The sequence below is a fragment of the Streptomyces sp. NPDC055189 genome, assembly GCF_053606765.1.
Map to the genome: position 1 here is coordinate 168,027 of NZ_JBSGSG010000004.1, position 55,573 is coordinate 223,599.

52 protein-coding genes, 1 tRNA gene and 1 pseudogene (2 of these 54 only partly in view) are annotated in these 55,573 nt (G+C 69.9%); 24 read left to right on the top strand and 30 right to left on the bottom strand.

Going from position 1 to position 55,573, the window contains the following annotated elements; all coding sequences use genetic code 11:
- Together ACWFR3_RS05110 and ACWFR3_RS05115 are read right to left on the bottom strand one after the other, a co-directional pair.
- Positions 1 to 680 carry the 5' portion of a serine hydrolase domain-containing protein gene (locus tag ACWFR3_RS05110; RefSeq protein ID WP_453733168.1) on the bottom strand. Its footprint begins 136 nt before the window's first position, so only the first 680 of its 816 coding nucleotides appear in the window; the start codon lies at positions 678 to 680; its stop codon lies beyond the left edge, outside the window.
- A gap of 19 nt (positions 681 to 699) precedes the next feature.
- Entirely contained in the window at positions 700 to 1,188 is a 489-nt protein-coding gene (locus tag ACWFR3_RS05115) for a GNAT family N-acetyltransferase (RefSeq protein WP_453733169.1), read from the bottom strand.
- A 123-nt stretch (positions 1,189 to 1,311) separates the two neighbouring features.
- Here ACWFR3_RS05115 and ACWFR3_RS05120 point away from each other — a divergent pair, with 123 nt between their 5' ends.
- Together ACWFR3_RS05120 and ACWFR3_RS05125 are read left to right on the top strand one after the other, a co-directional pair.
- Positions 1,312 to 1,863 carry a MerR family transcriptional regulator gene (locus ACWFR3_RS05120; protein ID WP_453733170.1) on the top strand — a complete coding sequence of 184 codons (552 nt, stop codon included), beginning with the start codon at positions 1,312 to 1,314 and terminating at the stop codon, positions 1,861 to 1,863.
- Positions 1,864 to 2,045: 182 nt separating this feature from the next.
- Positions 2,046 to 2,987, top strand: coding sequence for an aldo/keto reductase (locus tag ACWFR3_RS05125; RefSeq protein ID WP_453733223.1), 942 nt, complete (start codon positions 2,046 to 2,048; stop codon positions 2,985 to 2,987).
- Positions 2,988 to 3,127: 140 nt separating this feature from the next.
- On the opposite strand, the gene ACWFR3_RS05130 is transcribed toward ACWFR3_RS05125, so the two are convergent.
- From ACWFR3_RS05130 to ACWFR3_RS05160, 7 genes are all read right to left on the bottom strand, one after another.
- A complete protein-coding gene (locus ACWFR3_RS05130; RefSeq protein WP_453733171.1) occupies positions 3,128 to 4,357 on the bottom strand; it encodes an acyltransferase family protein in 1,230 nt (409 codons plus the stop codon).
- On the bottom strand, positions 4,354 to 5,583 hold the full coding sequence (locus tag ACWFR3_RS05135) for an alpha/beta hydrolase (RefSeq protein ID WP_453733172.1): 1,230 nt from the start codon (positions 5,581 to 5,583) through the stop codon (positions 4,354 to 4,356). Before ACWFR3_RS05135 ends, ACWFR3_RS05130 begins: the two co-directional genes overlap by 4 nt.
- Positions 5,584 to 5,733: 150 nt before the next feature.
- A complete protein-coding gene (locus ACWFR3_RS05140) occupies positions 5,734 to 6,405 on the bottom strand; it encodes a response regulator (RefSeq protein ID WP_453733173.1) in 672 nt (223 codons plus the stop codon).
- Entirely contained in the window at positions 6,402 to 7,778 is a 1,377-nt protein-coding gene (locus tag ACWFR3_RS05145; RefSeq protein WP_453733174.1) for a sensor histidine kinase, read from the bottom strand. The genes ACWFR3_RS05140 and ACWFR3_RS05145 overlap by 4 nt, the downstream gene beginning before the upstream one ends.
- Positions 7,779 to 7,908: 130 nt before the next feature.
- A complete protein-coding gene (locus ACWFR3_RS05150; protein WP_453733175.1) occupies positions 7,909 to 8,793 on the bottom strand; it encodes a DUF4429 domain-containing protein in 885 nt (294 codons plus the stop codon).
- Positions 8,794 to 8,868: 75 nt separating this feature from the next.
- Complete coding sequence (locus ACWFR3_RS05155; protein WP_453733176.1) at positions 8,869 to 10,080, bottom strand: alpha/beta hydrolase; 1,212 nt, start codon at positions 10,078 to 10,080, stop codon at positions 8,869 to 8,871.
- A 242-nt stretch (positions 10,081 to 10,322) separates the two neighbouring features.
- Positions 10,323 to 10,967: a TetR/AcrR family transcriptional regulator gene (locus ACWFR3_RS05160; protein ID WP_453733224.1), complete on the bottom strand. Its 645-nt coding sequence runs from the start codon at positions 10,965 to 10,967 to the stop codon at positions 10,323 to 10,325.
- A 176-nt stretch (positions 10,968 to 11,143) separates the two neighbouring features.
- On the opposite strand from ACWFR3_RS05160, the gene ACWFR3_RS05165 reads away from it, so the two are divergent.
- Together ACWFR3_RS05165 and ACWFR3_RS05170 are read left to right on the top strand one after the other, a co-directional pair.
- A complete protein-coding gene (locus ACWFR3_RS05165; protein ID WP_453733177.1) occupies positions 11,144 to 12,754 on the top strand; it encodes an MFS transporter in 1,611 nt (536 codons plus the stop codon).
- A 239-nt stretch (positions 12,755 to 12,993) separates the two neighbouring features.
- On the top strand, positions 12,994 to 13,422 hold the full coding sequence (locus ACWFR3_RS05170) for a peptidase inhibitor family I36 protein (protein ID WP_453733225.1): 429 nt from the start codon (positions 12,994 to 12,996) through the stop codon (positions 13,420 to 13,422).
- 229 nt (positions 13,423 to 13,651) lie between these two features.
- Here the strand turns inward: ACWFR3_RS05170 and ACWFR3_RS05175 are convergent.
- Both ACWFR3_RS05175 and aceE read right to left on the bottom strand, forming a co-directional pair.
- Positions 13,652 to 14,401: pseudogene (locus ACWFR3_RS05175) on the bottom strand (potassium channel family protein); the annotation flags it as partial.
- A 102-nt stretch (positions 14,402 to 14,503) separates the two neighbouring features.
- Positions 14,504 to 17,236: a pyruvate dehydrogenase (acetyl-transferring), homodimeric type gene (gene aceE, locus ACWFR3_RS05180; protein ID WP_453733178.1), complete on the bottom strand. Its 2,733-nt coding sequence runs from the start codon at positions 17,234 to 17,236 to the stop codon at positions 14,504 to 14,506.
- A gap of 413 nt (positions 17,237 to 17,649) precedes the next feature.
- On the opposite strand from aceE, the gene ACWFR3_RS05185 reads away from it, so the two are divergent.
- From ACWFR3_RS05185 to ACWFR3_RS05210, 6 genes are all read left to right on the top strand, one after another.
- On the top strand, positions 17,650 to 18,087 hold the full coding sequence (locus ACWFR3_RS05185; protein WP_383271784.1) for a DUF3052 domain-containing protein: 438 nt from the start codon (positions 17,650 to 17,652) through the stop codon (positions 18,085 to 18,087).
- 188 nt (positions 18,088 to 18,275) lie between these two features.
- Positions 18,276 to 18,743: a peroxiredoxin gene (locus tag ACWFR3_RS05190; RefSeq protein WP_453733179.1), complete on the top strand. Its 468-nt coding sequence runs from the start codon at positions 18,276 to 18,278 to the stop codon at positions 18,741 to 18,743.
- A gap of 166 nt (positions 18,744 to 18,909) precedes the next feature.
- A complete protein-coding gene (locus tag ACWFR3_RS05195; RefSeq protein ID WP_361827689.1) occupies positions 18,910 to 19,485 on the top strand; it encodes a TerD family protein in 576 nt (191 codons plus the stop codon).
- 145 nt (positions 19,486 to 19,630) lie between these two features.
- The gene (locus tag ACWFR3_RS05200) at positions 19,631 to 20,206 is read left to right on the top strand and encodes a TerD family protein (RefSeq protein WP_453733180.1); all 576 of its coding nucleotides are present in this window, start codon (positions 19,631 to 19,633) and stop codon (positions 20,204 to 20,206) included.
- A gap of 64 nt (positions 20,207 to 20,270) precedes the next feature.
- The gene (locus tag ACWFR3_RS05205) at positions 20,271 to 21,413 is read left to right on the top strand and encodes a DUF475 domain-containing protein (protein WP_453733181.1); all 1,143 of its coding nucleotides are present in this window, start codon (positions 20,271 to 20,273) and stop codon (positions 21,411 to 21,413) included.
- Positions 21,414 to 21,562: 149 nt separating this feature from the next.
- Complete coding sequence (locus ACWFR3_RS05210; protein WP_453733182.1) at positions 21,563 to 22,306, top strand: TerD family protein; 744 nt, start codon at positions 21,563 to 21,565, stop codon at positions 22,304 to 22,306.
- 60 nt (positions 22,307 to 22,366) lie between these two features.
- Here the strand turns inward: ACWFR3_RS05210 and ACWFR3_RS05215 are convergent, their stop codons facing one another.
- Positions 22,367 to 23,272: a TerD family protein gene (locus tag ACWFR3_RS05215; RefSeq protein WP_453733183.1), complete on the bottom strand. Its 906-nt coding sequence runs from the start codon at positions 23,270 to 23,272 to the stop codon at positions 22,367 to 22,369.
- A gap of 181 nt (positions 23,273 to 23,453) precedes the next feature.
- Between ACWFR3_RS05215 and ACWFR3_RS05220 the strand changes: the two genes are divergently transcribed.
- From ACWFR3_RS05220 to ACWFR3_RS05235, 4 genes are all read left to right on the top strand, one after another.
- Positions 23,454 to 24,650 (top strand): HpcH/HpaI aldolase/citrate lyase family protein, encoded by a 1,197-nt coding sequence (locus ACWFR3_RS05220; RefSeq protein ID WP_453733184.1) that lies wholly within the window; start codon positions 23,454 to 23,456, stop codon positions 24,648 to 24,650.
- 68 nt (positions 24,651 to 24,718) lie between these two features.
- Entirely contained in the window at positions 24,719 to 27,379 is a 2,661-nt protein-coding gene (locus ACWFR3_RS05225; protein ID WP_453733185.1) for a phosphoribosyltransferase, read from the top strand.
- Positions 27,376 to 28,200, top strand: coding sequence for an HAD family hydrolase (locus ACWFR3_RS05230; RefSeq protein ID WP_453733186.1), 825 nt, complete (start codon positions 27,376 to 27,378; stop codon positions 28,198 to 28,200). Before ACWFR3_RS05225 ends, ACWFR3_RS05230 begins: the two co-directional genes overlap by 4 nt.
- A gap of 34 nt (positions 28,201 to 28,234) precedes the next feature.
- Positions 28,235 to 28,456, top strand: a complete 222-nt coding sequence (locus ACWFR3_RS05235; RefSeq protein ID WP_453733187.1) for an FmdB family zinc ribbon protein — start codon at positions 28,235 to 28,237, stop codon at positions 28,454 to 28,456.
- A gap of 248 nt (positions 28,457 to 28,704) precedes the next feature.
- On the opposite strand, the gene ACWFR3_RS05240 is transcribed toward ACWFR3_RS05235, so the two are convergent.
- From ACWFR3_RS05240 to ACWFR3_RS05255, 4 genes are all read right to left on the bottom strand, one after another.
- On the bottom strand, positions 28,705 to 29,697 hold the full coding sequence (locus ACWFR3_RS05240; protein ID WP_453733188.1) for a sugar kinase: 993 nt from the start codon (positions 29,695 to 29,697) through the stop codon (positions 28,705 to 28,707).
- Positions 29,694 to 30,338 (bottom strand): bifunctional 4-hydroxy-2-oxoglutarate aldolase/2-dehydro-3-deoxy-phosphogluconate aldolase, encoded by a 645-nt coding sequence (locus ACWFR3_RS05245; protein ID WP_453733189.1) that lies wholly within the window; start codon positions 30,336 to 30,338, stop codon positions 29,694 to 29,696. Before ACWFR3_RS05245 ends, ACWFR3_RS05240 begins: the two co-directional genes overlap by 4 nt.
- Before the next feature lie 24 nt (positions 30,339 to 30,362).
- A complete protein-coding gene (locus ACWFR3_RS05250; protein WP_453733190.1) occupies positions 30,363 to 31,025 on the bottom strand; it encodes a DUF4383 domain-containing protein in 663 nt (220 codons plus the stop codon).
- Positions 31,026 to 31,215: 190 nt separating this feature from the next.
- The gene (locus tag ACWFR3_RS05255) at positions 31,216 to 32,721 is read right to left on the bottom strand and encodes a hypothetical protein (RefSeq protein ID WP_453733191.1); all 1,506 of its coding nucleotides are present in this window, start codon (positions 32,719 to 32,721) and stop codon (positions 31,216 to 31,218) included.
- A 280-nt stretch (positions 32,722 to 33,001) separates the two neighbouring features.
- Here ACWFR3_RS05255 and ACWFR3_RS05260 point away from each other — a divergent pair.
- A tRNA-Val gene (locus ACWFR3_RS05260) sits at positions 33,002 to 33,076 on the top strand.
- A gap of 145 nt (positions 33,077 to 33,221) precedes the next feature.
- Here ACWFR3_RS05260 and ACWFR3_RS05265 read toward each other — a convergent pair.
- Together ACWFR3_RS05265 and ACWFR3_RS05270 are read right to left on the bottom strand one after the other, a co-directional pair.
- Positions 33,222 to 33,968 carry a helix-turn-helix domain-containing protein gene (locus tag ACWFR3_RS05265; protein WP_453733192.1) on the bottom strand — a complete coding sequence of 249 codons (747 nt, stop codon included), beginning with the start codon at positions 33,966 to 33,968 and terminating at the stop codon, positions 33,222 to 33,224.
- A 2,187-nt stretch (positions 33,969 to 36,155) separates the two neighbouring features.
- The gene (locus tag ACWFR3_RS05270) at positions 36,156 to 36,662 is read right to left on the bottom strand and encodes a response regulator (RefSeq protein ID WP_453733193.1); all 507 of its coding nucleotides are present in this window, start codon (positions 36,660 to 36,662) and stop codon (positions 36,156 to 36,158) included.
- A gap of 369 nt (positions 36,663 to 37,031) precedes the next feature.
- Here ACWFR3_RS05270 and ACWFR3_RS05275 point away from each other — a divergent pair, with 369 nt between their 5' ends.
- Together ACWFR3_RS05275 and ACWFR3_RS05280 are read left to right on the top strand one after the other, a co-directional pair.
- Entirely contained in the window at positions 37,032 to 38,225 is a 1,194-nt protein-coding gene (locus ACWFR3_RS05275) for a hypothetical protein (RefSeq protein ID WP_453733194.1), read from the top strand.
- 146 nt (positions 38,226 to 38,371) lie between these two features.
- Positions 38,372 to 38,743, top strand: a complete 372-nt coding sequence (locus ACWFR3_RS05280) for a hypothetical protein (RefSeq protein WP_453733195.1) — start codon at positions 38,372 to 38,374, stop codon at positions 38,741 to 38,743.
- Positions 38,744 to 38,767: 24 nt separating this feature from the next.
- On the opposite strand, the gene ACWFR3_RS05285 is transcribed toward ACWFR3_RS05280, so the two are convergent.
- Together ACWFR3_RS05285 and ACWFR3_RS05290 are read right to left on the bottom strand one after the other, a co-directional pair.
- Complete coding sequence (locus tag ACWFR3_RS05285) at positions 38,768 to 39,073, bottom strand: hypothetical protein (protein ID WP_453733196.1); 306 nt, start codon at positions 39,071 to 39,073, stop codon at positions 38,768 to 38,770.
- A gap of 40 nt (positions 39,074 to 39,113) precedes the next feature.
- Complete coding sequence (locus ACWFR3_RS05290; protein WP_453733197.1) at positions 39,114 to 39,461, bottom strand: hypothetical protein; 348 nt, start codon at positions 39,459 to 39,461, stop codon at positions 39,114 to 39,116.
- A 177-nt stretch (positions 39,462 to 39,638) separates the two neighbouring features.
- Here ACWFR3_RS05290 and ACWFR3_RS05295 point away from each other — a divergent pair, with 177 nt between their 5' ends.
- A complete protein-coding gene (locus ACWFR3_RS05295; protein ID WP_453733198.1) occupies positions 39,639 to 39,908 on the top strand; it encodes a DUF2277 domain-containing protein in 270 nt (89 codons plus the stop codon).
- Positions 39,909 to 40,015: 107 nt separating this feature from the next.
- On the opposite strand, the gene ACWFR3_RS05300 is transcribed toward ACWFR3_RS05295, so the two are convergent.
- Complete coding sequence (locus ACWFR3_RS05300) at positions 40,016 to 40,642, bottom strand: DedA family protein (RefSeq protein ID WP_453733199.1); 627 nt, start codon at positions 40,640 to 40,642, stop codon at positions 40,016 to 40,018.
- Positions 40,643 to 40,874: 232 nt separating this feature from the next.
- Here ACWFR3_RS05300 and ACWFR3_RS05305 point away from each other — a divergent pair, with 232 nt between their 5' ends.
- Positions 40,875 to 41,447 carry a superoxide dismutase family protein gene (locus ACWFR3_RS05305; protein ID WP_453733200.1) on the top strand — a complete coding sequence of 191 codons (573 nt, stop codon included), beginning with the start codon at positions 40,875 to 40,877 and terminating at the stop codon, positions 41,445 to 41,447.
- A 127-nt stretch (positions 41,448 to 41,574) separates the two neighbouring features.
- Here ACWFR3_RS05305 and ACWFR3_RS05310 read toward each other — a convergent pair whose 3' ends face one another.
- The 4 genes from ACWFR3_RS05310 to ACWFR3_RS05325 all read right to left on the bottom strand — a co-directional run bounded on the left by ACWFR3_RS05310 (position 41,575) and on the right by ACWFR3_RS05325 (position 46,881).
- Positions 41,575 to 42,024: a DoxX family protein gene (locus tag ACWFR3_RS05310; RefSeq protein WP_453733201.1), complete on the bottom strand. Its 450-nt coding sequence runs from the start codon at positions 42,022 to 42,024 to the stop codon at positions 41,575 to 41,577.
- A gap of 62 nt (positions 42,025 to 42,086) precedes the next feature.
- Positions 42,087 to 44,102: an FAD/NAD(P)-binding protein gene (locus ACWFR3_RS05315; RefSeq protein WP_453733202.1), complete on the bottom strand. Its 2,016-nt coding sequence runs from the start codon at positions 44,100 to 44,102 to the stop codon at positions 42,087 to 42,089.
- Between the two features lie 301 nt (positions 44,103 to 44,403).
- On the bottom strand, positions 44,404 to 46,071 hold the full coding sequence (locus tag ACWFR3_RS05320; protein WP_453733203.1) for an alkaline phosphatase D family protein: 1,668 nt from the start codon (positions 46,069 to 46,071) through the stop codon (positions 44,404 to 44,406).
- Between the two features lie 162 nt (positions 46,072 to 46,233).
- Positions 46,234 to 46,881 (bottom strand): HNH endonuclease family protein, encoded by a 648-nt coding sequence (locus ACWFR3_RS05325; protein ID WP_453733204.1) that lies wholly within the window; start codon positions 46,879 to 46,881, stop codon positions 46,234 to 46,236.
- 501 nt (positions 46,882 to 47,382) lie between these two features.
- Here ACWFR3_RS05325 and ACWFR3_RS05330 point away from each other — a divergent pair.
- Positions 47,383 to 47,961 (top strand): TMEM165/GDT1 family protein, encoded by a 579-nt coding sequence (locus tag ACWFR3_RS05330; protein ID WP_365852309.1) that lies wholly within the window; start codon positions 47,383 to 47,385, stop codon positions 47,959 to 47,961.
- A gap of 233 nt (positions 47,962 to 48,194) precedes the next feature.
- Positions 48,195 to 48,860 carry an HAD-IA family hydrolase gene (locus ACWFR3_RS05335; RefSeq protein ID WP_453733205.1) on the top strand — a complete coding sequence of 222 codons (666 nt, stop codon included), beginning with the start codon at positions 48,195 to 48,197 and terminating at the stop codon, positions 48,858 to 48,860.
- A 99-nt stretch (positions 48,861 to 48,959) separates the two neighbouring features.
- On the opposite strand, the gene ACWFR3_RS05340 is transcribed toward ACWFR3_RS05335, so the two are convergent.
- Positions 48,960 to 49,952, bottom strand: a complete 993-nt coding sequence (locus tag ACWFR3_RS05340; RefSeq protein ID WP_453733206.1) for a peptidoglycan-binding domain-containing protein — start codon at positions 49,950 to 49,952, stop codon at positions 48,960 to 48,962.
- A 137-nt stretch (positions 49,953 to 50,089) separates the two neighbouring features.
- Between ACWFR3_RS05340 and ACWFR3_RS05345 the strand changes: the two genes are divergently transcribed.
- On the top strand, positions 50,090 to 52,159 hold the full coding sequence (locus tag ACWFR3_RS05345) for a DHA2 family efflux MFS transporter permease subunit (RefSeq protein WP_453733207.1): 2,070 nt from the start codon (positions 50,090 to 50,092) through the stop codon (positions 52,157 to 52,159).
- A 33-nt stretch (positions 52,160 to 52,192) separates the two neighbouring features.
- On the opposite strand, the gene ACWFR3_RS05350 is transcribed toward ACWFR3_RS05345, so the two are convergent.
- Genes ACWFR3_RS05350 through ACWFR3_RS05360 form a run of 3 tightly spaced genes read right to left on the bottom strand, consistent with a single transcriptional unit; the run spans position 52,193 to position 53,769 of the window.
- A complete protein-coding gene (locus ACWFR3_RS05350) occupies positions 52,193 to 52,741 on the bottom strand; it encodes a GNAT family N-acetyltransferase (RefSeq protein ID WP_453733208.1) in 549 nt (182 codons plus the stop codon).
- Positions 52,742 to 52,746: 5 nt separating this feature from the next.
- Positions 52,747 to 53,385 carry a LysE family translocator gene (locus ACWFR3_RS05355; protein ID WP_453733209.1) on the bottom strand — a complete coding sequence of 213 codons (639 nt, stop codon included), beginning with the start codon at positions 53,383 to 53,385 and terminating at the stop codon, positions 52,747 to 52,749.
- A 54-nt stretch (positions 53,386 to 53,439) separates the two neighbouring features.
- Entirely contained in the window at positions 53,440 to 53,769 is a 330-nt protein-coding gene (locus tag ACWFR3_RS05360) for an antibiotic biosynthesis monooxygenase family protein (RefSeq protein ID WP_453733210.1), read from the bottom strand.
- A gap of 202 nt (positions 53,770 to 53,971) precedes the next feature.
- On the opposite strand from ACWFR3_RS05360, the gene ACWFR3_RS05365 reads away from it, so the two are divergent.
- The gene (locus tag ACWFR3_RS05365) at positions 53,972 to 54,364 is read left to right on the top strand and encodes a hypothetical protein (RefSeq protein ID WP_453733211.1); all 393 of its coding nucleotides are present in this window, start codon (positions 53,972 to 53,974) and stop codon (positions 54,362 to 54,364) included.
- 50 nt (positions 54,365 to 54,414) lie between these two features.
- Here ACWFR3_RS05365 and ACWFR3_RS05370 read toward each other — a convergent pair whose 3' ends face one another.
- Positions 54,415 to 55,083 carry an O-methyltransferase gene (locus ACWFR3_RS05370; RefSeq protein WP_453733212.1) on the bottom strand — a complete coding sequence of 223 codons (669 nt, stop codon included), beginning with the start codon at positions 55,081 to 55,083 and terminating at the stop codon, positions 54,415 to 54,417.
- Positions 55,084 to 55,270: 187 nt separating this feature from the next.
- On the opposite strand from ACWFR3_RS05370, the gene ACWFR3_RS05375 reads away from it, so the two are divergent.
- Positions 55,271 to 55,573, top strand: partial view of a serpin family protein gene (locus ACWFR3_RS05375; protein ID WP_453733213.1) — the beginning only. The gene runs 810 nt beyond the window's last position; 303 of the gene's 1,113 nt are visible here — the first part of the coding sequence; its start codon is at positions 55,271 to 55,273; the stop codon falls past the right edge of the window.

Consider the following 55,573-nt stretch of genomic DNA (forward strand, 5'->3'; position numbering starts at 1 on the left):
AAGTGCCCGAACGTCCGAGGCGAAGACGAACTCCCCGTCCAGTGCGGCGACTTGGAGTCCCGGATCTCGAACCCGAGCCCCCAGTCGTTGGGGCTCTGGTGCCCGTAACCGGGAAGCACACCCTTCAGCCCCGGATGCACCACGGACATCGCCTCCGCCACCGTCCGCGGATCGAGCAACCGCGGCGCCTGCACCTCGGCGGCGAACTTCACCAGGTCGTCGACGGTGGACACCCCGTCCTTGGCGGGCGACGCACCCCCGTCGAGCGAGGTGGCCCCCATCCCCAACGGCTCAAGCACGGCCTGCCGCAGATACTCCGCGAAGGGAATGTCCGTCGCCTTGGCGATGTGATCCCCGAGAACCTCGAACCCGGCGTTCGAGTACAGCCGCCGCGTACCGGCAGGCGCCATCACACGATGCTCGTCGAAGGCCAGACCACTGGTGTGCGCCAGCAGATGCCGCACCGTGGACCCCTCGGGCCCGGCGGGCTCATCGAGCTCGACGGCCCCCTCCTCGTACGCCACCAGCACCGCATACGCCGCCAGCGGTTTGGTGACCGAGGCGAGCGCGAAGCGGTGCCCGGTGGGTCCGTGCGTCCCGACGACCGTGCCGTCCGCGCGGACGACGGCGGCGGCAGCGGTGGGGACCGGCCAGTTCTCGATCAACGCCAGGCTCTGCATACGTACGAGACTAAGCGGCCTACAGGGTCAGCCGCATCGAGGGGTCGGGCTTGCGCACAAAGCCAAGCGAGGCGTACAACGGCTCCGCCTCCGCCGACGCATTGAGATCGACGCTCCCCGCACCCCGCTCCCGGAACCAGTCGAGGAGCACCTCCATGCAGGCCCGCGCATACCCGCGCCGCCGGTGATCCGGATCGGTGGCGACGCTGAAAACGTGACCGATGTGCCCCTGCGGATTGCCGGCCCGCCCGATGCGGTAATCCAGCGTCCCTACCACCAGCGCCGCCAGCTTTCCCGGCCGACCGGGCTGGTCGACGACGAAGGCGGCGAAGTCGCCCTCCGGCTCGGCCAGCTTGCTCCGCACCACAGAGAGGGACTCGGCATGCCACCCGGTGTCGGACTCCCCGGCGCCGGCCGGGCGGGTGGCGAAGACCGAGTCGATCATCACCTGCCGCAGCCTCAACAGCTCCCGTGCGTCCTCCGGCGTGGCGCGACGTACAACACTCATGATCGGCACCGTAGCCACCACCCGCAGCGGCGTCCTCCGAATTTCGGAGAATTTGTTTCCGTCACATATTTCCTCCCGGTTCTGCTTGCTTGGAGCGCACTCCAAGGTTCTAGCGTGGTGGTCATGACGGTGATGGAGACCGAGACCACCCGCACCAAGAGCCCCGCGCGGGGCGTGACCGAGGCGACCCCCGGTTCCGCCGACAGCACCGACAGCGCCGATGGCACCGGTACCGAGGCGGACAGCAAGGCCGGCAGTTGCGCCTCTGCCCCCTCCGCGCACCCCCGCCCCAACGGGCAGGACCGCTACACGATCAGCGAGGTCGTCGCCTTCATCGGCCTGACCGCACACACCCTGCGCTGGTACGAGCGAATCGGCCTGATGCCCCACATCGACCGCTCCCACACGGGCCAGCGCCGCTACCGCAACCGCGATCTGGACTGGCTCACCTTCGTCGGCAAGCTCCGCCTGACCGGCATGCCGGTGGCGGACATGGTCCGCTACGCCGAGCTGGTGCGCGAAGGTGATCACACCTTCACCGAGCGCCAGGAGCTCCTCGAACAGACCCGCCGCGACGTCCGCACCCGCATCACGGAGCTCCAGGACACACTCGCCGTCCTCGACTACAAGATCAACTTTTACGCTGACGCCCGCCCGGCGTCGGAGAGGCTCTGAAACTGATGACCGCCAAGACGCCCGACACCCCCAGCACCCCTGACACTCCCGAGCCGGCTGCGACGACCGGCGCGACCGGCACCACCGGTGCGACCGGGACCGCGGGCAAGGCCTCCGGCCCGATCGCGAAGGTGCAGCTCGGGACGGGCGGCCCCGAAGTCGGTGTCCAGGGACTCGGCTGCATGGGCATGAGCTTCGCGTACGGCCCCACCGACGCGCAGGAGGCCCGAGCGACCCTGGAGCGCGCCCTCGAACTGGGCGTCACCCTCTACGACACCGCCGACGCCTACGCCGCCGGTGAGAACGAGAGGTTCCTCTCCCCCTTCTTCAAGGCGCACCGCGACGAGGTGGTCATCGCCACCAAGTTCGCCCTGGCCATCGACCCGAACGACTCGACCAAGCGCATCATCAACAACGACCCCTCCTATATTCGCGCCTGCATCGACGCCAGCCTCCAGCGCCTCGGCGTCGACGTCATCGACCTCTACTACATGCACCGCCGCAACCCGCAGGTGCCGATCGAGGAAACGGTCGGCGTGATGGCCGAGCTGGTCGCCGAGGGCAAGGTCAAGCACCTCGGCCTCAGCGAGGTCACCGGCCCCGAACTCCGTGCCGCCCACGCCGTCCACCCCATCGCCGCCCTCCAGTCGGAGTGGTCGCTGTTCAGCCGGGACATCGAGCAGGGCGTGGTCCCCGTCGCCGCCGAACTCGGCGTCGCCCTCGTCCCCTACTCTCCGCTCGGCCGCGGCTTCCTCACCGGCTCGTTCGTCAGCGCCGAGAAGGAGCTCAGCGAGGGCGACTTCCGCCGCCAGCAGCCTCGCTTCACCGGCGACAACGCCGCCGCCAACGCGGCCCTCCTCGAACCCGTCCGCACCGTCGCCGCCGCTCACGACGCGAGCCTCGGCCAGGTCGCCCTCGCCTGGGTCCAGCAGCAGGCCCGTGCCCACGGACTGGCCGTCGTCCCGATCCCCGGCACCCGCAAGCGCACCCGCGTCGAGGAGAACGTCGCGGCCACCCGCCTCGAACTCACCTCCTCCGAACTCGCCCTGCTGAACCCCATCGCCGCCCAGGTCGCAGGCGACCGCTACGCCGACATGACCTTCACTTCGGCCGGCCGCGAGTAACGAGCACCGGACCCCGCCGGGTGGGAACCACGCAGCCACGCCCTCACCCGGCGAGGCTCCCGGGCCCCACTCGATGGGGCCCCACCCGTCGGGGCCCACCCGCCGGGCCCCACCCGACGGGGCCCCAAGCAGCCCTCTGCTCACGCCAGCCCCAGCGCGAAGACCGCGAACCCGGCCGCCAGGAGCCCGGCGAGTGCCCGTCGCGCATGCGTGGCCCGTTTCCACGGTGCCTCGAAGCCGCGGGCGTACCGGCTTATCAGGAGCAGGAGCGCCCCGAAGACCGGAAGCCAGGCGGTCCGGGCGGCTATCCAGCCCCAGGTGTCCGGACCCGCCGTCAGCCCCGGCACCGTGCCGCCGAGGAACGAGGCAGGCACGGCCGCCGTGAGCATCGCTGTCTGATGCCAGCACAGGATCGTCATCGCCGACAGGTTGATCACGACGACCGGCGCCCACAGAGCGGGCCTGCGCAGCAACTTGCCGATTCGCTCGCGCAATAGGATCGCCGCACCGCTCTGCGCGGCGGCCAGCGCCAGGACCAGCAGTGACGGGGGATGCGAATTCGTCCGGGCCTCGCCCGGAACGCCCACCATCGACGCCGGATAGTGGAAGACGAGCAGCAGAGCCGCGAAGAGGGCCGTCCCTCCGGCGAGCAGCAGCCACGCACCGCGCCTGCCCAGCTTCTTCTCGTGCCAGCTGACACCCAGTTGATAGGCGAACAGCCAGCCGGGCAGCAGATTCAGCAGGCTGAGCCAGGACGGCACGGCGTCCGAGAATGGGCCGTAGCGCAGGAAGTCGACTACGGCTACCGAGCCGAGCAAGGGCACCGCGGCCCGGGCACCGAGCCGCTCGGCCGCCTTTATGCACCACGGGGTGAGCGCGGTGACGACCGCATAGATCCCGACGAACCACAGCGGCTGTATCACCAGCGTGGACCCCGTGCGCAGCGTCGTGCCCGGCACTCCCGTCGCGTAGAGGACCGGGATCAGCGCGGCCCAGACGGCCGTCACCCCGAGGACGGGGCGGCCCAGACGCGCCACCCGCCCGCGCAGCCAACGTCCCGTGGACTCACCGCGCGCCACCGCCCGGCGATACGACAGGGCGGAGGCATAGCCGCCGACCAGGAAGAAGATCCCGAGCATCTGCAGCATCCAGCTGAGCGGCGCGAAGAAGCCGAACGAAGCCAGCGGGCTGGCATTGTGCAGCGCGCTGCCCGTGTCGAGCGTGAATCCTCCCAGCAGCCAGTGCCCGGTCGGCACGGCGAGCAGGGCGAGCGCTCGCAGCCCGTCCATGGCCCGGTCGCGGTGAGCCGGCGTCTTGGCGTCGATCTCCGACACCGTCCTGCGCAGGGTGGTCAGTGGGGTGAGACTCATGGCTGCTGCTTTCCGACGGGGCGGGCATCGGCGGCTGGTGCGGTGCCGTCGGTGTCGTCCTTGCCGTCGTGGGGTGTGGCGGGGGAAGCGGTCTTCGCGATGGCGGCGAAGGCCCGGAGGGAATCCGTCCCGGGGGCGAAGTAGCCGGTGTGGCCCTCGGCTCGCTCCGCGGGGATGTGCCGGGCACCGAATCCGGGGTCGGCCGGGTCCTCGCCGTGGCCGAGGCCGAACAGCTCGACGTTCGGCACGTCACCGATCCAGTCGCTGTCGTCCTTGGCCGCCCAGACGCGGGCGGAGGTGTGCAGATCGGCCACGCTGTCCGCACGCATGCCGGGGGAGCCGAGCACCACCAGGTCGGAGGCCGTCAGTTGTGGAGCTGCCAGGCCGCACACCACCGAGCCGTAGCTGTGGCAGAACACGGCGGGGTGTGGCGCACCGGATGCCGTCAGGCCCTGCACGAACCGTGCGAGCCGGGGCGCGCCGGCCGCTGCGAGGCGCCCCGTCGCGGCGTCGGGGCCGAGACCGACCGGAGTGGTGTACCCGACCCAGGCGACGACGGCGGTGTCGTTGCCCGTCGCGGCACGCAGGGAGCGGGCCATCCCGGCCGGCGTGCCGTACTCGTCCTTCGAGCGGTCGAAGGTGGTCAGATCCATGTCGGAGCCCGGCACGATCACGGATACGTGTTCCGCGCCTGCCAAGTCTCCGTAGACCTCGGCCACTTGACCCCTGCCACGCGGGTCGAAGGCGAGTATCTGCCGACCGGGGTCCAGGAGCTCCGCATAACGCGCGGCGAGAGACCGGGCCTGCTCGTGGTCCTGCGAGGTGAGGGCCGGATCGCTCTCACGGGCCTGCTCACGGGCGCGCGCGGCTTTCAGGGAGAGGGCGTTCGCCTCGTACCGCAGAGAGGTCGGGGCGCCGTCCAGATTGCCGACGACCGAGGGGTGCCGCTTGGCCAGCCGCTGCTGATCGGCCTCGCTCAACGAGTCGAAGAACGCGGCGACCCGGGCGGGGGTCGTGGCGGCCGGATCCGGCAGGCGCACCCCCCACGTATGATCCGCGCGCCAGGCTTGTGTGCCCGGTGGCGGGCCCGTGACCGGCTGTTGTTCGTTGCCGACGGCCCAGCCGGTCGTACCGGCCACGATCGTTGTCGTGAGCGCTGCGGCGATCAGCGTCCGCTTGCTGCGGTTCTTCCAGGTCCTGCGGGCTTTCCAAGAACGAAGGCGCATGGCCCGTCTCCCTCCCCAATTCGTCGCACGCTCCGGCGTGACGAGGGAAAAGTAGGGAGACGGTGCCCGTCGGCACCTCACACTGGGGTGCCAACCAGCAGGTGATACCTGGGTATGTGGAGGTCATACCGAGGTATGGAAGTGAGGGGCCTACTGCCCTCCGGGCGTGATGAGGCCCGACTCGTAGGCGAAGATCACGGCCTGCGCGCGGTCCCTCAGGCCCAGCTTGGACAGGACCTTGCCGATATGGGTCTTCACCGTCTGCTCGGCGAGCACCAGGTGCTCGGCGATCTCCTGATTGGACAGGCCACGCGCGATCAGCGCCAACACCTCGGTCTCACGCGGTGTCAGGCCATTCAGCCGCAGGGACTGGTCGGTGCGTGGCCGCTGTTTGACGAAGTCGGTAATCAGTCGACGCGTCACCGACGGGGCGAGCAGTGCCTCGCCCGCTGCCACCACGCGCACCGCCGAGATCAGATCGGCGGGCGGGGCGTCCTTGAGCAGAAAGCCCGAGGCTCCGGCGCGCAGAGCCTCGTACACATAGTCGTCCACGTCGAAGGTGGTGAGCATCAGCACCTTCGGCACATGCACCACGCCGGGTGGAGGTTCCAACAGGGCGCGGGCCGCGGCGAGTCCGTCCATCTCCGGCATCCGCACGTCCATCAGGACGACGTCGGGATGGGTCGTGCGGCTGACGTCGACACCCGCTTTGCCGTTCGGTGCCTCGCCCACGACGTCGATGTCGCTCTGGGCCGCGAGGAGTGCGGCGAACCCGGCCCGCACCATGTTCTGGTCATCGACGATGATCACGCGGATGGTCATGCGGTGCCGGAGTCCTTCTTGAGGAGGGGGAGTTGGGCCGCCACACGGAAGCCGCCGTCGGGCAGCGGCCCGGCGTCGACCGTGCCGCCGACCAACCGTACGCGTTCGCGCATGCCCACGAGCCCGTGACCTGTGCCGCTGTGCTCCAGCGAATCGGGTCTTCCGGTGGGCGGGCCGTTGACCACCAGAATCAGCAGATGCTCCTCGTCCAGGGTCACGGTGATGGCGGTGCGTGCTCCCGGCGCGTGCCGCATCACGTTCGACAGGGCTTCCTGGACGATGCGGTACGCGGACAGGTCGACGGCCGGTGTGACCTCGGCAAGCTCCGTGAGGGCCGCCAGCTCAGGGCGTGAGAGATCGATGGGGATACCGGCGCGCACCGTCGCCTCGACCAGATGCGGCAGCCTGCTGAGCCCTGGCTGCGGGGCTCGCTCGCCCGGAGCGTCCTCGCTGCGCAGTACGGCGAGCAGCCGTCGCATTTCGGTGAGGGACTCACGCGCGCTGGTGGCGATGCTCCCGAACTCCTCCCGGGCCGCTTCCGGAAGGCCGTCGAGGCGGTAGGGCGCGGAGTCGGCCTGCACGGTGATCACCGACATGTGGTGAGCGACGACGTCGTGCAACTCCCGTGCGATGCGAGCCCGTTCTTCGAGGAGGGTCCGCTGGGCGCGCTCGGCCTCGCTGATGTTCTCTTGTTCGAGGAGTCTGCGCTGTGCGTCACCACGTTCGCGCAGCAGCGCGCCGAGCAGCAGCGCGACACCGCTCAGCACGATCAGCAGCACGCTGGTGTCCTGGCTGCCGTCGTCGCGGAACGCGCCGAGGACGAGGCTCACGACGACGGTGACCAGCCAGATGCCGAGAAGAGTGCGGCGGCTCTCGCGCAGGGAGAGCAGGAGGCACACGACCACGTAGCCAACGATGATCATGGCGGTCCAGGGGGCGGGCCTGTCGTTGCCCATGGACAGGGTCACGATCGCCCCGAGGACATCCGCGACGATGATGATGCACCAAGCGGCCAGTGGGCGGCTGACCGCCAGCAGCAGCGGCGCGGCCTGGGCGACGCCCAGGGCGCCTGCAAGACCGCCGTCCACGCCGTAGTCGTTCGTCAGGACCTGGGTGGTGACCGGGATGAGTGCCGCGACGAAGGCGAGCGCGACGGCCAACGGCAGCAGCCGCATCCAGCGCTTGGGCGCCCGGGCAAGGAGCGGCTCGGCCCGCCCCGAGGGTGTCGAGGAGGGCGTCGAGAGGAAGGCCCCCGCTCTGCCGAGCCCATCGCGGATGCCGGCGGTCGCACGCTGGAGTGTGGCCCCGCGTCCGTCCGCCTCGGCGGCCGGTGGGCGAGGATCCTGGTCGGGTGGTGTCGATGCGCTGCTCATGGCCTGATCAGCGTAGGCAAGAAGCACGCCGCGTGCCGTCGTACCGCAGAGCTGACCTGCACTTCATACCCGGGTATGAACTGGGCTTCCGGCGCTACCCCGGTATGAGTCGTGAGTCACGACTCACGGCTCACAGCTCCGCCAGCAGCTCGGCCTTCTTCGTCGTGAATTCCTCGTCCGTGAGCAGACCGGACTGGTGCAGCTCGCCGAGGTGCCGGATGCGTTCCGCGATGTCCGCAGGGTCGCGGCGGGTCACGGGGGCGGTGCCGGGGACCGTGCCGGGCGTCATGCCCGGCGTGAGGGCCGGGCCCGACGCCCGCACTGCGGCGAGTACCGATGCCGCGAAGGGCAGCGACTCGTGCACCGGGCCGTACCCGAGACCGAAGACGACGGCCGCCGGATCCTGGTCCGCCTGCGCGGGCTGGGCGAGCGGGGTCTCACGGCGCAGCAGCCGCAGATGGCCCTCGAAGACCTCGGGAGAGCGCCACTCGACGCCGCTCAGGTCCGTGACCAGGAAACTCTGGTCGCCGGCTTTCCATTTCGCGGACGAAGCGCCCGTCCAGAACCATCGGAAGGCCACCGACTTGCCGTCGAAGGACGCTTTGCCGTCGTACGCCTTGAACTGCAGCGGAGTCTCCGGAGGGGCCACGAGATAGCGGTCCGGGGGCCCGCCGTCGTCCTGGGTGAGCTGGGCCCGCAGCTCGTCCGCGTAGTACTCGGCGAGCGTCTCCCGCTCGGCGGGCAGCACGAGTCGATACGGGTCGTAGCCGTCCTTGAGCTGGCCCGCGGCCGCCTCCATCAGCGGATCCGCGCCCGGTCTCGGCACAGCGTGCAGGACGACCGTCCCGCGCTTGCCAGGAGCAAGTGTCACCGCTGCGATCGCTTCGTGGGGGATGCGGCGTTCACCGAGCGCCTGGAGGAGCTTCGGCGTACGGATTCCCCGTTCGAAGCGGATGAGCACGGAGTCGGACTCGAACTCCCAGGCGGCGTGAAATCCGGCCAGTACATCACCCATGCGGCTCATCGTAGGCGGCACGCGCGCCTCCGTCCCTCCTGCGGCGTGCCGCTGTTTCGTCGATTTCTACGCGCGTCAGGCCGCTGTCGTACCGGAAAATTCCTTCCGGCAGGCATCATCCCCACTCGCACACCGCACTGAACGGTACGAACCGGTGCCGATGTCGGCGAAGTTCCTGAGGCTCTCCGTGCCAGGCTCGAAATAGCCGGTGTGGCCGATCGCGCCCCGTGCGGACAGCACTCGCGCACCGAAGTCCCTGGAGACGGGGTCGGCACCGTGGCCGAGCCCGCCGACCTCCATGTTTGGCACATCCTGGATCCAGTCGTCGCCGTCCCTGGTGGCCCAGATCCGGGCACCCGTGCCCAGCTGCGCCGCCGTGTCGGCGCGCATGCCGGGGCTGCCCGCGACCGCGATGTCGGAGACGCGGGAGGGCAGCTGTCGTGCCGCGACGCCACACACCACCGAGCCGTAGCTGTGGCAGTACAGCGCGACAGGTGAGTGACCCGGCAGCCCGCGCACCAAGGAGTTGAGCCGGACCGCGCCGTCGTCCGCACGCATGGACGTGGCCGCGTCGACACCGAGGCCGATGGGCGCGGTGTAGTCGGCCCAGGCGATCACTGCGGTACGCGCGCGTGGGCTCGCCGAGTGCTCCGCGCTGTACAGGGCCTTGGCCATGCCGACAGGCGCGGAGTACTTGCGGTTCGTCCGCTCGAAGGTCAGCAGGTTCGTGTCCACACCGGGCACCACGACCGACACCCGGGAGGCCCGGTCGAGGTCTCCGAAGACTTCGGCTATACGACCCGACCCCATGGGATCGAAGGACAGGACATGCCGGTCCGGGCGCATCATCACGCCGAAGCGCTTCATTCTGCGCTCCGCCTCCTGTTGCCCGATCGGGGAGAGGCGCTTGTCGTGCATGCGCTGTTGCTCGGTCTTGCGCGCTTGATCCAGGGCGATGCGGTTCGCGCGATATCGCAGCTCTACGGGGGCGCCGTTCATGTTGCCGACCGCAAGGGGATAGCGGGTGGCGAGACGAGTGCGCTGTTGCGCGTCGAGCGAGGCGAAGAAGTGGGCGAGCCTGCCGGCCGGCGCACCGGGGTCGGGCAGGGCCCGTCCGCTGATGTGCCCGCTCTCCCACGCGGAGAGCGAGGCCGCGAGCGGCGATGCGTCGTCCTTGTGGTGGCGTACCGCGGTCCAGCCCGTGGTCGCCAGCATGACGAACACGACGGCGAGCGCAAGCAGTGCGCGCCAGGCGCTGAGTTGAGGGGAGGAGTCGAAGGAAGTCACTACGGGACACCCTAGGAGAATCGTGATGCCCACCGTGCACCGGGTGAGACAGATCACGTTTCCCTTGGGGTAATTGAGGCATAGAGGGCGCACTCGCGACACTTGCGTCACACTCCGTAGGCGGCTCATGCCGCAGCGCGCTTGGGCTGCACGCTTACTGATGGCGCATCAGTCAGTTACTCAGTGTGTTGATTTGTTCGATGCGTGACCTACCGGGTGAACCGTGCGGCGTGCGCGCGTCGTTACTCTGTGCGCCAATTCTCAGCCAACGCGGGCCCCAGTTGGTCGAGATAGGTCTCGGTGATCGCGCGGATCGACTCCACGCTGGAGTCCTCGCCCGCGCCCCACAGCCGTCCGGTCACGCGCATCACTCCGCTGAAGGCGGCCACCACCACGCGTGGTCGCGGGTCCGTGTCCAGGTCGAGCCCCTCGCGCTCGGCGATCACGCGCGCGATCTCTTCCTCCATCTCGATGGAGCGGCGCAGGTGGGCGGCGAGCAGGGAAGGGGTGGATTCGATCATCTGGTAGGTCCGCATGTGGAGTTCGACCGGGACCACCTCTTCGATGGACCTGCCCATCGCGTCCCAGGCGTCCATGACGGCCCTGCGCAGGGCCACGAACGGCGTTTCTTCGGCGGGGCGTTCGCGCAGGGTCTCCACGAACCGCTGCTCCACCATCTCCTGCACCGCGAAAGCGGTCTCCTGCTTGTTGGTGAAGTACCGGAAAAACGTGCGCTGGGAGACGTCGACGGCCTCGGCGATCTCGTCGACCGTCGTCTCTTCGTACCCCTTGGTCGTGAAGAGCTCGAGCGCGGCGCGCAGGAGCGCGTCCCGGGTGCGCTGCTTCTTCCGCTCGCGCAGTCCGGGCCGGGCGGGCTCGACGGAGATGCCTCCGGAGGTCCCGGCCTGCGGTTTCGCGGGATCCGCCGCTCGCTGCTCGGTCCTCACACCGTGGCCCTCTTTCCGCCGTTTTGACCAGCTCAGCATACCTGTGAGCTACGTGACAGTTACCGACTTGTGAAATGGTTTGTCAACTGTCAGCGGCTGACACTAGCCTCGAACGTATGACTAGTCAGATCACCGTCGACAAGGCGGACAAGGCGCCGGAGCCATCGTCCGCTCCGGCCCCGGCCAAGGGGCTCCGCGGCCACCCTTGGCTGACGCTCTTCTCCGTCGCGATCGGCGTGATGATGGTCGCCCTGGACGGCACCATCGTGGCGATCGCCAACCCGGCCATCGCCAGTGACCTCGGCACCACGATGGCCGGTGTCCAGTGGATCACCAACGGCTATCTCCTCGCGCTCGCCGTCGCGCTGATCACCGCCGGCAAGCTGGGTGACCGGTTCGGCCACCGGCAGACCTTCCTCATAGGCGTGGCGGGCTTCGCCGTGGCCTCCGGCGCGATCGGGTTCTCCAGCAGCGTCGGCCTGGTCGTCGCCTTCCGTGTTCTCCAGGGCCTCTTCGGAGCCCTGCTGATGCCGGCCGCGCTCGGCCTGCTGCGCGCCACTTTCCCCGCCGAGAAGCTGAACATGGCGATCGGCATCTGGGGCATGGTCATCGGCGCCTCGACCGCGGGCGGCCCGATCGTCGGCGGTCTGCTCGTCGAGCACGTCAGCTGGCAGTCGGTGTTCTTCATCAACGTGCCCGTGGGCGTCATCGCCCTCGTCCTCGGCCTGGTGATCCTCAAGGACCACCGCGCGGAGAACGCGCCGAAGTCCTTCGACATCCCCGGCATCGTCCTTCTGTCGGGCGGCATGTTCGCGCTGATCCTCTCCCTCATCAAGGGCTCGGAGTGGGGCTGGGGCGGAACCAGGACGCTGCTCTTCCTCGCGGGTGCGGTGGTCCTCTTCGCGCTCTTCGCCTTCTGGGAGACGAAGGTCAAGGAACCGCTCATCCCGCTGGGCATGTTCAGGTCCGTCCCGCTGTCCGCCGGTGTGGTCCTGATGGTGCTGATGGCCTTCGCCTTCATGGGCGGACTGTTCTTCGTCACGTTCTACTTGCAGAACGTGCACGGCATGAGCCCTGTCGACAGCGGACTGCATCTCCTGCCGCTCACGGCCATGATGATCGTCTCGTCGCCGATCGCCGGTGCGCTCATCACCAAGTTCGGTCCGCGCGTCCCGCTCGTCGGCGGCATGGTGGCTACGGCCGTCGCGATGTTCGGCATGTCCACGATGACGACGGACACCGCGACGCTGCCGATGTCGCTCTGGCTCGGCATGCTGGGCCTCGGCCTCGCGCCCGTGATGGTGGGAGCCACCGAGGTCATCGTCGGCAACGCCCCGCTGGAGCTTTCCGGCGTGGCGGGCGGTCTGCAGCAGGCAGGTATGCAGGTCGGCGGCGCGCTCGGTACGGCGGTGCTCGGCGCCGTGATGGCCTCCCGGGTCGACAAGGACTTTCCCGCGAACTGGGCGGACGCCAAGCTTCCGCCTCTGACGCCGGACCAGCTCGACCAGGCGTCCGCCGCCGTCGAGATGGGTGGAGCCCCCGTGCCGCCTAAGACGCCGGAGCCGGTCGCCGAGGCGATCACCAAGGTCGCGCACGACACGTTCGTGTCCGGCATGGGCCTGGCCTTCACCGTCGCCGGTGTCGTCGCGGTCGTCGCGGCCCTGGTCGCCACCCTGACCAAGCGAGGCGCCAACGCCGAGGCGGGCGCCGGAGTCGGACACATCTAGCCGCGCCGGCGTCTGACCGCGCTGCCGACAGGCCGCGCTCGCGTCCGTGTCCCGGGTCCGGGCCACGCCCACGCGTCAGGGCATCAGGGAAAGCCCCTCAGGGTTCAACTGGGGGGCTTTCGCCTATCTGGGTGACGCACATTCGTACCCCTTCCGACGGAGCTAGCGAGTGAGTCACAGTTCTCGCAAGTGATCGACACGACACACAAGTGATCGACATGTCACGGGAGTTGATGACGATGCGTACGACCATGCCCGCCACCTTCGCCGCAGCCGCACTCGCCTCGGTGATCCTGGCCCCCACGCCGGCCGGGGCCACGACACCGTTCACCGGGGCCGATTCCGCGACACCCGCGAAGCACGCGGGGGCTGCCGCGCCACCAAGGCTCGCCAGTTGTGGGCCGGGAGAGCTTTGTCTATGGGGGAAGGCGCAGTTCAAGGGCGCCCGACAGACGTACGAGCTGTCCGAGATCGACATCGAGAGCTGTGTAGCGCTGCCGGAGGGGGGCAGCGCTCAAGCTCTCGCCAACCGCACGGGCCGGCCGGTCACCACGTATCAGTCCGCGGAGTGCGGGGAGACCGGCGAGTTCGACACATATCCGGGAGGTGGCACCTGGCTCCCTGAATCGCCCTATCGAGTAAGAGCGTTCAAGGTCTGGGAGAACTGACCGGAGTCTCCGGAGTCTCCGGAGACTCGGGCGCCCTCGCACCGGGAACGACGCCTGGCCCGCCATCAGACCCCACACCCGGCCCCGCAGCCGGCCCCGGCCCCGCGCCGGGTCCCGTCCCGGGCCCGGAACCGGGCCCCGCCTCAGGCCCGGAACCCGCACCCGGCCCCGCCTCGGACCCGCCATCAGACCCCGCATCCGCCCCGCCGCCGGCCCCCGCCCCGGCCGACAGCGCCGTCACCTGAGCGCGCAGCGCCCTCACCTCCGTCGTCAGCGCCTCGATCGCCGCCGTCTGGCGCCGCTCCTCGATGTCGTCCCGGTCGAAGCGCGAGATGAACCAGGCCGCGATGTTGGCGGTCACCACACCCAGGAGGGCGATGCCCGAAAGCATCAGGCCGACCGCGAGTATGCGGCCGAGCCCGGTCGTCGGTGCGTGATCGCCGTAGCCGACGGTGGTCATCGTGGTGAAGGACCACCACACCGCATCGCCGAGCGTCTTGATGTTGCCGTCCGGCGACTCCCGCTCCACCGAAAGGACAGCCAGTGAACCGAACATGAGCAGTCCCACGACGGCACCGGCGACATAGGTCGTCAGCTGAATCTGCGACGCCATCCGGGCCCGGCGTCCCACCAGCAGCAGAGTCGAGACGAGCCGCAGCAACCGCAGCGGTTGCAGCATCGGAAGGAGGACGGCGCAGAGGTCGAGCCAGTGCGAGCGGACGAACTGCTTGCGGTGGTCGGTGAGGTACAGGCGTACGAGGTAATCGACGGCGAACGAGCCCCAGACGATCCACTCCACCGCCGTGCACGTGATCGCGACGCGCCTGCTCGCGTCGGGCACCACGATGGGCACGGCGTAGGCAACGGCGAAAGCCACCGCGAGCACGAGGAGCGGGCGTTGGGTGCGTCGCTCCCAACGGAGCTGGGCCGGCCGATCTTTACGCAGCTGGGCCGGCTGGTGTTCCACGGGCGCTTCCATGCGCGCATCGTAGGAAATGCCGGAGGGCGGCGGGAGCCACCGTCCCACCGCCCTCCGGGCGACCTGCGTGCTACAGGTGCCGTGCTACAGGTGCCGCGCGGCCTAGGCGTCGCCTCCGGCAACGCCCGGGTCGGCCGACGTGACGTCGAGCAGCTGGTAGCGGTCGATGGCCTGCTTCAGTACGGAGCGGTCCAGCTTGCCCTCACGGGCCAGCTCGGTCAGCACCCCGACCACGATCGACTGCGCGTCGATGTGGAAGAAGCGGCGGGCCGCACCGCGGGTGTCCGCGAAGCCGAAGCCGTCGGCGCCCAGGGACTGGTAGGTGCCGGGGACCCAGCGGGAGATCTGGTCCGGGACGCTCCGCATCCAGTCGGAGACGGCCACGAACGGACCCTCCGCGCCGGACAGCTTCTGCGTCACGTACGGGGTGCGCTGCTCCTCCTCGGGGTGCAGGAGGTTGTGGCGCTCCACGTCGACCGCCTCGCGGCGCAGTTCGTTCCAGGAGGTCGCCGACCAGACGTCCGCCTTGACGTTCCACTCGGAAGCGAGGATCTGCTGGGCCTCGACCGCCCACGGGACCGCGACACCGGAGGCGAGGATCTGCGCCGGGATCGCGCCCTGCTCGCCCGTCTTGAAGCGGTAGATGCCCTTGAGGATGCCGTCGACGTCCACATCGGCGGGCTCGGCCGGGTGCTGGATCGGCTCGTTGTAGACGGTGAGGTAGTAGAAGACGTCCTCGCTGTCGGGGCCGTACATCCGGCGCAGGCCGTCCTTGACGATGTGCGCGATCTCGTAACCGAAGGCGGGGTCGTAGGCGACACAGCCAGGGTTGGTCGAGGCGAGCAGCTGCGAGTGGCCGTCCGCGTGCTGGAGGCCCTCGCCGGTCAGGGTCGTGCGGCCGGCGGTGGCGCCGAGCACGAAGCCGCGGGCCAGCTGGTCGGCCATCTGCCAGAACTGGTCGCCGGTGCGCTGGAAACCGAACATCGAGTAGAAGACGTACACGGGGATCAGCGGTTCGCCGTGGGTGGCGTAGGCCGAGCCCGCGGCGATCAGCGAGGCCGTACAGCCGGCCTCCGAGATGCCGTCGTGCAGCATCTGGCCGGTCGGGGACTCCTTGTAGGCGAGGAGCAGATCACGGTCGACCGATTCGTACTGCTGGCCGATCGGGTTGTAGATCTTCGCGCTCGGGAAGAACGCGTCCATGCCGAAGGTGCGGTACTCGTCGGGGGCGATCAGCACGAAACGCTTGCCGATCTCCTTGTCCCGCATGAGGTCCTTCAGGATGCGGACGAACGCCATGGTGGTGGCGATCGACTGCTGGCCCGAACCCTTCTTCGCGGTCGCGTACGTCTTGTCCTCGGGAAGCGGGAGGGGCTTCGAGCGGACCACGCGGGTCGGGACGTAACCGCCCAGGCCCTGGCGGCGGTCGTGCATGTACTGGATCTCTTCGGAGTCGCGGCCGGGGTGGTAGTACGGCGGGGCGCCGTCCTCCAGCTGCTTGTCCGGGATCGGGATGTGCAGGCGGTCGCGGAAGCCCTTGAGGTCGTCGACCGTCAGCTTCTTCATCTGGTGCGTGGCGTTGCGGCCCTCGAAGTTCGGGCCGAGGGTCCAGCCCTTCACCGTCTGCGCGAGGATGACGGTCGGCTGGCCCTTGTGGGCCTTGGCGGCCGCGTACGCCGCGTAGACCTTCTTGTGGTCGTGACCGCCGCGGCCCAGGTGCAGGATCTGCTCGTCGGTCATGTTCTCGACCATGGCGCGCAGGCGGTGGTCGTCGCCGAAGAAGTGGTCGCGGATGTACGAGCCGGTCTCGGTCGCGTACGTCTGGAACTGGCCGTCGGGGGTGGTGTTGAGCCGGTTGACCAGGACGCCGTCGCGGTCCTGCGCGAGCAGCGGGTCCCAGCTGCGGTCCCAGACGAGCTTGATGACGTTCCAGCCGGCGCCGCGGAACTGCGACTCGAGCTCCTGGATGATCTTGCCGTTGCCGCGTACCGGGCCGTCGAGGCGCTGGAGGTTGCAGTTGACGACGAAGGTCAGGTTGTCCAGGCCCTCCCGGGCGGCGATGGAGAGCTGGCCGAGCGACTCGGGCTCGTCCATCTCGCCGTCGCCGAGGTAGGCCCAGACGTGGGACTTGGAGGTATCGGCGATGCCGCGCGCCTCCATGTAGCGGTTCATGCGGGCCTGGAAGATCGCGCCGAGGGGGCCGAGGCCCATGGAGACGGTCGGGAACTCCCAGAAGTCCGGCATGAGGCGCGGGTGGGGGTAGGACGAGAGTCCGTTCGGGGCCTTCGACTTCTCCTGGCGGAACGCGTCGAGCTGCTGCTCGGAGAGCCGGTCGAGGAGGAAGGCGCGGGCGTAGATACCGGGGGACGCGTGCCCCTGGAAGAAGATCTGGTCGCCGCCGTCGCCCTCGTCCTTGCCGCGGAAGAAGTGGTTGAAGCCCACGTCGTAGAGCGAGGCGGAGGAGGCGAAGGTGGCGATGTGGCCGCCGACGCCGATGCCGGGACGCTGGGCGCGCGAGACCATCACCGCGGCGTTCCAGCGGGTCGCGTTCAGGACCTTGCGCTCGATTTCCTCGTTGCCGGGGAAGAACGGCTCGTCCTTGGTGGCGATCGTGTTGATGTAGTCCGTACTACGCATTTCGGGCACGGCGACGCGCTTCTCGCGCGCGCGTTCGATAAGCCGGAGCATCAGGTAGCGGGCCCGCTCGCGGCCGCGTTCGTCCACCGCGGCATCGAGGGAGTCGAGCCACTCCTGGGTCTCTTCGGGATCGAAGTCCGGGACCTGACTCGGCAGGCCGCCAATGATGATCGGGTTGCGATCGGATCCGGAAGCCACGCTGTTCCTTCGCTGTTGGGGCTTTCGCCTGGGTTCTGCCTGGCTGTGAGACGTTCCCCATCGTGTACCGCGTAGGCCTAATCGTCATCTCTACTCAGAGGTAACCGAGGCGCCCGTCCGGCGGCCCTGGGGTAGGCTCGACCAAATCGCAACGATACGCCCATCCTGCCTAGCCGGTTCGTAAGGTCGTTCGGAGCCCGGTTCCGACCGGCGTCGTACGAGCGAAGTGCGAGCGGAGAAGGATCTGGCAGGTGGGCCTTGAGTTGCAATGACACGGCCGGGAACGTCACCGTTTCAGCGGTCTTGACGGCCGGGTACTTGCGCGATCCGGTCCGCCCGTGTGGACTACCGCCAATGTCCCGCGCACGCGCGTGGATGAAGGCATTCCCGAAAACATGATCAGGAGGCAAGCCGTGAGCGCGACCGCGGACCACGCGGAGGAGCGGACCAACCCTGCCGCGAGGCTGGGATTCCAGCCCGAGCAGGTGGTCCAGGAGATCGGCTACGACGACGATGTCGATCAGGAGCTCCGCGAGGCCATTGAAGGGGTGATCGGCAGCGAGCTCGTCGACGAGGACTACGACGACACTGCTGACGCCGTAGTGCTGTGGTTCCGCGAGGACGACGGCGACCTGACGGATGCGCTGGTGGACGCCACCCAGCTGATCGAAGAAGGCGGCGACCTCTGGCTGATGACGCCCAAGACCGGCCGCGACGGTTACGTCGAGCCGAGCGACATCAACGAGGCAGCCCAGACCGCAGGCCTTGCGCAGACCCGGACCATCAACGCGGGCAAGGACTGGACGGGCAGCCGTCTGGTCACGCCGAAGGCGGCAGCCAAGAAGCGGTGAAGCTGCCGCTCAGGCAGCAGGAAGTCGACTGAGCCAAACGCCGTGAGCCCCCACCGACGCATGCCGGTGGGGGCTCACGCGTATGTGCGGGGCCTGAGAGGTGCCCGCCATGGGCAGTGATCGGACGAAACGCCCGTTGCGTAGGGTGGTCATCACCCGAACAGCCCCACCGAAGGGATGCTTAGCTCATGGCGCTCGCTGGAATCGCGACCGACACCAAGGCCCCGGACTTCGAGCTGAAGGACAACCACGGCCGGACCGTGAAGCTGTCGGACTTCCGCGGCGAGAAGAACGTGGTGCTGCTCTTCTATCCGTTCGCGTTCACCGGTGTGTGCACGGGCGAGCTCTGCGCCCTGCGCGACGAACTGCCCAAGTTCGTCAACGACGACACCCAGCTGCTCGCGGTCTCGAACGACTCCATCCACACCCTGCGCGTCTTCGCCGAGCAGGAGGGTCTCGAGTACCCCCTGCTCTCCGATTTCTGGCCGCACGGTGAGGCGTCGCGCGCCTATGGGGTCTTCGATGAGGAGAAGGGCTGCGCCGTGCGCGGCACCTTCATCATCGACAAGGAGGGCGTGGTGCGCTGGACTGTCGTCAACGGCCTGCCGGACGCCCGCGACCTCAACGAGTACGTCAAGGCGCTCGGCACCCTGTGATTCCTCAGGGGTGACACCCTGTGATTCTTCGGGTGCAGAGCCTGTGTCGGCCGGGAACCGGTCACTAGGATCCACTCGTTGATCTGATGCAGGCACGGCCGACTAAGCACGACCGGCAAAGCATGACTGGGGCTCCCCGCCCCTGGACATCAATTTGGGAGGATTTGTGGGAGTCAGCCTCAGCAAGGGCGGCAACGTATCGCTGAGCAAGGAGGCCCCCGGCCTGACCGCGGTTCTGGTCGGCCTGGGCTGGGACGTCCGTACCACCACCGGTACGGACTTCGACCTCGACGCCAGCGCCATCCTGACGAATGCCGAGGGCAAGGTCAGCAGCGACGGCAACTTCGTGTTCTTCAACAACCTGAAGAGCCCGGACGGATCCGTCGAGCACACCGGTGACAACACCACCGGTGAGGGCGAGGGCGACGACGAGGCGATCAAGGTCGACCTCGCGGCCGTTCCGGCCGACGTGGACAAGATCGTCTTCCCGGTCTCGATCTACGACGCCGAGACCCGCCAGCAGTCGTTCGGCCAGGTGCGCAACGCGTTCATCCGCGTCGTGAACCAGGCGGGCGGCGCGGAGATCGCACGGTACGACCTCTCCGAGGACGCCTCGACGGAGACGGCGATGGTCTTCGGCGAGCTGTACCGCAACGGAGCGGAGTGGAAGTTCCGCGCCGTCGGCCAGGGCTACGCCTCGGGCCTGCGCGGCATCGCGCAGGACTTCGGCGTCAACGTCTGAGCCGAGCAACACCCTCCGCCTTGTCGTCCGGCGCCGCACACCACGAGTGCGGCGCCGGACGTGCTCAAAACTCTTGTTCCCGGACAGGGGCGCCCGCACGGGAGCCCGGGGATTTCTGCTCTCGAACCACGGGGAGGACCACATCATGGGCGTCACGCTCGCCAAGGGAGGCAATGTCTCCCTCTCCAAGGCCGCACCGAACCTCACGCAGGTCCTGGTCGGTCTCGGCTGGGACGCGCGCTCCACCACCGGAGCACCCTTCGACCTCGACGCCAGCGCGCTGATGTGCAACTCGGGCCGGGTCATGGGCGACGAGTGGTTCGTCTTCTACAACAACCTCAAGAGCCCGGACGGCTCCGTCGAACACACCGGCGACAACCTCACGGGTGAGGGTGACGGTGACGACGAGTCGCTCCTGATCGACCTCTCCAAGGTGCCCGCCGACTGCGACAAGATCGTCTTCCCGGTCTCGATCCATGAAGCGGACAACCGTGGTCAGACGTTCGGCCAGGTCAGCAACGCTTTCATCCGCGTGGTCAACCAGGCCGACCATCAGGAGCTCGCGCGCTACGACCTCTCCGAGGATGCCTCCACGGAGACCGCGATGATCTTCGGCGAGGTATACCGCTACGGCGGGGAGTGGAAGTTCCGTGCTGTTGGGCAGGGGTACGCGTCAGGTCTGCGGGGCATCGCTCTAGACTTCGGGGTCAATGTTTCGTAAAGCCGGGGACCGGCGCGGGGGAGACCGCTAAACGGGAGCCCGTACACACACGATTGGGTAGCCAGTGCTTCTGAAAACCTTCGGCTGGTCGTTCGCGGTTACCGCGCTCGGCCTGGTCGCGGCGGTGTTCTACGGGGGGTGGACAGGTTTCGGGGTCGTGGCGATCCTGTCCATCCTCGAGATCTCGCTGTCCTTCGACAACGCGGTGGTCAACGCCGGAATCCTGAAGAAGATGAGTGCCTTCTGGCAGAAAATCTTCCTCACCATCGGTGTGCTGATCGCCGTGTTCGGCATGCGCCTGGTCTTCCCCGTCGCCATCGTGGCCATCAGCGCCAAGATCGGCCCCATTGAGGCCGTGCGTCTCGCGCTCAACGACAAGGACCAGTACCAGCAGCTGGTGACCGACGCTCACCCGTCGATCGCCGCGTTCGGTGGCATGTTCCTGTTGATGATCTTCCTCGACTTCATCTTCGAGGACCGCGACATCAAGTGGCTCGGCTGGCTCGAGCGCCCGCTCGCCAAGCTCGGCAAGATCGACATGCTGTCGGTCTGCATCGCGCTCATCGTGCTCATGGTCGCCGCGATGACCGTTGCCACCCAGGCCCACCAGCACGGTGGAACGCATGTGGACAAGGCACCGACGGTGCTTCTATCCGGTATCGCGGGGTTGATCACCTATCTGGTGGTCGGTGGTCTGTCCGGCTTCTTCGAGAACAAACTCGAGGAAGAAGAGGAACGCGAGCACGAGGAGGAGGAAGAGGCGAAGAAGTCCGGCAAGAAGGTTCCTGCCGTCGTCCTGGCCGGCAAGGCCGCCTTCTTCATGTTCCTCTACCTCGAGGTCCTGGACGCGTCGTTCTCCTTCGACGGCGTCATCGGCGCCTTCGCCATCACCAACGACATCGTTCTGATGGCGCTGGGCCTGGGCATCGGCGCGATGTACGTCCGTTCGCTCACCGTCTACCTGGTCCGCCAGGGCACCCTGGACGACTACGTCTACCTGGAGCACGGCGCGCACTACGCGATCGGCGCCCTCGCCGTGATCCTGATCGTCACCATCCAGTACGAGATCCACGAGGTCATCACCGGCCTCGTCGGCGTCGTCCTGATCGCCTGGTCCTTCTGGTCGTCCGTGCGCCGCAACAAGGCGCTGGCGGCGGCGGAGGGCTCAGGTTCGGACGAGAAGGCCGAGGTCTCGTCCGGCGTATGAGTTCGGGTCTGACGCGTTCCCGGCGTGTGACCCGGGGATGAGTGAGGAACGCTTCTGAACGGGGCGGCCATCGAGGACGAGTCCTCCTGGCCGCCCCGTGGCATTCGCGACGGGGCCCATGGGGCTCCGGCAATTTTTTGGGGGCGGCGATGTCCTTCTGGGACGGTCTATTCCGTGGGCGCTCGATGGACTTCGAGTCGGGCAGCGCCGCGACGAACTCCATAGAACTCACCAAGCGGCACCCGACGGTCTCGCTCAACAAACAGGGCGCGGCCACCGGCAACCTCCGGGTCAACCTCTCCTGGCAGATGCGTACGTCCGACATCATCGGCAAGCGCAAGGGCGGCGGCCTGCTGCGGCACCCTTTCCGGATGTTCCAGCCCGACGTGGTGCAGGCGCACACCCAGGGCGTGGTCAACGTCGACCTCGACCTCGGCTGCCTGTACGAGACGGTGGACGGCGCCAAGGGCGTCGTACAGCCGCTGGGCAGCTTCTTCGGGGACCTGAACGCACCGCCGTTCGTGAAGCTCAGCGGCGACGACCGGTTCGGCTCGCCGTCCGGCGAGACGATCTACGTGAACCTCGACCACCGCGAGTCGATAAAGCGGCTGCTGTTCTTCGCCTACATCTACGACCAGACGCCGGCCTTCGACCGCACGCACGCCAAGGTGACGCTCTACCCCAGCAACGGGCCGCGGATCGAGATCGACCTGGACGAGCGCCAGCCGCAGGCCCGTTCCTGCGCGATATTCACGCTGGAGAACGTCAAGGACGAGCTGGTCGTGCGCCGCGAGGTGAAGTTCGTCTACGGCTTCCAGGCCGAGCTCGACCGGCTGTACGGCTGGGGGCTGCAGTGGGGCCGCGGCTACAAGTCCAAGGTGGGCGGCGCCTGAGCGGCCCCGCCGGGGGCCGCCCGCACGGCAGGCCCCCGCCTCAGGGCCCGCACCGCGGGCTCAGCGCGCCAGGAACTGCGGTCCCTGGGGCGGCAGCCGGAAGTTCGGGTCGGGCATCGGCGGCACGGGCTGCGGATAGCCGTAGCTGGGCTGCGGGACCGGCGCCGCATGGGCGGGCGCGTGCTGTGGATAGCCGTAGGAAGGCTGCGGGGCGGGCTGGTGGCGCGGGGGCTCGGGAGGATAGCCGTACGCGGGCTGCGGGGCCGGTGCGGGGAAAGGCTGGGGAGCCGGGGCGTGCGTCGCCGGAGCCTGCGGAGGCAGCGCCTGCGTGGCCGGTTCGGGCAGCGGCTGGCGGTGCTGCGGATAGGGCTGCGGCAGGGACGCCTCGGTCGTCGGCTCGGTCACCGCCTCCGACTCGTCCACGGAGATGCCGAAGTCGCCGGCGAGACCTTCGAGGCCGTTGAGATATCCCTCGCCGAGGGCGCGGAACTTCCAGACGTCACCACGGCGGTAGAGCTCGCCGCAGATGAGGGCGGTCTCGTCGCCCGTCTGCGGGGCGATGTCGAAGTACGCGAGCGGTTCGGCCTCGCCCGCCCCGGCGTCGTACAGCAGGATGCGCATCGCCTGTACGTGCTTGAAGGCGACGTTCTCGGCGGATGCGACGAGCAGAACCCGGTCCACCGCGGGATCCAGGCCCGCCATATCGGTCTGGATCGTGTCGGTCAGGCCCTCGGAGAGGCCCTGGGCGACGCGCTTCTTGCCGAGCCGCCAGACCTTGCCCGACGGGTGGCGCGGCTGGTTGTAGAAGACGAAGTCCTCGTCGGACCGCACGCGGCCGTCGGCGCCGAGCAACAGGGCCGACGCGTCGACTTCCGGGACTCCCTGCCCCGGGGTCCAGCGCAGCACCGCGCGGACAGCCGTGGCTTCGAGCGGGACGTTCGACCCCTTCAACATCGCGTGCGTCATGCGGTCATCCTGCCTTCCCGGGTTTGAGCGGGACAACGCGGGGGTGACGGTGTGTGGCCTGTGTGTCCTACATGGCCGGGTTACCTGAATTTCATGCCCATGGGGAACCCTTGACACCCGTCCCTACGTACTATTACCGGCCACATCACGTCGGGTCGCGCCGACGAGTACAGGGGAAATCATGCGTCATTTCGGGCATATAGCCCCAGAGGTGCGACAGCGTCTCTTCCATCGGGAGCCGTGCTCGTTCACTGCGGACTCCTCCCCGCGTCTGCTGGCCGCCGCGCTCGGGGCCACGCTCTACAGCCCTGCCACGCGCCCCCGCCTCGCCGACGACATCCTGAAACAGGCCGGACGTGGCGTGATCTCGATGGTGCTCTGCCTGGAGGACTCGATCGACGACGCCGAGGTCATCGGCGCCGAGGAAAACCTGGTCAGACAGTTCACCGACCTCGCCGAGCGGGACGGCGCGGAGCGGGGCGGCACCGAGCGGGACGGCGTCGAGCCGCCGCTCCTGTTCATCCGGGTCCGGGCCCCCGAGCAGATAACCGACCTCGCGGACCGCCTCGGCCCCGCGATCCGGCTGCTGTCCGGTTTCGTACTGCCCAAATTCACCGAGGAGCGCGGCGTCGCCTTCCTGGAGTCGCTCGCCGCGGCGGAGGCCGCCACCGGCCGGCGGCTCTTCGCCATGCCCGTCCTCGAATCGCCCGAGCTGCTGCACCTGGAGAGCCGCGCGGAGACCCTCGCCGGGATCGCCCGCACCGTCGACAAGTACCGCGAGCGGGTGCTCGCGCTGCGACTCGGCGTCACCGACTTCTGCTCGGCGTACGGACTGCGCAGGCCGCCGCACATGACCGCCTACGACGTCCACATCGTGGCCTCGGTCATCTCGGACGTGGTCAACCGCCTCGGCAGGGCCGACGGCACGGGCTTCACCGTGACCGGCCCTGTGTGGGAGTACTTCCGCGTCCAGGAGCGGATGTTCAAGCCGCAGCTGCGCCGGAGCCCCTTCCTGGAGGGCCGGGCCGAGGAGCTGCGGCAGGCGCTCATCGAGCACGACATCGACGGGCTGCTCCGCGAGATCGAGCTCGACCGCGCCAACGGCCTGCTCGGCAAGACCTGCATCCACCCCTCGCACGTCCTGCCCGTGCACGCCCTCTCGGTCGTCACCCACGAGGAGTTCAGCGACGCCGAGGACATCCTGCGCCCGGAGCGGGACGGCGGCGGGGTCATGCGCTCGGCGTACACGAACAAGATGAACGAGGTGAAGCCGCACCGCGCATGGGCCGAGCGGACCCTCCAGCGCGCCGAGGTGTTCGGCGTCGCGCGCGAGGACATCGGCTTCGTGGAGCTGCTCTCCGCCGGGCTCTCCGGCTGACCACCGCCCCGCCGGGCTCTCCGGCCGACGGCGAAGAACGTAAGGAACCTAAGGACTGTGCGAGGACTGTGAACGACGACGTGGTGTGGTCAGGGACGTGGGTCGCCGAGCGGCTCGGTGTGGAGTTGGCCGGGGACGCGGGGCTGAGCGAGCTGCTCGGCCTCGCCCTGCGCCGCAACCCGAAGCGGGCGCACCTCCTGGTGTCGAACGTCCTGGGCAAGCACGTGCCTCAGCTCCCCTCCGTCGTGTACGCGGCCGGGCACGACCTCGGCGTCCGGGCGCGCGCACTCCTGGGTGACGCGCAGGCCCGGCGCGCGGTCGTCCTCGGGTACGCGGAGACGGCGACCGGCCTGGGCCACTGCGTCGCGGACGGCATCGGCCTCGCGCCCTACCTCCACTCCACGCGCCGCCCGGTCGACGGGGTGCGCAGGGCGGGCGGCTTCGAGGAGTCCCACTCGCACGCGACCTCGCATCTGCTGCTCCCCGAGGACCCCCGGCTGCTCACCAGGGACGGCCCGCTGGTCCTCGTCGACGACGAGTTCTCCACCGGGAACACCGTCCTCAACACGATCCGCGCGCTCCACGAGCTCTACCCGCGCGAGCGGTACGTCATCGTGGCGCTCGTCGACATGCGCTCCCCGCAGGACCAGGGCCGCCTGGCCGATTTCGCCCGCGAGATCGGCGCACGGGTCGACCTGATCACGATGGCGTCCGGCACGGTGAGCCTGCCGGACGGGGTCCTGGAGAAGGGGCAGGCCCTGGTCGAGGAGTACGAGGCTCCGGTGCTCCCCGCGCCGCGCGGTGAGGGCGGCTTTGCCAGCCGGGTCGGCCAGGTCAGCCAAGCCGGCCGGGTCGGTCGGGTCGACCTCGGTTGGCCCGCCGGAGTGCCGGACGGCGGGCGCCACGGCTTCGCGCCCGGGCACCGCGCGGCGCTCGACGCGGCGCTGCCGGGGATGGCGGACCGGATCGCGGAAGCGCTGCCGCCGGGGCTCACGGGCTCCGGCGGTTCCGGGACTCCCGGCGCTCCGGGCACTCCCATCGCTCCGGGCACTCCCGACACGCCCCGCACTCTCGACACGCCCCGCACTCCCGGCACGCCCCGCATCCCCGGCACGGCCGAGCGCCCGGAGCGCGACGGCGCCCGCATCCTCGTACTCGGCTTCGAGGAGCTGATGTACGCGCCGCTGGCCCTCGGCAAGGCCCTGGAGGAGCGGCTGCCCGCGGACGCCCCGGAGGTGCGGTACTCCACCACCACCCGCTCGCCAGTCCTCGCCGTCGACGACCCCGGCTACGCCATCCGCAGCCGCCTCGTCTTCCCCGCCCACGACGCGCCCGCCGACGGACCCGGCGACAGGTACGCGTACAACGTCGCGGGCGGCGGCTTCGACGCGATCGTCCTCGTGGTCGACTCCGTGGCCGACCGCCCCGAACTCCACGCCCCCGGCGGACTGCTCGCACAGCTCGCCGCGCACACTCCGCAGGTGCTGCTCGCCGTCGTGCCCTCGTACGTTCCGGACTCCGGGCGCGCCCCCGAGCACCTCTCCGAGCACATCCCCGAAAGGCCCTCCATGCTGCCCGAGCCCCTCCGCGGCCCCGACTTCTCCTCGTACGCGGCCGACGACGTCGGCTGGCTGCTGCAGGACCTCTCGGACGTACGCCTCGAGGCGCCCACCGAGGAGCGCGAGGAGGCGATACAGAGCGGTGGCGCGCACTACGCCGAGTCACTGCCGGTCGAGTACCAGCCGAGTCCGCAGTACCAGGAGCTTTTCCGCGCCGCGCTCGGCACCTCCGCCGCACGCATCGCGCAGGCCGTCGGCACCGTCACGGAGGCCGTGCTCGCCGAGCGGTCGCCGCGCCCCGTCCTCGTCTCGCTGGCCCGCGCGGGCACGCCCGTCGGCGTACTGATGCGGCGCTGGGCGCAGCACCGCCACGGCCTGGACCTGCCGCACTACGCCGTGTCGATCGTGCGCGGCCGCGGCATCGACGCCAACGCGCTGCGCTGGCTCGCCGCCCACCACGACACGGCCGATGTCGTCTTCGTCGACGGCTGGACGGGCAAGGGTGCGATCACGCGCGAACTCGCGGACGCGATAAGGGAGTTCGAGGAGCACGGCGGGCCCACCGGCTTCGATCCGGAGATCGCCGTGCTCGCCGACCCCGGCTCCTGCGTCCGCACCTACGGCACCCGCGAGGACTTCCTCATCCCCTCCGCCTGCCTCAACTCGACGGTCTCCGGCCTGATATCGCGCACCGTCCTGCGCGCGGACCTGGTCGGACCCGACGACTTCCACGGCGCGAAGTTCTACCGCGAGCTCGCCGGCACGGACGTATCCGTCGACTTCCTCGACGCCATCACGGCCCGCTTCGACGAGGTGGCCGACGCCGTCGACACCCGGGTCAAGGAACTGCTCTCCGCGGACCGGGCCCCGACCTGGGAGGGCTGGGCCGCCGTCGAGCGGATCAGCGAGGAGTACGGCATCCACGACGTGAACCTGGTCAAGCCGGGCGTCGGCGAGACGACGCGCGTCCTCCTGCGCCGCGTCCCCTGGAAGATCCTGGCGCGCGCGGGGGCGGGCGCCGACCTCGATCACGTACGGCTCCTCGCGGAGCAGCGCGGCGTACCGGTGGAGGAAGTGGACGAACTCCCTTACACCTGCGTCGGGTTGATCCACCCGAAGTTCACGCGCGGGGCCACCGGCACGGACGGCAAGGCGGTGGCCGCCAAGTGAGCGCCTCCCGTACGGTCCTCGTCGCCAGCGACCTCGACCGCACCCTCATCTACTCCGCCGCGGCTCTCGGCCTGACCATGCCCGACGCCGACGCGCCGCGCCTGCTCTGCGTCGAGGTGTACGAGAGCAAGCCGCTGTCGTACGTCACCGAGACCGCCGCGGGGCTGCTCGACGCGGTGGGCCGTTCCACGGTCTTCGTGCCGACGACCACGCGCACGCGCGAGCAGTACGGGCGCATCCATCTGCCGGGCCCCGCGCCGAAGTTCGCGATCTGCGCCAACGGCGGGCATCTGCTGGTCGACGGCGTTTCCGACCCCGAGTGGCGGGCGGGCGTCGGGCGGCGCCTCGCCGCCGAGTGCGCCTCGCTGGACGAGGTCCGCGCGCACATGGTGCGCACCGCCGACCCGTCCTGGCTCCTGAAGGAGCGGGTGGCCGAGGACCTCTTCGCTTATCTGGTCGTCGAGCGCTCACTGCTGCCGGAGGGGTGGGTCAAGGAGCTCGCCGAGTGGGCGGAGGGCCGCGGCTGGACCGTCTCGCTGCAGGGACGCAAGATCTACGCCGTGCCGAAGCCGCTGACCAAGAGCGCGGCGGTGCGCGAGGTGGCCCGACGTATCGACGCGGACGAGATACTCGCCGCCGGTGACTCGCTCCTCGACGCCGATCTGCTGCTCGCCGCCGACCGATCGTGGCGCCCCGGGCACGGCGAGCTGGCCGACACGGGCTGGACGGCGCCGGGGCTCACGGTGCTGCCGGAGCGGGGCGTGGCGGCGGGGGAGGAGATCCTGCGGGGGTTCCTCCAGCATGGTTCGGCCGGCGTCTGACCTCTGGCCGGTCCGCTGCGGTTAGCCTTGGCCCATGCCCCGATACGAGTACCGCTGCCGTTCCTGTGGTGACACCTTCGAGCTGAGCCGCCCGATGGCCGAGTCCGCCGACCCCGCGGCCTGCCCTGCCGGGCACGAGGACACGGTGAAGCTGCTGTCGACGGTGGCCGTCGGCGGTACGGCCTCAGGGTCCGCCCCTGCCCCCGCCCCCGGTGGTGGCGGAGGCGGCTGCTGCGGCGGGGGCTGCTGCGGATAGCCGACGTCTGGTGCGCGCTCCGTAGGGGGCGCGGGGCCCCGACATATGCGGCTCCGCCGCGTGGGAGCGACCGGGCCGGTCTGCGGTGAACTGTGTGATGAGGCCGGTCAGCCTGCGGCGAACTGTGTGACCAGCTCCGCCGGCCCGCGGCGAACTACGTGGCCGGCCCCCACCACCCCGCGGCAAACGGCGCGGTCACCCCCCACCGGCCCGCGGTTTCATCCCCGCACGCCCAGCCCAGCCCAGCGCTACCGCACCACGGTTCCGGGCCCCGCCCCCAGCAGTCCCAACTCGGCCCGCGTAGGCGCCCCTTCCCAGTCCCCGTGCGACGCCACCGCGAAGGCGCCGGTCGTCACGGCGCGGTCGAGGCGCCCCGCCACGTCGGCCCCGTCGAGCAGCGCCGACAGATACCCGGCGACGAACGCGTCCCCCGCGCCCACGGCGTCCACCGCCCGTACCGGGCGCGCGGGGGCGTGCAGTTCGCCCCCGGCGGTGTACGCCGTGGCCCCGTCGGCGCCGAGCTTGACCACGACTTCGCGCACGCCGAGCGTCAGGAGCCCCCCGGCCAGGGCGGAGGTCTCACCGGAAGCGGCAGCAGCCGTCTCCGGTACGCACAGCGGCAGTTCGTCGTCCGAGGCGATGAGGACATCGACGTACGGCATCCAGGAACGCATGACCGGGGCGGCCTCCTTCTCGCTCCACAGCCGTGAGCGGAAGTTGACGTCGAGGCAGACCGTCGTGCCGTGCTCCTTCGCCAGTTCGAGGGCCCGGCGGCAGGCGTCAGGGGCGGACGGGCCCAGGGCCGGGGTGATGCCGGTGAGGTGCAGGACGCGCGGCACGCCGGGAGCGGTGAAGGCGTGCTCGACCGCGGATGCCGTGAGGCGTGAACCGGCGGAGCCCGCGCGGTAGTAGTGCACGCGGGTCACTTCGGGCAGCCGCGGTTCGAAGAGGATCAGCCCCGTGGGAGCCTCCGCGTCGCGGGACGCACCGGCGACGTCGACACCCTCGGCACGCAGCGTGCGCAGCACGAGCTCGCCCGCCTCGTCGTCGCCCACGGCACCCGCCCAACGCGTCGCGTGGCCGAGCCGGGCGAGGCCGATGGCCACGTTCGACTCGGCGCCCGCGATGGACACGTCCATCGATCCGCCCAGCTTGAGCGGCCCGCTGCCGCGCAGGGCGACCATGGTCTCGCCCAGGGTCAGGACGTCGGTGGCAGCCGCGACGGGCGGCACGGCGCTCATCGGCCGCCACCCGTGACCGCCACGAACTCCGCCGCGCGCTTGCGCAGCGCGTCCAGGTCCCCGCCGTCCGCCGCGTCCCCGATGAGCGGGGAGCCGACGCCCACGGCGACCGCGCCGAGCTTCAGATACTCCTCGGCGGCGGCCGCGTCCACGCCGCCCACCGGTACGAAGGGCAGGTCGGGGAAGGGGGCCCGCAGCGCCTTGAGGTACGCGGGCCCGCCCATCGCCGACGCGGGGAAGATCTTCAGCGCGGTCGCGCCCGACGTGCTCGCCGCGATCACGTCGGTCGGAGTCAGCACCCCGGCGGCGACGGGCAGTTCCCGCCGTACGGCCTCGTCCACCCCGGCGCCGAGACCCGGCGTCACGATGAGGTTCGCCCCCGCGTCCGCGGCCAGCCGCGCGTCGTCCGCGGTGAGGACCGTGCCCGCGCCCAGCCAGGCCCCCTCGCCCAGCTCGGCGCGTGCCCGGCGCAGGACGCCCGGGGTGTCGGCGCCGCTGAGGGAGACCTCGACGAGCGGCACGCCGCATTCGACGAGCGTCATGACCGTCCGGAAGGAGGCCTCCGCGTCGGTACCGCGCACGATGGCGACCAGGCGCCGGGTCCGCAGGTCTTTACTGAAGGCAGTGGTGAGGTCCGACATGCCACCTAGGCTCGCACAGCGCCTTCAGCGTGCCTGCTCAGGGTGGTCTGCCTGGTCAGGGCGGTGCGCCGACACGGCCTTGTGCGCCCCGCTGGCCGGCGCGCTCTCGACGCTCTTGGCGTGCCGCGTCCGTCCGCTCTCGACGTGCCGCGCCCGCCCGCTCTCGGCGTGCTGTGTCTGCTCGGGGTGGCGTGCCTTCCAGTACGGGTTGTCGTGCGGCAGGGCCGAGCCGACCCGTCCGTACATCCCGAAGATCATCAGCAGGATGCCCACCACGAAGCTGAACAGGACGTTCGGCATGCGGAAGGCCAGGAAGTTGAGGCCGGTGTCGAGGATGGCGAGGTTGACGAAGCCGCTGAGGACGAAGGCGCAGCCCAGGACCATGTTCAGCGTCGAGGCGAAGTTGCCGCCGATCACCATGCCAACGAACAGGAGAAGCCCGACGCAGATCGACAGGACGCTGAGCGCGCCGTTGGTGTTCAGACCGGCGACGGTGTCGCCCCCGGTGTCGAAGAAGCCGATCTTGTCGATCAGGCCGAGGATGCCGAACGCCAGCAGGACGAGCCCCATGAGGCCCGCGCCGACGCGGTAGATCGTGCTGAGGCGGTGGTCGACGGGCAGGTGTTCGTTCAGCTTGACGCGTCGACCGGGCAGCTTCGCCCCTGAGTGAAGTACATGCGTGGCCATGTCCGCCTCCCTTGGGTGCGCGCGGAGGCCGCTTCTGTACGGTGCTGCGGTCTGTCCTACGGTGCCGCAGCGGCGAACGCCGATCGCCCTCATCCGCGTACGGCGGCGTCGGCGTGCGTACCTCAAGCATCCGCCCGTGGGCCGCGGACCGCCAGGCAGCGGGGGTTCGGCCCAGTCGGCCCAGTCGGCCCTAGGCCCCTTGCCCCCGCTCCTCCCGGATCTGGGAGACCACCCGCGACACCGTCTGCCGCACGGCTTCGGTCTCGGTCAGGAAGTGCCAGTAGTCCGGGTGGCGGCCCTCCAGGGAGGCCACCGCGCGGTCCAGGCGGGCGACGGACTCGTCGAGCGGGCGGGCGTGCCGCTGCTCCGGGGTCTGGCGCCCCGCCATGGCCAGGCGCTGGGCGTCGCGGATCGCGAAGCGGGTGCGCTCGATCTCCTGCTGGGGATCCTTCGACACCGCGTTGAGCCGCTGCAGCCGGTCGCCCGCGGCCGAGACCGCCTCGTCCGTCGAGTTCAGCAGGGCGCGGACCGTCGAGAGCAGCGATGTGGCGTCCGGCCAGCGCTGCTCCTCGCGCGCCTGCCGGGCCTCCTTGAGCTTGACCTCGGCCTGCCGTACGTTCTCCGCGGCCTGGTCCGGCACGCGCTGCAGGTCCTGCCAGCAGGCGACGGTGAACCGCCGCCGCAGCTCGCTGAGGATCGGTTCGACCTGGCCGCTGCGGGTGGTGAGGGCCTGCGCGCGCGTGCGCAGCGAGACCAGGCGGCGGTCTGTCTCGGCGGCCCGCTCGGGCAGCCGCTCGGCCTCCGCGCGCACTGCCTCGGCGTCCCGCAGGACGCGGTCGGCGCGCTGCAGCGTCTCCGGCACGCCGTGCCGGCCGGCGCCCTGATTGAGCTTGGTCAGCTCCGGGCCGAGGGCGGCCAGGCGTGCGGCGAGGTCATCGGCCTTGAGCCCGGCACCCCGTACGGCATCGAGGGCGTTGGTGGCGGCCAGGAGGGTCTGCCGGGCGCGCTCGACGGCGGGGGCGAGCCGGGCGAGCTGCGTCTCGGCCTTGTCGAGCAGCGGGCCAAGGCCCTGCTGGAACCGCTCCAGGTCGCCCCTGGCCTTGTCCAGCTCGCCCTTGGCCTGCGTCAGCTCGGTGCGGGCGCGGGCGGCGACGGAGGCTTCCAGGTCGTCACGGTCGAGGTCGTGGGCGTCCACCGCGCTGATGTACTGATGGCTGACCTCGTCGATCCGCCGCCCGATGGCCTCGAAGTCGGAGACCGCCCGCTGTGCGGCGGGCGTGGAGTCGACGGCGACGATCGTCTCGATGGAGATCCGCAGGTCCCGTTGGGCGGTGTCCAGTTCGTAGAAGGCAGCGGCCGCCGCGTCCTTGGCGGCCTGGGCGTCGGCCCGCATGCTCTCCCCGCGCCCGCCGAACCACCGCCGGGTGCCGCCGCCCGCGAAGGCGGCGGGGAGGGCGAGGGCGAGGAGGGGGAGGGGCAGGAGGGCGAGCGTGACAGCGTCACGGAGGGGGGATCGGCGGCGCCGCGGGCCCTGGCGATCCTGATGGACCTGGCGGTGGTCCGGTTGTCGGCCCTGGCGGGGGCGCGGCCGCACGCTCCCGCAGCTACGTACATCCTCATCCGGCTCATCCGGTACCAGCACCACTGACTTGCCCGACGTATCCGGTGTGTACGGCTGCGAAGGTGTCGCCGTCACTATCCCTCTCCCGTGCTGTCATCCGCCTTGCCCGGTGTCACATTCTCCCACCGGTTAATGACGAACACACGGGCCGGTTAGTTCGCGCCGGGCACCGTGACTTTGCCGTCTTCGCTGCGGGCGGACACGCGGGGCCGGCCGATCCCCGTCCATGACCCGGGTCCATGTCCGTGACCCGGGTCATGGACCGCGCCCCCGGGCTCCCCTCGGGGCTCCGGGGCACCCCTCATACGGGTTTGCGGGGCGGGGCCACCGGCAAGGTAGGCTGTCGAAATATCCGGGGCGCGTAGCTCAGTGGTAGAGCGCTGCCCTTACAAGGCAGATGTCGGCGGTTCGAAACCGTCCGCGCCCACCAGTACAAAGACCCCCAGCCGATCATGGCTGGGGGTCTTTGACATCCCGGTCTGACATCAAGGGCCATAGTCATTCACGGCCGATAAGCCTCTTGAGTAACTGGGCCGGGGCGGTCGCTGGCTGAGCCCGATGTGCACGGGTGTTGGTCAGCCACCGGGGCTGTGGGTCGTCAGGGGTTGGGCCGTGTCGAAAATGTGGTCCAGGGCGGTCAGGTAGCCAGCGGTCAGCGGTGCAGGGCCGACCCTCCGCAGGTGGAGAACCGGAGACAGGGCAGGCGTCAGGCCATCGACGGGCGTGGTGACCAGCAGTTCATCATCAGTTCGATAGAGATCGGCCCGAAGCCCGCGGTGGGTCACCAGCCTGACTCCAGGAAGGTCCCCCAATGAGGGGAAGACATCCATCAGAGTTGCGATTCGATCGGCATCGGCAGGAGGGGTTGCTATGCGCACCCGCACGCCGGCCTCGGACTTCGAGGCGAGGATCGCGTGCAGATCGAAGACAGCGTCGGTCAGGAAGAGCACGTTGGAGATGGCAAGGTCGATCACGCTGGTCGCCGCAGCCAGGCCCTGGCGCCAAAGGATGTGTGGGACCGCTCCACGGCTCGGGTAACAGGCCATCAGCTCGTCACGAGGGCTCACACTCGAACGATGCCGCTCTTCAAGCATGGGCCACAAGTAGTACGGATCGACGCGTAGCACCTTGGCCACTGCGTGCGCGTTCCGCGCGTGCGGGATGCGAGTGCTGATCACCCACCGCTCTACACTCTTCGGGTCCACTCCCAAACGGTTTGCCAGCCCTTCTACGGTGACGTTGGCTGCGACCATGGCGCCTCGCAGACGTTCGTTCGCAGGTGCCTGTTCTTCTGCCAGGATTGAGATGGATCGATTCGACATGGCTTCGACTCCTTCGAATCGGTCAGGCCGCGTCCGCTCCAATCGGGCGCGGCCTGTTGCGTCTTGTCACGTGCTGTTCGGCTGCTCCTTGCCCCATCGGGCAACTGTCGCGCGGGAAATGCTGGTGAGTTCAGCGATACGTCGGTACGGGACCCCCGCGGCGACGGCATCGGTCACCAAGGGGCGTAGGGCGACGTCTAGCCGCTCCAACTCATGAACTAGGTGCTGGCGTTGCTCCCCTGGAGTCACAAGCTGCCGTACGGCCCGCGCACGGGCATCTTCGGGGGTGCCTGACGAGGTGTTGGTGGAAGGCTGAGCGTCCACGGCGGGGCGCCGCTGAACTACCTTGCTGCGATTGCGACTTCGCCGACTAGCCATGGCCCAATGTTCCCGCTGTGTCTCACATGAGACAAGGTGTCTTTCAGAGTACGCATATGCCGCTTTGGGACACGGGGAAAGTCGCAGGTCATCTAGGTGTGGAGCTCCCAGGGCAGGCCCTGAGAGGGGCCACGCGGACAGAGTTTCCCTACTTAATCAAGGCCCGCCCGCTCACGCGGCCGGCCTAATCAACCACGGGCGCCAACCACCCCTTCCCCGAGGCTGCGACCCCGGTAACGCGGGATAGCCCGCCGGGCACCGCCACCGCGATCCGACCTAGGGAGGGAAAAGAGCCAAACAACATCCGTGGGGCCGAAAAGCGCACGCCGAAGAACACCCCCATCAAGACCACCAGCAGACCCGAGCCGTCCCCGAAGGGGATCAATCCAAGGAAGCGAGGGCCCCCGACAAGGGGGCAGGGCGCCGGCCGGCCGCCGCCCCGCCGCTTCCATGTCTACGCCACCAGCCGCGCGCCGCCGTCCGTCCGTCGCCCACCCCAGGGGCCAAAAACCCAGCACCGGGCCATAGGGGCACAGGGGATTGCCGCACAGCAGGCCACAGAAAGCTTTGTATTACCGATAAGGCCGGATCGCGGTGGCGGTACCCGGCGGGCCATCCCACTACCTGGGCTGTGGCCCCTGGGCTGGGGCGGTCGGCTCCACGGCTTTAGACAGCCACTTTGGGGCGAGCCTCGAAGATCATGGCCCCAACGTCGTGCTTTAACGGGCAGGTCCACAGACTGCCCGACTCGCCGGAAGCTTAAGGGGCCATGATCACTCGCCCCAAAGCAGCTCCAGTCCAAAGCCGCTCCACCGACCGCGTGGGTCAGGGGTGGCTCTCTGGGGTGTTTGTCGGTCCGCTCCTCCACCCTCATGCCAAAGCGACGCGATCACGCCCGTACAAAGATCGTTTACCCGTGCGGGCTTACAGCGCGGCTTTTTTGTACACCCATTTGAGCCAACTTTAGAGCAATTGGTTTCTAGCTTTCTGCGAGTTTCTGCGACTTGCTGTGTCTAACCTACGACCAACCCACCAGGAGTTTCGACCTGCATGGATGACCCGCTCTTGTGTGTCCGCACATGGCTAAATGCCGCCTGACCTGCGATGACGTGCTTGGCTGAATTTGTATTACGTACGCAATAGAAAAGGGGACCGGAGAGGGGCTCTGGACTTGTGGCCGATTGGAGTTTGCCCCGGCTCACGTGGCCCGGTGTCCCGGCAAGATGTGGGGGAACGAGAAGAGGCTCACCACTCAGCGCCAACCGCGAAGCAAGAGCTGTGTGATGAGCCACGAACCCGGAGGTCCAAGAATGAGTGTGGCCCTGCCACCAAGCCATCTGTCAAACCGTCCTCAGGCGAAATGGGTCATTGTGATCATCTTCGTACTGATGATCTGGGCGCCCATGGCACATGTTGTAAGTGTCCTCGTGGACGCTTCGGCAATGGCCGCGATGATCTCCGCTGCATGCGGTACAGCAGCGAAGTACCGTAACCGCCACACCGGCCAGTATCTGTCTACGTACTCGTGGGCCGGTAGGTTGCCCGCCTTTATGGCTCACGGCCGTCCTGCATAGAGCTACGGACCAGAAGGTGCCTGACATCCACGGCTGACATCAACGGTGGCGGATGTCGGCAACGTCGAGCGGTCAGCGGCGAAGCCAGGGGCGCCGGCGGGAGCAGCGCCAGCGCCCGTCTGGATGAACTTACAAGGCAGATGTCGGCGGTTCGAAACCGTCCGCGCCCACCCTGGACAAGTAGCAGGTGCGAGCCTGCTATTGCCCCCCCAGTCGTGCTCGGCTGGGGGGCTTTTTACGTTTCGATCTGAGGCTCGGGTGTGCTCTGCGGCTCAGAGTGGCTGTTGTTCGTCGATTCGATGGATCCGTCCTTCACCAGGGCCCTGAGTTCCTCGATTTCCAGTTGCATCAGTTTCAGCTGCCGGTGGGTTTCGAAGAGGTAGCGGACCTTGGTGCGCAGGGTCAGTGGATCTATGGGCTTGAGGGCTACGTCGGCCACGCCGAGCAGGAAGGCCTTGGCGGCGACGTCGCGGCTCACGTCGAAACCGGTCAGCAGGACGATGGGGATCGAACGCGTCTGGTCCAGACGGCGCACATAGTGCACGACGTCTAATCCGCTCACGCCCGGCATGCGGACGTCGAGCAGGATGAGCCCGACGTTCCCCCGCAGGACCACTCTGAGTGCGTCGTCGCCGTTGGTCGCACTCACCAGCGGGTAGCCGAGAGGGGCCAGCGCGCTCTCCAGCGCGAACAGGGTGTCCTTGTGGTCGTCGACGACGAGGATCACATAGTTGGTCGACATGGCCTTGAGCCCCCTCTCTCAGTAACCACGCTATGCCGAAGCCGAGTTGCAGTATCCGTTTGTCACCACACCGGCGCTACCCAACTGCGGGACGGCTGTACCAGGAGAAACAGCGGAACCCTCCCTTCCGCCCGTGCGGGCCGTTCCGCGTGCGCCGGGCCGTGGTCCTGGCGCCCCGGCGGCGCCGGGACGCGCCGCCTCCGGATCCCGCCGGCCGCCCGCACTCTCCTCACCAGTTCTCATGCCCCGGAGCGCCCCGGGGGCGTACCGCCGGACGGCTCCTCCAGTGGCGGGGTGAATGAAGCGTGCATAGAACGGAATCACGCTCACGTGCGGGATGAGGACGTCCCGCTGAAATGGAGAAAGAAAATGGCCGCTGAGTCATTCTCTGCCGCAGGGGACATATCCGGGAACGGCGAACCTCTGGTGACGACGTCGGTTCATTGGGGCACCGCGCAACTCGGCACCCCGCCCCGCCACCAGCCCGCGCCGTGGCAGCAGCCTGTCGACCAGGAAGCCACCGATGTCCCCGTCGGCGATTCCGGCGACGCTCCTCCGGAGTGGCCCCCGCACGTCGCCGACGACGGACCACCGGAACAGAAGGCGCCGGACGTCGACGACGACGCGGTGGAGGAACTCATCCGCGTCGCCGTGGTGTCCAGGCCGCTGGACGACGTCGTCGACCTCGTCACCCTCCTGGAGCAGTCGCCCGAGGGAATGCCGACGGCCGCCTCGGTGCTCCGGCTGGCCTGCGTGGCCCGCTCCGTCGACGACGTCACCAAGCTGGTGGATCTGCTCGGACCGCCGGAGCACCCCGCCGAGCACATGGACGAGGCCATTCGGCACGCCGCCGAGGAACGGCCCATCCCCGAAGTGAGCCGGCTGGTTCACCTGCTGTCCCGGCCGCCGCACGATCCGCACAGCGGCGCCGAGGCGGTGCACGCCGCGGGTACGACCAGGTCCGTCGAGGACCTGATGCAGCTGATCGGCAGGCTGAGCGACCGCAAGGACGCCGACAGCGTTGATGCCCTGACCCGGGCTCAGAACCAGGCTCAGGCGGAGGCCCGGGCCCCCGCCGCGCCGACCGCACCTCCCGCTGCGGCCGTCGCCCCGTCGTCCGCCCGGGATGCCGCGGCCACGCAGGCACAGGCGCAGAGCGGGACGGCCCTGGTGTGGCTGCGTCGCGTGGCAGGCGTACTGCTTCTGCTCTGTGCGGCGGCCCATTTCCCGCTGAACTGGTCCGACGCGTCCACCTTCGGCCTGACCGCCGCGCTCTGCGTCGCCGGTGTCTGCGCTCTGGCGGGCCTGGCCCTGTGCTTCAGCGGGTCGCCGGTCGTGGCCGTGGCGGGCACCTTGGTGGCCGGTGTGCTGACCGTCAGCCATCTGGTGGGCGATCGGGTCGACTCCAGGACACTCGCCTATGTGCTGCGGCCCGACGGGGTGTCGGCACCGATCCCCGCCCTGTCGGCCGCGGCGGCCACGCTGGCCGCGCTGCTGGTCGTGGCGCTCACGGTCGCCGGCCTCAGGGCCGCGGCCAACCGGCGGCCCGTGCAGGGCGGCTGACGCTCCCGGAGGCGGGAAGGGACCGGGCGACCCGGCAGGAGCGGACTCCTGCCGGGCCGCGCGGCGTCCGGGGGCATCTGAAATCGATCGGGTGGTCGGCCAGAACCTCGGGGATCACGCGGGAGTTGTGGAATCCGGACAGGGTCATGAGTGTCCGACCTGTGGACGCTCCGGGCGTACGAACGGCGTGCCGCTGCCGGGCCCTGCCGGAAGGGATCCATCTCGTGAAGATCGCCAAGGCCGCTGCCGGTGTCGTCGGAATCGGCCTCGCTCTGGGGGCCGTATCACCCGCCTTCGCCGCCCCGCAGCCGTCCGCCGGTGGTGAGACGCAGCTGCCCGACTCCGTCACGGCGACGGCTCAGGACCTGCAGGAGACTCTCGGCGGGCTCGACCTCGACGAGAAGACCGGCGAGCTCAAGGCGGACAACCCCACGGCTCCCACGGCCGTGGTCGACGAAGCGGCGCAGGGGGCGGTCTCGATGCTCGGGGGCCTTCCCGCGGGCGCGCCGACCGGCTGACCGAACGGGGTGCGGGATCTCGGTTCAGTTGCCGGAACCGGGATGCGTCCGGCGGTACCTGCGGTCCCAGCGTTCCTGGCGTTCCTTGCGGATGCGGTAGTCGCGGTAGGTCTTGGGGAAGCCGCCACCTCCGCCACCTCCGCCGCCTCCGGCCCCCGCGTTTCCCCCCGCGCCGCTCCCGCTCCCGCTGCCGCTGCTCTTTTTGGAGCCCGCGCGGTCGTACTGCTGGATCATGAAGTAGACGAGCACCGCCGCTGCCACCCACAGAAGTGGCTGGCTGAAACCAAGGCCGACCAGTACAAGGAGCAGGACGACCAGCCATATATTCATGGCCACACCTCCTCGGCGTAGCTGGAGTCAACGCCCGCTGTCACTCGGTGTCAATGGCTTTCTCGTGCGTGTGTTTGAGCCGTGCGCGGGCGGCCACGGCCTCCGGGCCGGCCACCTGATCCCAGAAGCGGTGACAGGTGACGAACACGGCCAACTCCCGCTCCCGCGCGCGGAGTTTCTCCACCTCCGCTTGCTCGTCCGGAGTCCAGCCGGGTGAGGCCGGGCGCTCCACCTTGCGCCAGCCGTGGTCGTCGCTGAAGCCCTCCAGGGGCGTGACCGACCAGGGGAGCCGCTTCAGCAGGGCCATCAGTTCGGCCCGGACCTGGTGCAGTTCCTCCTGACCCGCGAGGAGGTCGTCAGGGAAGTCGTAAGCAGGGGTTTCAGGCACCCGCTAATGGTACTCCTGTTCGATTTTCGAGTGCGAGGGCCGCCACGCATGATGTGGGGCGAACTTCGGGGCGCCTGAGGGGTAGTGAGGGGCTGCCGGGGACAAGCAGGGGCTCGCGGGGGCGCCAGCGAGCGCGACGACTTCCCGCTCGCGCCTCGATCGCGGCAAGCTGTAGGCATGTGCCGCAGCATCAAGACGCTCCGTCCGCCAGCCATCCCCGACGACGCCACCGAGGAGGAGATCCGGGCCGCCGCGCTCCAGTACGTGCGCAAGGTCTCGGGATTCCGCGCCCCGGCCGCGCACAACCGCGAGGTCTTCGACAGGGCCGTGGAAGCGGTGGCCGAAGCCACCGCCGAGCTGCTCGCCGGGATCGAGGTGCGAGGGGCCAGGTCGCGGCCCGCCGGTGAGGCGGCCGGCGAGACGGCCGGGGAAGCTCCGGCAGCCTAGAAATCCCGGGGCCCCTCGACGGCCCGCGCGGCCCTCGACGGCCCGCGCGGCTCGGGTGGCTCGGGTGGCCCGGACGGCCCGAGCGGCCCGGGGAACCTCCGGCGGAACTAGGCCGTCGCCGCCCGAGGCCGGCGCACCAGGAACGCCGCCCCCGCGCCCGCCGCGAAGAGCGCGAGCAGGGAGACCCCCGTGGCCAGCCATGACGCGCCGAGCCACTGCCCGCCGAAGTAGCCGAGCGCGACGCTGTATCCCGCCCAGGCCACGCCCGCGAGCGCCGACCAGGGCAGGAACTCGCGCACCTTGCGATGCGCCGCGCCCGCCGCCAGCGAGACGATCGAGCGGCCCGCGGGAGCGAAGCGTGCGATGACGACGAGGATGCCGCCGCCCCGTGACAGTGCCGTGCCGAGTCGTTCCTGCGCGGTCGTGAGGCGCCGGGAGCGGGCGATGGCGCGGTCCAGGCGCTCGCCGCCGCGCCAGGCGAGGCGGTAGACGGCCAGGTCGCCGAGGACCGAGGCGGTGGCCGCGCAGAGCAGCAGCATCAGGATGTCGGGCACCTCGTGCGGGACGGCCCCCGCCCCCGTGCCCGCCGTGCCGGCCGCGGCGGCAGCGGTGGCCGCGGTGATGACGAGGACGCCGCTGGGCAGCACGGGCACGACGATGTCGAGGAGCACGGAGAGCGCCACCGCCACGTAGATCCATGGGCTGCTGGTCAGCGCGCCGAGACTCTCAAGCACCGAATTTCCCCGTAACTCCCCGGTCGACGACATGCCTGCCGCGACGTCGCGGGGAGCGGCAGGGGCGGCTTGGTGACAGCTGTACAGCGTACGCCGAGCTCTCCGTCGGAGATTCATGGGGGGCTCATATGTTCGCTACATCACGTTCACCCGGCTGCCGCTCCCGGCAGGGCGTCCCGCGCCGATGTCCCGTAGCAACAGAGTCCACGGGCAGAACGGAAGGAGCGGGACGATGGTTGCAGGAATGCTTGCCGGGGCCGTGGCGACGGCGGTGCTTGCGGCGGGTGCGGGTGCGGGTGCGGGTGGTGGCGTGGCCGGCGATGCGACGCCGGGTTACTGGCTGCGGGTCGGGGCGCGGTTCGCGCCGCCCACGGCCTTGATCTCCTCGTCGGCGATCACGTACGACAAGAAGCTCGTGCCCGCGGGGTCCTCGATCCAGGTCGAGCAGCGCGGCGGACCGGGTGGCATGGAGGTCAGGCTCCGGGTGAAGGGGCTGAAACCGGGCCACGCGTACGGCGCACACGTGCACCAGAAGCCGTGCGGCGCCGACCCCGAAGCGGCCGGAGGGCACTATCAGCACCGCGAGGACCCGCACCAGCCCTCGAAGGATCCGGACTACGTCAATCCGGAGAACGAGGTCTGGCTGGACTTCACGCCGGGGCCGGACGGCTCGGGCGGGGCGGAGGCCCGCCACGGCTGGGAGTTCCGCGGAGGCGCCGCCGGATCCGTCGTGCTGCACCACGAGCCGGGCGGCGCGGGGGACCGGGTGGCGTGCTTCACGGTGCCGTTCGCACCCGTCAGCTGAGAGGTCGTGCGCGTCCGTCGGCCGAGGAGGCCGCGGAACCTGACGGCAGGAGGCCCCCGGAACGTGACGGCGCCCCCTCCTCCGTGTGCGTACGGGGGAGGGGGCGCCGTCAGTGGGCGGGTGCGCGTCAGGCGGCCACCGGCGTCCGCTCCGACTCTGCCTTCGAGTCGCTCTCGCCGCGCGAGGCGAAGAGGCGGTCGAGGCCGAGCGCGCCCGAGCCGGTGAAGACGAGCAGGAGCATGGTCCAGCAGAAGATCGCGGAGGCCTCTCCGCCGTTCTGCATCGGCCACAGGGCCTCCGGCTGGTGCACCTTGAAGTAGGCGTACGCCATCGAGCCCGAGGAGATGAACGCCGCGGCGCGGGTGCCGAGGCCGAGGGCGACCAGGCTGCCGCCGACCAGCTGGATGACGGCCGCGTACCAGCCGGGCCAGGTGCCGGCGTCGACCGTGCCGCCGCCCGCCGCGCCGCCGAGCACGCCGAAGAGCGAGGCGGCGCCGTGGCAGGCGAAGAGCAGGCCGATGACGATGCGGAACAGCCCGAGGGCGTAGGGCTGGGCGCTGTTGAGACGTCCAGTCATGGTGGGGGACTCCTTCGGTTTTTGGGGACGGTAACCGAGCGGAGGCCCAAGGTTAGGGGAACCTAATCAATGCTTGCAAGTTCAACATCTGGCCATTCGGGGGATTCCACTTCGGCCGCGGACGGGACCAGTCCGCTCGCGGAGGGGGTCTCCGTCGCTCCCGCCGCCGCCCGCAAAACGGCCCGTGCCACCGCGTCCGCGTCCGACAGGGTCACCGAATCGACGCCCGGCCTGGCCCCCGCCGCCGTCACCCAGTGCACACCCTCCGTAGGCACTCCGAACGCGAACCTCCTTGCGTGGGAGCGACCTTGACGGTCGATCAGGTGATAAGGGCGGGGTGTGACGTCGAGACCTCCGGTTTCGTAGCCGTCGACGACATGGGCACGGCACTGCCCCGTGTCGAGGAGCCGTCCGAGCAGCTCGTCCGCGGTGCGCCGCACGTCCGGCTCGGGGAGCCGGGCCTCGATGACTGTGGTGACGGACACATCCGACCCCGGTACGTCGGGGGAGTGCGCGAGGAACGTCCCGTCCGCGGTCGTCCGCACGTCGAGCCGCGGTCCCAGCACCTCGACGACGCCCGCCTCGATGAGGGCCGTCATCTCCTCGATGCGGCGCCGGGGCGGACCGATCGAGAGGAAGGCGTTGAGCGGCGTGTACCAGCGGTCCAGGTGCTCGCGGCGGGAGACGCCGGCCAGGCCGCCGTGGTCGAGGATCAGGCGCAGTTCGTTGCGCAGGTCGCGCAGCACGTCGAGGGCGGACTTCAGCGGGCTCGCGACATTGCCGAGCGCGGCCTGCGCGGTGTCCTCGCGCAGATACGCGAGCAGCCAGGCGCGGAAGTCGTCGGGGGAGCGGAAAGTATGGCCGAAGTACGGCTGTGCAAGCCGGTCCCAGGACCAACGCGCTGCCTCGGGAATCCCGAACTCGTCGAGCACCAGGCCCTCTTGGGAGCTGCGGTGCGGTGCCGCGAGGAAGGCGTCCTGGAAGTGCGCGGCCCGCCCGGCGGGACGGACGAGAGCCGTGTAGTAGACCGTCTCCACCTCCTTGGCGACCAGCGGCCATATCTCGTCGAGGAAGTCCGGGGCGTCACCGCTGTCCGCGCGCTTGCGGAAGCGGGCTATGACGTCGGAGGTGAGGACCAGCGGCAGGTGCCGTCCGTACGGGCCCTTCGCGTTGTCGCCGCGCGCCTGGTACGGGATGCCGCGCCGCGACCCCGCGTACAGCTTCGGCTCGTGTCCCGACGGCTGATAGCGCAGGCCGCCCCCCGGTGCCGGGGTGAAACGTCCGCCGCGGCCCTGCGTCAGGAGCGCCATGTGGTCGAAGAAGTTCAGGCCGAGCCCGCGCAGCAGGACGCGCTCGCCGGGAGCGACGGCCGACAGGTCGACGTCGGCGGGGTTGGCCGGCGGTATGTGGCGCAGCCCGTGCCGCGCGGCGTGCGCGGCGAAGCGCCGCTGCCCCTCGTCGCTCACCGCGGGCAGATGGCCCTGCGCGAGGACGACGGCGCTGAGCCCGGACAGTTCGCGGCCGTCGTCGAGTACGAGGGTCTGGGCGCGGTCGTCCGGGCCGTCCCCGGAGCGCTCGGAGCCCCCGGGTCCCTCAGACCCCCCGGGCCCTTCGGAGTCGAGGCGTACGGCGCGCGCCCCGTGCACCTCGACCCGGACCGTCGCGGGGGCGCCGCGCAGTGTCCGGGCGAAGACCCACTCCAGATAGCGGCCGTAACAGGCGCGCGTGGGGTAGTCGTCGGGGCCGAGCCCCGGTGCGTGCCCGGCGGCGGCCCATGCGTACAGGCTCGGCCCCGGCCGGATCGGCCCCGCGCAGTCGACGCTCTCGTCGGTGAAGAGGGTCACCTGTGAGGCGACCGTGTTCATGAGCAGCTCGCCCGGCTGTGCGGTCCGCCAGACGCGTCCAGGCCCCGGAGGGGATGGATCGACGACGTGGACCGTCAGCCGTGCCCCCGGCGGCAGGAGTTCGGTCGCCGAGGCGCAGAGGCGTTCCAGGACACTCGTGCCGCGGGGTCCCGCGCCGACGACGGCGACAGCGATGTCACGTCCCGGTGCGGCCGCTGCGGATGGTGCGGACAAAGGCGTGGCTCCCGGGCATCGAGGGGGCGGTGGGGGGAGTGGAGCTGTAGGGGAGTGGGGGCTATGAGGGGTGGGGGTGATGGAAGCGGACGGTCCGGCTCATCATGCCGCCGGAAGCCCCGCAGGCGAACCCCGGAACGGAGGTTCGCCGGACGGGTGTGGCCTGTGTCACGCCACTGCCGCCCCGCACCGGTCGCCGATGCGGGGCAATGGCAACTAAGCGGGGCAACGACAACTAAAGGGAGGCGAAGGGGACTACAGGCTCACGAAGGGACTGCAGGCTCACCAAGGGACTACAACCTCACGAAAGCCGTGACTCCTGCGTAGTCGCGAGGCGCACCCCGGCGCCCTTCACCGTCTGCGCCTGATCGAGCCGCACCTCGGCCGAACGGCCCCGCAGGGTCAGTGTCATGAGCTGGTTGCCGAACCAGGGCCCGCCCGTCTTGCGCCAGTTGATGGCGGCCCGCGTAATCCGTCCGTGGCGTACGAAGCGGCGACCCAGTGCCCGGCCCGCCTTGCTCCAGCCGAAGTGGAAGCCCAGCTTTATCGACGCGGGAATGGAGTTGTGGACGGGGGAGCACGTCAGCTGCAGGACGCGGGCGTCGGGGCCGCCGCCGTCCGGCCAGCTCGGCTCGGCGATGTACGCGTGGTGGACGTCGCCGGAGAGCACGCACACCGTCGCCGGGGCACCCGTCCCCGTGCCCGCCTCCGCGATCAGTGAGGTCAGCGCGTCGAAGGACGAGGGGAACGCCGCCCAGTGCTCCAGATCCGAGCGCCTGCGCAGGTTCTCGCCGAAGCGGGCCCAGCGCGCGCCGCGTTCACCACGGCACAGCGCGGCGTTCCAGCCCTCGGCGTCATGGATGAGGTGGGGAAGGAGCCAGGGCAGAGACGTGCCGATCAGAAGATGGTCGTAGCCGCCCGCGCCGTCCGGTCCGCCCGAACCCTCCAGGGCCTGCTCACGCAGCCAGCGCGCCTCGTCCGGGTCGATCATGGCGCGGTTCTGCTCGTCCAGGACGCGCGCGGCCCGCGTATCGACCATGAGCAGGCGTACGCGGCCGAAGTCCCGGCGGTAGCTCCAGCGGGTCGCCGCGGGGTCGGCGTCGGAGGCGGCGGCGAAGGCGCGCAGCTCGTCCGTACCGTCGGGCGTCGCGCACAGCGAGGCATACAGCTCGTCCCGCTCAAGCTCGGCGGGCGGCAGATTGCCGATGTGCTGGTAGACCCAGTACGACATCAGGCCGCTCAGCACGCGCTCGCGCCACCAGGGCGTCGCGCGCATCTCGGCGAGCCAGGCGGCGCTGGTGTTCCAATCGTCGATTACGTCGTGATCATCGAAGATCATGCAACTCGGCACGGTGGAGAGCAGCCACCGGACCTCGGGGTCGAGCCACGACTCGTAATAGAGGTGGGTGTACTCCTCGTAGTCCGCGACCTGGTCGCCCGGCGGCTCGCTCAGGTCCCGTCGTGCGGCGAGCCAGCGCCGCGTCGCCTCCGACGTGTTGTCCGCGTACACCTGGTCGCCCAGGAGCAGCAGGACGTCCGGGCGGTCGGCGGCCGTGCCGCCGGCTATCCGGGCGGCGAGGGTGTCCAGGGCGTCCGGCCCGACGGGGTCGTGCTCCCCGCTCGGCGGTGCCGCCCAGCGGCAGGAGCCGAAGGTGACACGGAGTGCCTCGTCGTCGCCCCCGCCCGGCGTGCGGATGGTGCTAGGCGGGAAGGGCGAGTCCGGCAGCGGCCACACGGGGACGCCGCCGTCGCCGAGCCGCACCTCGTACGCGGTCTCCGTGCCCGGATTCAGGCCCGTGACCGGAATGAGCGCGTAGTGGTGGCCCGCGACCTGGAACGTGTCGGCCGTGCCCTTGGCGCCGTCCGCGCACCGCACTTCGGCGGTGCAGGGCCGGTCGGTCTCGACCCAGACCGTCGCCGTCGAACCGTCGACATACCTCAGCAGCGGACCCAGGCGCAGCCGTGCCACGATGATCACTCTCCTCCGTCGCCCCGTACGGTACGGAACGACGGAGGTCCGTGGCGAGGTTCCGGGGATTCCCGCTGGTTACAGGCCGGTGACACGGCTGCTCGCGGCCCGGTGACACGGCTGCGCGCGGGCGGGTGACCCAGCCGCTCGCGGCAGGCGACCTCAGCAGCCGTTGAGGATCGAGGACAGCTTGGTCTTCTCCTCCGCGTTCACCGTGAGCTTGTAGTGGTGCTTCACGTCCACCCACATCCGGGCGTAGTAGCAGTGGTACGACGCGGTGGGCGGCAGCCATTCGGCCGGGTCCTTGTCGCCCTTGGCCTGGTTGACGTTGTCGGTGACGGCGATCAGCTGCGGACGGGTGAGGTCGTTGGCGAAACCTTCCCTCTGGGTGTTGGTCCAGCTGCTCGCACCGGACTTCCAGGCCTCGGAGAGCGGGACGACGTGGTCGATGTCGACGTCGCCCGACGCGGTCCAGGTGCCGCCGTCGTAGGGGGACTTCCAGGTGCCCGACGTGGCCGCGCAGCTGGAGTCCTGCTCGACGTTCGTGCCGTCGCGCTTGAGGACGACCTCGCGGGTGTTGCAGGCGCCGGACTGGGTGCTCCAGTGCGGGAACTTCTCGCGGCTGTAGCCGTCGGACGAGCCCTCGGCCTTCTCCGTGAGCTGGCCCAGATAGGTGCGCGCGGTGGCGGCGGAGACCGGTGCCGGGGGAGCGGCCTGGGCGGGGGCGCCGGTGAGCAGGGCCGCCCCGGAGGCGAGGGCGGTCAGGGCGGTGAGAGTGACGAGGCGTCGACGCGCGTAGACAGCGGACATACGAACTCCCTTGATGTGGGGGGATGTTGGCCGTTGGGGCGGCCATGGTGACGCGGCGGGGTTTCCTGTGGATGTGCGTCAGGTGACAGGGTCGCGTCAAACAGGTGGTCAGTTCAAGAGTTCTGGCGCCGTGTCATGTCCGGTCACCTGTACGGGAGTTGCCGAACGGGCGTCCGAGGGGTGTCCGCGAGCGCGCACAGTGTGGCCCGCGTCACTTTTCCGGAGGGTCGAAAGGCCCTGGTCCGGGAGGTGCGGACGTCCCGTACGATGGATGGCGCAGAAGGGGAGTAGCTCTTCGCCGGACCGTCGACATACTGCTCAGCTCGTCTGAGCCGGCGCCCGGAGGCAGACCCCGTCATCGACGCGGTCGGCCAGCGAGACCTTCGGCAAGCAGTACCCGACGTACATGACCGTGTACGTCCGTGTGTGCTGCCGTGCCGAGGTGTCGTACGTGATGTACAGATTGCTCTCGGTGGGGCAGCCCCGACCGATTGAGGAACCTTGATCAGCATCAGCGTGACGGCGCTCGTCTTCGGCGTCGTCTTCCTTGCCGAACTCCCGGACAAGACAGCGCTGGCCGGGCTCGTCCTCGGGACGCGCTACCGCGCCTCGTACGTCTTCGTCGGGGTCGCGGCCGCCTTCGTCGTCCATGTCGTGCTCGCGGTGGCGGCGGGCAGTGTCCTTACGCTCCTGCCGCAGCAGCTCCTCCACGCGCTCACCGGCGTCCTCTTCCTCGGCGGGGCGGCGATGCTGCTCCTGAAGGGCGGCGACGAGGAGGAAGAGGTCCGCGAGCCCAAGGATCAGAGCTTCTGGAAGGTCTCCGGCGCCGGATTCATGCTGATCCTGGTCGCGGAGTTCGGTGACCTGACGCAGATCATGACCGCGAACCTGGCCGCGCGGTACGACGACCCGCTCTCCGTGGGCCTCGGTGCGGTGCTCGCACTGTGGGCGGTCGCCGGGCTCGGGATCGTCGGCGGAAAGGCGCTGATGAAGCGCGTGCCGCTGTCGCTCATCACCAAGATCGCGGCGCTCCTGATGCTGGGGCTCGGCGTGTGGAGCCTGTATGAGGCGATTGCCTGAAGCGTCTGGTTTAGTTAGGAGCCTGGGGCATCTATTTAGGGGCCCGTTGCGGGTGTGACCTGCGGTGTTGGCGTCTGGTGGCCTCTTTTTGTACCGTGGGGGAACAAAGTGGCTCCGCCCGTGTTCCCTGACCGGCGGGCGGGGCTGCCTTGATCTTTTCTCCGCATGCTCCCTCCGCTCCTTCCTCCGCTCCTCCCTCCGCGGAGACTCCCTCTGTGCTCTGGAGTACGTCGATGACGGCTGAGACCGCCTCTGTTCTGACCGCCCGGGCCCTCCTCCTGGACATGGACGGGACCCTCGTCAACTCCGACGCCGTGGTCGAGCGCTGCTGGCGGCGCTGGTCCGAGCGGTACGGGCTCGACTTCGACGAGGTCATCAAGGTCGTCCACGGGCGGCAGGGGTACGCGTCGATGGCGGTGCTGCTCCCGGAGCGGTCCATGGAGGAGAACTACGCGGAGAACCGCGAGATGCTCGCCGCCGAGACCGCGGACATGGAGGGCGTCGTTCCGATACCGGGGGCCGCCGCCTTCCTGGCGTCCCTCGAAGGGCTGCCGCACGCGCTCGTGACGTCCGCCGACGTGCCGCTGTCCACCGGCCGGATGGCCGCGGCCGGTCTCTCGCTGCCCGCCGTGCGGGTCACCGCGGAGAGTGTGGGGGCGAGCAAGCCCGACCCCGAGGGGTTCCTCAAGGGGGCCGCCGAGCTGGGGTTCGACCCCGCTGACTGCATCGTCTTCGAGGACTCCGGAGCCGGGATCGCCGCGGGGCTCGCGGCCGGCATGCGAGTCGTGGGGATAGGCCCCAGGGCCGGGGAGTACGGGCCCACCGTGCACGTCGACGACCTGACGCAGGTCCGGGTCACCGCCGCCGGTGACGGGACGCTTCAGCTGACGTTCGGCTGAATCCGCAGGCAGACTTCCGGGCGCCCGGCACCTTTGTGGTGCCGGGCGCCTTGCTGTGCGCAGGCGGCTACCGCTGATCGCAGTCGATCCGCTGGGCGGCTACCGCCCCGGCCGGTGCTGCCGCGGTTCCGACGTCTCCGCCTCCAGCGCCGCCCGCGTCTCCTCCCCGTAAACGCCCCGCTCGTCCTCCCGCGTACCGCGGGCGAACTGGTAGCGGGCCACCGCGTCCGTGACCCCGGCGTCGTAGGTGCCGTCGGTGTCGTCCATGTACAGGTACAGCTGCCGCAGGCGGTGCTGCAGCTCCTCGACCTCCGGGCCCCGGTCGCCCTGGCTCAGGACGGTGCCGGTCGGCGGTGCGTCCGACTTGGCCGATTCCGTGGCCCGTGCCGTCGACCGGCTCGGCGGCCGGGTGGGCCTCGCCTTGTCCGAGGCCGTACGAGACGGGGACGGGCTCGGGCTCGTCTCGGGCGACGTGGACGGGTCCGGGGACGGTGACGCGGGCGCGGAGGGCGGCGGCTGGGAAGCCGTGGCCGTTTCCGTGCCGGCGCCGGACGGGGCGTTCACCGCGCGCGTCGGCACCTCCGGCAGCGCCCGGTCGTGCCGCTGCGGCTTGTCGGGCGGCAACAGCACGGCGGCGAGCACCGCGACGGTGATGACGGCCACCGCGCCCACGCCCGCGTACAGGCCGATGCGGACGCGCCGCGGCTCCGGTTCCTCGTCGTACGGCAGAGAGGGCGGGGCCAGACGGGGGTCGTCGCCCCGCGGTGCGCCGCCCGCCGCGAAAAGCCCCACATCCGCCGACCGCGGCGGCGCCGCCGTCTCCGGCGGGAGGACGTGGGCGGCGGCCGCCAAGGGCTCGGGCGCCGTCTCGTCCCCGGGACCGGGCTCAGGCAGTGTCACGTACGGACGTATGCGCAGCGGATCGAAGTCCTCCGCCGCGGCGGCATCCGCCGATCTCGCTTCCCGTGCCGCGTCCGCGGCCCGCTCCGTACAACCGCAGGCCGGCGCGCTGCCCCGCTCGCGCGAAGTGCCGCACTCGGGACATTGCGGGCCGTCCTCGGCGCCGCCCGGACGTGTTTCGTCGCTGCTCACTCTTTCGTACCCCACCCCTAGAGAACTCCAGCGATTATGCAGATCCCGGCTTCAACAGGCCATAACGGGTCTCACGGACCAGGATGGAAGGAGAGGCCCTCGCAGGACACGCAGGCGCCCTCAGGAGGTGTGTGTCCATGGCACAGGACGTCAGCGCCCGCCCCGTGGAACCGGAGCCGGACCCCGTCCCCCGGCCACCGGACGGGCACGCGCACGGCGGCGTACTGGTCTCCATCGGCGCGCTGCTGCTCGGCATGCTGCTCGCCGCCCTCGACCAGACCATCGTCTCGACCGCTCTTCCCACCATCGTCAGCGAACTCGGCGGCATGGAGCACCTGTCCTGGGTCGTCACCGCGTATCTGCTCGCCGCGACGGCGGCGACGCCGCTCTGGGGCAAGCTCGGCGACCAGTACGGCCGCAAGAAGCTGTTCCAGCTGGCCATCGTGATCTTCCTGATCAGCTCGGCCCTGTGCGGCATGGCGCAGAACATGCCGCAGCTCATCGGCTTCCGCGCGCTCCAGGGAATCGGCGGCGGCGGACTCATGGTCCTGTCGATGGCGATCGTCGGCGACATCGTCTCGCCCCGCGAGCGAGGCAAGTACCAGGGCCTGTTCGGTGCGGTCTTCGGTGCCACCAGCGTCCTTGGACCCCTGCTCGGCGGCCTGTTCACCGAGCACCTCAGCTGGCGCTGGGTCTTCTACGTCAACCTGCCCATCGGCGTCGTCGCGCTCGTCGTCATCGCCGCCGCCCTGCACATCCCGGTGCGCTCGACGAAGCACACCATCGACTACCTCGGCACCTTCCTGATCGCGGCCGTCGCCACCTGCCTCGTCCTCGTCGCCTCGCTCGGCGGCACCACCTGGGACTGGGCATCGCCGCAGATCATCGGCCTCGCGGTGCTCGGCGTCGTGCTCGCCGCGGCCTTCGTCTCCATCGAGCGCAGGGCGGCCGAACCGGTCATTCCGCTGAAGCTCTTCCGGGTCAGGACGTTCACGCTCTCCGCGATCATCAGCTTCGTGGTCGGCTTCGCGATGTTCGGCGCGATGACCTACCTGCCGACGTTCCTCCAGGTCGTCCAGGGCGTCTCGCCCACGATGTCGGGCGTGCACATGCTGCCGATGGTGATCGGCATGCTGATCTCGTCGACCGCGTCCGGCCAGATCGTCAGCCGTACGGGCCGCTGGAAGGTCTTCCCGGTCGCGGGCACCGGCATCACGGCGCTCGGCCTGCTCCTGCTCCACCAGCTGAACGAGAACAGCGGCACGGGCGAGATGAGCGCCTACTTCTTCGTCTTCGGCTTCGGGCTCGGCCTGGTCATGCAGGTCTTGGTGCTCATCGTGCAGAACGCGGTCCCGTACGGGGATCTGGGCGTCGCCACGTCCGGCGCGACGTTCTTCCGCTCCATCGGCGCCTCCTTCGGAGTCGCCATCTTCGGCACGATATTCGCCAACCGGCTCGTCACCAAGCTCTCCGACGCCGTCGCGGGCCAGGCGCTGCCGCCCGGGGTCAGCGCGGACTCCCTCAAGGCCGACCCGCGTGGCATCGCCGAACTCCCGGCGTCGCTGCGCCCCGGCGTCCTGCACGCCTACGCCTCGGCCATCACGGACGTCTTCCTGTACGCGGTGCCCGCGGCCCTGGTGGCCTTCGTCCTCGCCTGGTTCCTGCGCGAGGACAAGCTGCGCCGCTCGGTCACGGCGCCCGACACCACACAGACGCTCGCCAGCAACCCCGTCGAGCGCTCCTCGTACGACGAGGTGGCCAGGGCCCTGTCCGCCCTCGGCACACGGGAGGGCCGCCGCGAGATCTACGTGCGCATCACGGAGCGCGCGGGCCTGGACCTGCTGCCCGCCGCGAGCTGGCTCCTGCTGCGCATCAGCCGCCACGGCCACGTCGAACCGGCGACGCTCGCCGACCGCAGCACCGTGCCGCTCTCGGTGATCACGGCGGCCTCCCGCCAGGTCGAGGAGCGCCGTCTCGGCCGCCGCGAGGGCATGGGCCTGATCCTGACCGACGAGGGGCGGACGGCGGTGGCGGCCCTGTCCAAGGCCCGCGAGGAGTCCCTCGCCGAGCTGCTCGGCGACTGGTGGGGCCCCGACCGGCCCACCGACCTGGTCAAGCTCGTCGAGGAACTCGGCGCCGAGATGTGCGGCTCGGACGCCGAACGGCCGCACGACGGCAGGCCGGTCCAGCGTGGCCTCGCGGCATGAGCGGCGCCGCGAGGCCGCCCCGTTCCGGTGGCCTCAACCGGCTGACGGGGCCAGCTTCTTGACGTACCAGCACTCGGCGTACATCCGCTCGGTGAGCGGTTCGCTCTCCTCGTATCCGTGCCGGGCGTAGAGCGCCCTGGCCTCGACGAGATCGAGGCGGGTGTCGAGCATGATCTGCTCCGCGCCGAGTGCGCGGGCCGCGTCCTCGGCGGCGGCGAGGAGGAGCGCGGCGCCGCCACGGCCGCGCATGTCCTCGCGGAGGAAGACGCGCTTGAGCTCGGCGGTACGGACACCCTTCATGTCGCCCATGAGCCGCACCCCGGCCGTCCCCGCGGGCTCACCGCCGTACCGGGCGACAAGGAGTGTGCCGGTGGGCGGACGGAGGTCGTCGCCCGTCTCCGCCGCGATCTCGCGCTCCAGCTCTTCGGGTGCGGTCCTGCGCCCCTCATGGAGGAGGTAGTACCGGTCGCTGACCTCCGTGTAGTACGTGCGCCAGAGCGCCGCGGCGACGGGGGAGCCGACCTCTTCCGGGGTCACTGCCCAGGAGGCGGGGTTCGCGGTACGGGCATCGGTGGAAGTCATTGCGGTCACTCCTTGCGCCCGGTCGCGGCGATACTCACGCCGAGGCCGATCATGGTGAGGCCGCCGACCCCGCCGATCATCGAGAGCCGCCGCGGCGAGTGCGCGAACCAGCCGCGCGCGGTGGCCGCGGCCAGGCCCCACACGCTGTCGGACGCCACGGCGATGGCGTTGAAGACGAGCCCCAGCACCAGCATCTGCAGCCAGACGTGCCCCTGCTCGCGATCGACGAACTGCGGCAGTACGGCGGCGAAGAAGACGATGGTCTTGGGGTTGGCCACACCGACCGCGAACCCTTCCCACAACGTACGCAGGCCGCTGTGCACGGGGCCGTCACCGGTGAACGCGGCGTGCAGCGACTTGCGTTGGCGCACCGCTTTGATCCCCAGATATACGAGGTAGGCGGCGCCGAGCAGTTTGAGCGCCGTGAAGACGGCGACCGAGCGCTCCACGACGGACCCGACGCCGAGCGCGACGGCCACGACGAGCACGTACGCGCCGATCGTGTTCCCCACCACCGTGGTCAGCGCGGCACGGCGCCCCTGCGCCAGCGCCCGTCCGACCACGAACAGGACGCTGGGCCCGGGGATCACGATCAGCAGGAAGGACATCGCCGCGAAGGCGAGTATCCGGTCTGTGGACATCATGAGGCCCATCGCACCACGGCGGAGAGGCGCGCCGGTATCGGTTTTTCCCGGCCGCTACTGCCCCTTGGGCGAGGCCTGCTGGACGACCTCGAACGACCACACCGCGGCGCTGCTCGACGCGGGCTTGGGCCGCTCACCGCCGGCCGCGCCGCCGCCCTGGTGCGCCGACTTCATGGGGCCCTCCATCCACGCCTTGAAGGACTCCTCGTCACGCCACCGCGTGTAGACCAGGTAGTCGTCGGTCCCTTCGATGGGGCGCAGCAGCTCGAACCACTCGAAGCCGTCCGAGTTCTCCACGGCGCCCGCGCGGGACGCGAAGCGCTTCTCCAGGACCTCTCGCTGCTCGGCCGGCACGGTCAGGACGTTGATTTTCACGATGCTCATCCGCCCATCCTCGCGCATGTGTCCGACAGACTCAGTCCGGGTCAGTCCGGGTCGGTCCGTGTCAGCCTGTGGTTCCGGGGGCGGTGCTTTCGTGCGGGGGGCGTCTTAGGATGCGGCGGCGCGGTGCGGCGCGGTGCGGAGCGGCTGGAAGCGGGCTCCGGGGGCTCGCGTCCGGTTGGTCGAGAGTGGGGGGGAGACGTACGTGCTGGAGTTGACCATGGCCTCTATGACCGGGGCGGACGAGGGGGCGACCGCGGGCATGCTCATGGCTGACGCGCCGAGCGCACCGGGTGCCGTGCTGCGGGTGGGGCGTGATCGTGGGGTGTGCCGTCTGGTGCCGCCGGACGACTGGCTGTTCGTGTCGCGTACGCATCTGGAGTTCCGCTGCGGGACCGACGGGGCCTGGACCGTCACCTGGCTGCGCGGATCGCACGCCGAGCCCGCGTCTCAGGTGCGCCTCACGGTGAGCGGGGTGGCGGCGCCTCTTGAGTACGGCGGGACCGCGCCGCTGCCACGGGGCGGGACCGGCGAGGTCGTCATCCAGGACCGGGCCGGGCCGCGCAGCGTGAACGTCGGTTTCTATCACGAGGGTTGAGGGGGGGGTAGGGCAGAGAGGGGTTGAGGCTGCCCGGCCGGTTCGGGTGCTCAGTCCAGTACGCGGGCCAGGGCCAGGCCGTCGTAGCCCTTCGTGCCCACCGTCTGCAGCGCCGTGCCGGTCAGCTTGGGGTGCCGGGCGATGAGTTCGAGCGCCTTGCGCGTGCCCTGTACGCCGGGGTCGGTGCTGTCGGCGTCGGCCACACCGCCGTTACGTACGACGTTGTCGACGATGATGAGGCTGCCGGGGCGGGTGAGCTTGAGCGACCACTCCACGTAGTGCGGGTTGTTGGCCTTGTCCGCGTCGATGAAGACCAGGTCGAAGGGGCCCGCGTCCTCGGCCACGAGCGCGGCGAGCGAGTCGAGGGCCGGGCCGACCCGCACCTCGGTGAGCTTGTCGAGGCCGGCGCGGGCGAGGTTGCCGCGGGCCACGTCGGCGTGGACCGGGGAGTACTCCAGGGTGATCAAGTGGCCGTCCGCCGGCAGGGCGCGGGCCAGCCAGATGGTGCTGTAGCCGCCGAGCGTGCCGATCTCCAGGATGCGGTGCGCACCCTGGATCTGAGCGAGGAGCTGGAGCAGCTTGCCCTGGTTCGGCGCGACGCTGATCTGCGGCAGACCGGCGGCGTCGCTGTCGTGCAGGGCCGCGGTCAGCGCCTCGTCGGCGGGGGCGAGCAGGTCGGTGAAGTAGGTGTCCACCGCGGTCCATTGCTGCTGGGTCATGTGGGCCTTTCGGTTTCCGGTCCCGGTTTCCGCTTCCGGCTTCCGCTTTCCGGGTTTCGCTTTCCGGGTTTCGTTAGGTTCGCTAACGATGTTAGTTGCGTGAGGGTCGATTGTCAGTGGGGACTCGCATACTGAAGTCGTCGAGCTGTATTGGCGGGACGAGTGCAGTGGACTGCGGGGGGTTGAGATGACGTACGGGACCGAGCAGGTGTTGCCGGCGGTGGCGATCCGGGGGCTCGCGGATCGATGGCTGCCGCTGATGGCCGGGGGGCGGGGGAGCGAGGGCGGGGTTCCGGGGGACTTCGTGTGCTCGCCCGCCGGGTTGTGGCTCGCGCTGGCAGCGGTCGCGGTGGGTGCGCGGGAGGAGACCGCCGGGGAGCTGCGGGAGTTGCTCGGCGTCGCGGGGGAGGACGCCGCCGGTGTGGTCACGGAGGCCGCGGGGGCGTTGGCCGGTACGGACGCGGTGGCTGTCGCCACCCGGGTGTGGAGC

Excerpts from the sequence above, each read along its gene's own strand:
- ACWFR3_RS05125 (WP_453733223.1), top strand. The coding sequence starts at position 2,046 with ATGGGCATGAGCTTCGCGTACGGCCCCACCGACGCGCAGGAGGCCCGA.
- ACWFR3_RS05170 (WP_453733225.1), top strand. The coding sequence starts at position 12,994 with ATGCGTACGACCATGCCCGCCACCTTCGCCGCAGCCGCACTCGCCTCG.
- ACWFR3_RS05270 (WP_453733193.1), bottom strand. The coding sequence starts at position 36,662 with ATGTCGACCAACTATGTGATCCTCGTCGTCGACGACCACAAGGACACC.
- ACWFR3_RS05240 (WP_453733188.1), bottom strand. The coding sequence starts at position 29,697 with ATGAGCGCCGTGCCGCCCGTCGCGGCTGCCACCGACGTCCTGACCCTG.
- ACWFR3_RS05150 (WP_453733175.1), bottom strand. The coding sequence starts at position 8,793 with ATGGGTGATGTACTGGCCGGATTTCACGCCGCCTGGGAGTTCGAGTCC.
- ACWFR3_RS05215 (WP_453733183.1), bottom strand. The coding sequence starts at position 23,272 with ATGACGCACGCGATGTTGAAGGGGTCGAACGTCCCGCTCGAAGCCACG.
- ACWFR3_RS05220 (WP_453733184.1), top strand. The coding sequence starts at position 23,454 with ATGCGTCATTTCGGGCATATAGCCCCAGAGGTGCGACAGCGTCTCTTC.
- ACWFR3_RS05120 (WP_453733170.1), top strand. The coding sequence starts at position 1,312 with ATGACGGTGATGGAGACCGAGACCACCCGCACCAAGAGCCCCGCGCGG.
- ACWFR3_RS05190 (WP_453733179.1), top strand. The coding sequence starts at position 18,276 with ATGGCGCTCGCTGGAATCGCGACCGACACCAAGGCCCCGGACTTCGAG.
- ACWFR3_RS05130 (WP_453733171.1), bottom strand. The coding sequence starts at position 4,357 with ATGAGTCTCACCCCACTGACCACCCTGCGCAGGACGGTGTCGGAGATC.
- ACWFR3_RS05310 (WP_453733201.1), bottom strand. The coding sequence starts at position 42,024 with ATGACTGGACGTCTCAACAGCGCCCAGCCCTACGCCCTCGGGCTGTTC.
- ACWFR3_RS05115 (WP_453733169.1), bottom strand. The coding sequence starts at position 1,188 with ATGAGTGTTGTACGTCGCGCCACGCCGGAGGACGCACGGGAGCTGTTG.
- ACWFR3_RS05350 (WP_453733208.1), bottom strand. The coding sequence starts at position 52,741 with ATGACTTCCACCGATGCCCGTACCGCGAACCCCGCCTCCTGGGCAGTG.
- ACWFR3_RS05280 (WP_453733195.1), top strand. The coding sequence starts at position 38,372 with ATGAGTGTCCGACCTGTGGACGCTCCGGGCGTACGAACGGCGTGCCGC.
- ACWFR3_RS05345 (WP_453733207.1), top strand. The coding sequence starts at position 50,090 with ATGGCACAGGACGTCAGCGCCCGCCCCGTGGAACCGGAGCCGGACCCC.
- ACWFR3_RS05305 (WP_453733200.1), top strand. The coding sequence starts at position 40,875 with ATGGTTGCAGGAATGCTTGCCGGGGCCGTGGCGACGGCGGTGCTTGCG.
- ACWFR3_RS05165 (WP_453733177.1), top strand. The coding sequence starts at position 11,144 with ATGACTAGTCAGATCACCGTCGACAAGGCGGACAAGGCGCCGGAGCCA.
- ACWFR3_RS05135 (WP_453733172.1), bottom strand. The coding sequence starts at position 5,583 with ATGCGCCTTCGTTCTTGGAAAGCCCGCAGGACCTGGAAGAACCGCAGC.
- ACWFR3_RS05140 (WP_453733173.1), bottom strand. The coding sequence starts at position 6,405 with ATGACCATCCGCGTGATCATCGTCGATGACCAGAACATGGTGCGGGCC.
- ACWFR3_RS05235 (WP_453733187.1), top strand. The coding sequence starts at position 28,235 with ATGCCCCGATACGAGTACCGCTGCCGTTCCTGTGGTGACACCTTCGAG.
- ACWFR3_RS05295 (WP_453733198.1), top strand. The coding sequence starts at position 39,639 with ATGTGCCGCAGCATCAAGACGCTCCGTCCGCCAGCCATCCCCGACGAC.
- ACWFR3_RS05275 (WP_453733194.1), top strand. The coding sequence starts at position 37,032 with ATGGCCGCTGAGTCATTCTCTGCCGCAGGGGACATATCCGGGAACGGC.
- ACWFR3_RS05285 (WP_453733196.1), bottom strand. The coding sequence starts at position 39,073 with ATGAATATATGGCTGGTCGTCCTGCTCCTTGTACTGGTCGGCCTTGGT.
- ACWFR3_RS05210 (WP_453733182.1), top strand. The coding sequence starts at position 21,563 with ATGTCCTTCTGGGACGGTCTATTCCGTGGGCGCTCGATGGACTTCGAG.
- ACWFR3_RS05370 (WP_453733212.1), bottom strand. The coding sequence starts at position 55,083 with ATGACCCAGCAGCAATGGACCGCGGTGGACACCTACTTCACCGACCTG.
- ACWFR3_RS05360 (WP_453733210.1), bottom strand. The coding sequence starts at position 53,769 with ATGAGCATCGTGAAAATCAACGTCCTGACCGTGCCGGCCGAGCAGCGA.
- ACWFR3_RS05245 (WP_453733189.1), bottom strand. The coding sequence starts at position 30,338 with ATGTCGGACCTCACCACTGCCTTCAGTAAAGACCTGCGGACCCGGCGC.
- ACWFR3_RS05250 (WP_453733190.1), bottom strand. The coding sequence starts at position 31,025 with ATGGCCACGCATGTACTTCACTCAGGGGCGAAGCTGCCCGGTCGACGC.
- ACWFR3_RS05145 (WP_453733174.1), bottom strand. The coding sequence starts at position 7,778 with ATGAGCAGCGCATCGACACCACCCGACCAGGATCCTCGCCCACCGGCC.
- ACWFR3_RS05325 (WP_453733204.1), bottom strand. The coding sequence starts at position 46,881 with ATGTCCGCTGTCTACGCGCGTCGACGCCTCGTCACTCTCACCGCCCTG.
- ACWFR3_RS05355 (WP_453733209.1), bottom strand. The coding sequence starts at position 53,385 with ATGATGTCCACAGACCGGATACTCGCCTTCGCGGCGATGTCCTTCCTG.
- ACWFR3_RS05265 (WP_453733192.1), bottom strand. The coding sequence starts at position 33,968 with ATGTCGAATCGATCCATCTCAATCCTGGCAGAAGAACAGGCACCTGCG.
- ACWFR3_RS05200 (WP_453733180.1), top strand. The coding sequence starts at position 19,631 with ATGGGCGTCACGCTCGCCAAGGGAGGCAATGTCTCCCTCTCCAAGGCC.
- ACWFR3_RS05335 (WP_453733205.1), top strand. The coding sequence starts at position 48,195 with ATGACGGCTGAGACCGCCTCTGTTCTGACCGCCCGGGCCCTCCTCCTG.